The sequence below is a fragment of the Acinetobacter sp. LCT-H3 genome (assembly GCF_001866125.1).
GTDB classification, from domain to species: Bacteria; Pseudomonadota; Gammaproteobacteria; order Pseudomonadales; family Moraxellaceae; genus Acinetobacter; species Acinetobacter schindleri.
In genome coordinates, this window is sequence record NZ_MODX01000009.1 from 57,672 (window position 1) to 115,342 (window position 57,671).

The 57,671-nt window shown below is 42.4% G+C and carries 45 protein-coding genes and 1 tRNA gene (1 of these 46 only partly in view); 16 read left to right on the forward strand and 30 right to left on the reverse strand.

The annotated features are described in order from the left end of the window. Nucleotides 1-22: 22 nt before the first annotated feature. Entirely contained in the window at nucleotides 23-1,468 is a 1,446-nt protein-coding gene (locus tag BK820_RS06875) for a SulP family inorganic anion transporter (RefSeq protein WP_071320491.1), read from the forward strand. Nucleotides 1,469-1,626: 158 nt separating this feature from the next. Then, nucleotides 1,627-2,343, forward strand: coding sequence for a tRNA (guanosine(46)-N7)-methyltransferase TrmB (trmB, locus tag BK820_RS06880; RefSeq protein WP_004894155.1), 717 nt, complete (start codon nucleotides 1,627-1,629; stop codon nucleotides 2,341-2,343). A 166-nt stretch (nucleotides 2,344-2,509) separates the two neighbouring features. On the opposite strand, the gene BK820_RS06885 is transcribed toward trmB, so the two are convergent. The 7 genes from BK820_RS06885 to BK820_RS06915 form a co-directional block, all read right to left on the reverse strand. After that, nucleotides 2,510-3,937 (reverse strand): coniferyl aldehyde dehydrogenase, encoded by a 1,428-nt coding sequence (locus tag BK820_RS06885; RefSeq protein WP_071320492.1) that lies wholly within the window; start codon nucleotides 3,935-3,937, stop codon nucleotides 2,510-2,512. A gap of 42 nt (nucleotides 3,938-3,979) precedes the next feature. Next, a complete protein-coding gene (locus BK820_RS06890; RefSeq protein WP_071320493.1) occupies nucleotides 3,980-5,593 on the reverse strand; it encodes a GMC family oxidoreductase in 1,614 nt (537 codons plus the stop codon). 137 nt (nucleotides 5,594-5,730) lie between these two features. Continuing rightward, nucleotides 5,731-6,510, reverse strand: a complete 780-nt coding sequence (locus tag BK820_RS06895; protein ID WP_071320494.1) for a Rossmann-like and DUF2520 domain-containing protein — start codon at nucleotides 6,508-6,510, stop codon at nucleotides 5,731-5,733. A 126-nt stretch (nucleotides 6,511-6,636) separates the two neighbouring features. Next, entirely contained in the window at nucleotides 6,637-8,130 is a 1,494-nt protein-coding gene (locus tag BK820_RS06900) for an OmpA family protein (RefSeq protein WP_071320495.1), read from the reverse strand. A 184-nt stretch (nucleotides 8,131-8,314) separates the two neighbouring features. Further along, a complete protein-coding gene (locus BK820_RS06905; RefSeq protein ID WP_071320496.1) occupies nucleotides 8,315-9,553 on the reverse strand; it encodes a dihydroorotase in 1,239 nt (412 codons plus the stop codon). A gap of 10 nt (nucleotides 9,554-9,563) precedes the next feature. Beyond that, nucleotides 9,564-10,580 (reverse strand): aspartate carbamoyltransferase catalytic subunit, encoded by a 1,017-nt coding sequence (locus BK820_RS06910; protein ID WP_004812299.1) that lies wholly within the window; start codon nucleotides 10,578-10,580, stop codon nucleotides 9,564-9,566. A 222-nt stretch (nucleotides 10,581-10,802) separates the two neighbouring features. Next, nucleotides 10,803-11,129 (reverse strand): hypothetical protein, encoded by a 327-nt coding sequence (locus tag BK820_RS06915; protein ID WP_008306560.1) that lies wholly within the window; start codon nucleotides 11,127-11,129, stop codon nucleotides 10,803-10,805. 247 nt (nucleotides 11,130-11,376) lie between these two features. Between BK820_RS06915 and rlmKL the strand changes: the two genes are divergently transcribed. Continuing rightward, nucleotides 11,377-13,581, forward strand: coding sequence for a bifunctional 23S rRNA (guanine(2069)-N(7))-methyltransferase RlmK/23S rRNA (guanine(2445)-N(2))-methyltransferase RlmL (rlmKL, locus tag BK820_RS06920; RefSeq protein WP_004812296.1), 2,205 nt, complete (start codon nucleotides 11,377-11,379; stop codon nucleotides 13,579-13,581). Between the two features lie 151 nt (nucleotides 13,582-13,732). Here the strand turns inward: rlmKL and clpB are convergent, their stop codons facing one another. The 3 genes from clpB to crp all read right to left on the reverse strand — a co-directional run bounded on the left by clpB (nucleotide 13,733) and on the right by crp (nucleotide 18,498). Then, nucleotides 13,733-16,312, reverse strand: coding sequence for an ATP-dependent chaperone ClpB (gene clpB / locus BK820_RS06925; RefSeq protein ID WP_004812293.1), 2,580 nt, complete (start codon nucleotides 16,310-16,312; stop codon nucleotides 13,733-13,735). A gap of 250 nt (nucleotides 16,313-16,562) precedes the next feature. Continuing rightward, complete coding sequence (locus tag BK820_RS06930) at nucleotides 16,563-17,612, reverse strand: NADP(H)-dependent aldo-keto reductase (protein WP_071320497.1); 1,050 nt, start codon at nucleotides 17,610-17,612, stop codon at nucleotides 16,563-16,565. 181 nt (nucleotides 17,613-17,793) lie between these two features. Then, nucleotides 17,794-18,498, reverse strand: coding sequence for a cAMP-activated global transcriptional regulator CRP (gene crp, locus BK820_RS06935; protein ID WP_004812290.1), 705 nt, complete (start codon nucleotides 18,496-18,498; stop codon nucleotides 17,794-17,796). Nucleotides 18,499-18,645: 147 nt separating this feature from the next. On the opposite strand from crp, the gene BK820_RS06940 reads away from it, so the two are divergent. Further along, nucleotides 18,646-19,068, forward strand: coding sequence for an OsmC family protein (locus BK820_RS06940; protein ID WP_071320498.1), 423 nt, complete (start codon nucleotides 18,646-18,648; stop codon nucleotides 19,066-19,068). 78 nt (nucleotides 19,069-19,146) lie between these two features. Here the strand turns inward: BK820_RS06940 and BK820_RS06945 are convergent, their stop codons facing one another. From BK820_RS06945 to BK820_RS06955, 3 genes are all read right to left on the reverse strand, one after another. Next, nucleotides 19,147-20,187, reverse strand: a complete 1,041-nt coding sequence (locus BK820_RS06945) for a metallophosphoesterase (RefSeq protein ID WP_071320499.1) — start codon at nucleotides 20,185-20,187, stop codon at nucleotides 19,147-19,149. A gap of 307 nt (nucleotides 20,188-20,494) precedes the next feature. Next, on the reverse strand, nucleotides 20,495-22,732 hold the full coding sequence (locus tag BK820_RS06950; RefSeq protein ID WP_004894125.1) for an NADP-dependent isocitrate dehydrogenase: 2,238 nt from the start codon (nucleotides 22,730-22,732) through the stop codon (nucleotides 20,495-20,497). A gap of 991 nt (nucleotides 22,733-23,723) precedes the next feature. Then, nucleotides 23,724-24,377 (reverse strand): YitT family protein, encoded by a 654-nt coding sequence (locus BK820_RS06955; RefSeq protein WP_071320500.1) that lies wholly within the window; start codon nucleotides 24,375-24,377, stop codon nucleotides 23,724-23,726. Between the two features lie 424 nt (nucleotides 24,378-24,801). Here BK820_RS06955 and BK820_RS06960 point away from each other — a divergent pair, with 424 nt between their 5' ends. Together BK820_RS06960 and BK820_RS15080 are read left to right on the forward strand one after the other, a co-directional pair. Further along, nucleotides 24,802-24,993, forward strand: coding sequence for a hypothetical protein (locus tag BK820_RS06960; protein ID WP_004812280.1), 192 nt, complete (start codon nucleotides 24,802-24,804; stop codon nucleotides 24,991-24,993). A 243-nt stretch (nucleotides 24,994-25,236) separates the two neighbouring features. After that, nucleotides 25,237-25,940, forward strand: a protein-coding gene (locus BK820_RS15080; RefSeq protein ID WP_410469123.1) for an IS5 family transposase whose coding sequence is annotated in 2 segments (ribosomal slippage) — nucleotides 25,237-25,465 and nucleotides 25,465-25,940 — 705 coding nt in all. Because the reading frame shifts where the segments join, the coding sequence is not laid out codon by codon here. Nucleotides 25,941-26,434: 494 nt separating this feature from the next. Here the strand turns inward: BK820_RS15080 and BK820_RS06970 are convergent. From BK820_RS06970 to efp, 8 genes are all read right to left on the reverse strand, one after another. Further along, a complete protein-coding gene (locus BK820_RS06970; RefSeq protein ID WP_071320501.1) occupies nucleotides 26,435-28,162 on the reverse strand; it encodes an NAD-dependent malic enzyme in 1,728 nt (575 codons plus the stop codon). 667 nt (nucleotides 28,163-28,829) lie between these two features. Next, a tRNA-Val gene (locus BK820_RS06975) sits at nucleotides 28,830-28,906 on the reverse strand. Nucleotides 28,907-28,938: 32 nt separating this feature from the next. Beyond that, nucleotides 28,939-30,948, reverse strand: coding sequence for a transglutaminase TgpA family protein (locus BK820_RS06980; RefSeq protein ID WP_071320502.1), 2,010 nt, complete (start codon nucleotides 30,946-30,948; stop codon nucleotides 28,939-28,941). A gap of 10 nt (nucleotides 30,949-30,958) precedes the next feature. Further along, complete coding sequence (locus BK820_RS06985; RefSeq protein WP_071320503.1) at nucleotides 30,959-31,864, reverse strand: DUF58 domain-containing protein; 906 nt, start codon at nucleotides 31,862-31,864, stop codon at nucleotides 30,959-30,961. A 10-nt stretch (nucleotides 31,865-31,874) separates the two neighbouring features. Further along, nucleotides 31,875-32,834, reverse strand: coding sequence for an AAA family ATPase (locus BK820_RS06990; protein ID WP_071320504.1), 960 nt, complete (start codon nucleotides 32,832-32,834; stop codon nucleotides 31,875-31,877). A gap of 462 nt (nucleotides 32,835-33,296) precedes the next feature. Then, nucleotides 33,297-33,599 carry a YbdD/YjiX family protein gene (locus BK820_RS06995; protein WP_004810433.1) on the reverse strand — a complete coding sequence of 101 codons (303 nt, stop codon included), beginning with the start codon at nucleotides 33,597-33,599 and terminating at the stop codon, nucleotides 33,297-33,299. 10 nt (nucleotides 33,600-33,609) lie between these two features. Further along, nucleotides 33,610-35,709, reverse strand: coding sequence for a carbon starvation CstA family protein (locus BK820_RS07000; protein ID WP_071320505.1), 2,100 nt, complete (start codon nucleotides 35,707-35,709; stop codon nucleotides 33,610-33,612). Nucleotides 35,710-35,879: 170 nt separating this feature from the next. After that, complete coding sequence (gene efp, locus BK820_RS07005; protein WP_004810438.1) at nucleotides 35,880-36,449, reverse strand: elongation factor P; 570 nt, start codon at nucleotides 36,447-36,449, stop codon at nucleotides 35,880-35,882. 378 nt (nucleotides 36,450-36,827) lie between these two features. Here efp and epmB point away from each other — a divergent pair, with 378 nt between their 5' ends. Genes epmB through BK820_RS07020 form a run of 3 tightly spaced genes read left to right on the forward strand, consistent with a single transcriptional unit; the run spans nucleotide 36,828 to nucleotide 41,773 of the window. Next, nucleotides 36,828-37,844 (forward strand): EF-P beta-lysylation protein EpmB, encoded by a 1,017-nt coding sequence (gene epmB / locus BK820_RS07010; RefSeq protein ID WP_004810440.1) that lies wholly within the window; start codon nucleotides 36,828-36,830, stop codon nucleotides 37,842-37,844. Between the two features lie 12 nt (nucleotides 37,845-37,856). Next, nucleotides 37,857-39,602 (forward strand): cyclic-di-GMP receptor FimW-related protein, encoded by a 1,746-nt coding sequence (locus BK820_RS07015; protein WP_071320506.1) that lies wholly within the window; start codon nucleotides 37,857-37,859, stop codon nucleotides 39,600-39,602. Next, entirely contained in the window at nucleotides 39,584-41,773 is a 2,190-nt protein-coding gene (locus BK820_RS07020; RefSeq protein ID WP_071320507.1) for an EAL domain-containing protein, read from the forward strand. The genes BK820_RS07015 and BK820_RS07020 overlap by 19 nt, the downstream gene beginning before the upstream one ends. A gap of 88 nt (nucleotides 41,774-41,861) precedes the next feature. Here the strand turns inward: BK820_RS07020 and rpmE are convergent, their stop codons facing one another. From rpmE to BK820_RS07040, 4 genes are all read right to left on the reverse strand, one after another. Then, complete coding sequence (gene rpmE, locus BK820_RS07025) at nucleotides 41,862-42,086, reverse strand: 50S ribosomal protein L31 (RefSeq protein WP_004782616.1); 225 nt, start codon at nucleotides 42,084-42,086, stop codon at nucleotides 41,862-41,864. A gap of 200 nt (nucleotides 42,087-42,286) precedes the next feature. Further along, nucleotides 42,287-43,267: a bile acid:sodium symporter family protein gene (locus BK820_RS07030; RefSeq protein WP_071320508.1), complete on the reverse strand. Its 981-nt coding sequence runs from the start codon at nucleotides 43,265-43,267 to the stop codon at nucleotides 42,287-42,289. 133 nt (nucleotides 43,268-43,400) lie between these two features. Next, nucleotides 43,401-43,802, reverse strand: a complete 402-nt coding sequence (gene gloA, locus BK820_RS07035; RefSeq protein WP_004810451.1) for a lactoylglutathione lyase — start codon at nucleotides 43,800-43,802, stop codon at nucleotides 43,401-43,403. Between the two features lies 1 nt (nucleotide 43,803). Then, the gene (locus BK820_RS07040; protein ID WP_071320516.1) at nucleotides 43,804-45,966 is read right to left on the reverse strand and encodes an AmpG family muropeptide MFS transporter; all 2,163 of its coding nucleotides are present in this window, start codon (nucleotides 45,964-45,966) and stop codon (nucleotides 43,804-43,806) included. Between the two features lie 196 nt (nucleotides 45,967-46,162). Here BK820_RS07040 and BK820_RS07045 point away from each other — a divergent pair, with 196 nt between their 5' ends. After that, nucleotides 46,163-48,835, forward strand: coding sequence for a Lon protease family protein (locus tag BK820_RS07045; RefSeq protein WP_071320509.1), 2,673 nt, complete (start codon nucleotides 46,163-46,165; stop codon nucleotides 48,833-48,835). 93 nt (nucleotides 48,836-48,928) lie between these two features. On the opposite strand, the gene grxD is transcribed toward BK820_RS07045, so the two are convergent. Then, complete coding sequence (gene grxD / locus BK820_RS07050) at nucleotides 48,929-49,270, reverse strand: Grx4 family monothiol glutaredoxin (RefSeq protein WP_004810457.1); 342 nt, start codon at nucleotides 49,268-49,270, stop codon at nucleotides 48,929-48,931. Between the two features lie 198 nt (nucleotides 49,271-49,468). On the opposite strand from grxD, the gene BK820_RS07055 reads away from it, so the two are divergent. Beyond that, complete coding sequence (locus BK820_RS07055) at nucleotides 49,469-50,680, forward strand: aspartate aminotransferase family protein (protein ID WP_071320510.1); 1,212 nt, start codon at nucleotides 49,469-49,471, stop codon at nucleotides 50,678-50,680. Between the two features lie 60 nt (nucleotides 50,681-50,740). Here BK820_RS07055 and BK820_RS07060 read toward each other — a convergent pair whose 3' ends face one another. The 3 genes from BK820_RS07060 to surE form a co-directional block, all read right to left on the reverse strand. Continuing rightward, complete coding sequence (locus BK820_RS07060; protein ID WP_004810460.1) at nucleotides 50,741-51,670, reverse strand: LysR family transcriptional regulator; 930 nt, start codon at nucleotides 51,668-51,670, stop codon at nucleotides 50,741-50,743. 92 nt (nucleotides 51,671-51,762) lie between these two features. Next, a complete protein-coding gene (locus BK820_RS07065; RefSeq protein ID WP_071320511.1) occupies nucleotides 51,763-52,593 on the reverse strand; it encodes a peptidoglycan DD-metalloendopeptidase family protein in 831 nt (276 codons plus the stop codon). Between the two features lie 108 nt (nucleotides 52,594-52,701). Beyond that, nucleotides 52,702-53,478, reverse strand: a complete 777-nt coding sequence (gene surE, locus BK820_RS07070; protein WP_008306600.1) for a 5'/3'-nucleotidase SurE — start codon at nucleotides 53,476-53,478, stop codon at nucleotides 52,702-52,704. A 109-nt stretch (nucleotides 53,479-53,587) separates the two neighbouring features. Here surE and BK820_RS07075 point away from each other — a divergent pair, with 109 nt between their 5' ends. The 5 genes from BK820_RS07075 to BK820_RS07095 all read left to right on the forward strand — a co-directional run bounded on the left by BK820_RS07075 (nucleotide 53,588) and on the right by BK820_RS07095 (nucleotide 57,279). Then, a complete protein-coding gene (locus BK820_RS07075) occupies nucleotides 53,588-53,962 on the forward strand; it encodes an MCR_0457 family protein (RefSeq protein WP_004894072.1) in 375 nt (124 codons plus the stop codon). A 158-nt stretch (nucleotides 53,963-54,120) separates the two neighbouring features. Next, nucleotides 54,121-54,504: an MCR_0457 family protein gene (locus tag BK820_RS07080; RefSeq protein ID WP_004810468.1), complete on the forward strand. Its 384-nt coding sequence runs from the start codon at nucleotides 54,121-54,123 to the stop codon at nucleotides 54,502-54,504. 127 nt (nucleotides 54,505-54,631) lie between these two features. Next, entirely contained in the window at nucleotides 54,632-55,780 is a 1,149-nt protein-coding gene (gene dacC / locus BK820_RS07085; RefSeq protein WP_048882109.1) for a D-alanyl-D-alanine carboxypeptidase PBP5/6, read from the forward strand. A gap of 111 nt (nucleotides 55,781-55,891) precedes the next feature. After that, the gene (locus BK820_RS07090; protein ID WP_071320512.1) at nucleotides 55,892-56,422 is read left to right on the forward strand and encodes a gamma carbonic anhydrase family protein; all 531 of its coding nucleotides are present in this window, start codon (nucleotides 55,892-55,894) and stop codon (nucleotides 56,420-56,422) included. A 77-nt stretch (nucleotides 56,423-56,499) separates the two neighbouring features. Further along, nucleotides 56,500-57,279 carry a DUF4262 domain-containing protein gene (locus BK820_RS07095; protein ID WP_071320513.1) on the forward strand — a complete coding sequence of 260 codons (780 nt, stop codon included), beginning with the start codon at nucleotides 56,500-56,502 and terminating at the stop codon, nucleotides 57,277-57,279. Nucleotides 57,280-57,420: 141 nt separating this feature from the next. On the opposite strand, the gene BK820_RS07100 is transcribed toward BK820_RS07095, so the two are convergent. Then, nucleotides 57,421-57,671, reverse strand: the end of a protein-coding gene (locus BK820_RS07100; protein WP_071320514.1) for a DUF1543 domain-containing protein. Its footprint extends 265 nt past the window's final position; only the last 251 of its 516 coding nucleotides appear in the window; its start codon lies beyond the right edge, outside the window; its stop codon occupies nucleotides 57,421-57,423.

The window sequence follows — 57,671 nt, forward strand, 5'->3', positions numbered from 1 at the left end:
AAAAGTGAAATGATGAAATTCTGTGATAAGTCTGAAAAAAGAAGAATGGTTTTCCAATATCCGCACTGATGTTCTGGCTGGCCTGGTGGTCGGATTAGCCCTCATTCCAGAATCGATTGCGTTTTCTGCGATTGCTGGTGTCGATCCCCAAGTCGGTCTATATGCATCCTTCTGTATCGCGGTATCTATTGCTTTCTTCGGTGGTCGCCCAGCAATGATCTCGGCAGCAACTGGTGCGATGGCACTCCTCATGATTACTTTGGTCAAGGAACATGGTCTGCAATACTTACTGGCTGCCACTGTATTAACCGGGATTATTCAGGTAATTGCCGGTTCATTTAAAGTTGCCAAATTGATGCGCTTTGTTTCGCAATCAGTGGTCTATGGCTTCTTGAATGCCTTGGCAATTCTGATTTTTGTTGCGCAAATCCCGGAAATGCAAAAAATGGATGCGACCGGTTATCTGTTTGTTGCGATCGGTTTGGCAATTATCTATTTATTTCCTTATCTTCCGAAAATTGGTAAAACCATCCCTTCTCCACTGATCTGTATTATCGTCCTCAGCGGTCTGGCTCTTGTCCTCGGATCAGATATGCGTACCGTGAGTGACTTAGGGCATTTTCCAGATACCTTACCAGTTTTCTTGATTCCAGAAATTCCGCTGAATTTTGAAACATTGCAGATTATTTTTCCTTATTCAGCGACTTTGGCCACTGTCGGTTTACTTGAAACCATGATGACCACCACTGTAGTCGATGAAGTCACCGATTCTGAAAGTGACCGCCATCAGGAATGCCGTGGTCAGGGTATGGCCAATATTGTCAGCGGTTTTATGGGTGGCATGGCCGGTTGTGCCATGATTGGACAGTCGATTATCAATGTCTCGTCTGGTGCACGTACTCGTCTGTCTACGCTTGTGGCAGGCGTCTTCTTACTTTGCCTGGTGGTATTTCTGAAAGATTGGCTGGCTTATATTCCGATGGCAGCGCTGGTAGCCATTATGATCATGGTATCATTTACCACCTTCCAGTGGGGTGCTATCCAGCAGTTTAACAAGCATCCGCTTGCTTTTAATGTGGTGATGATGACTGTTGTGCTGGTAGTTTTGGTGACCCATAACCTGGCATTAGGCGTGTTAATCGGCGTGGTATTGTCTGCCCTGTTCTTTATCAACAAACTGGAAAATACGGTTCACGTATATACTCATTTGCTAGATGAACGTTCTCGTCGTTATGTGATTTCCGGGCAGATCTTTTTTAGCAGTTCAGACCGCTTCTATCAGTTCTTTGACTTTAAGGAAAACCTGGCAGTTGTTGAACTGGATCTGACCCATGCCCATATTTGGGATGTTACTTCTGTGAATATGTTCAATAACGTCGTACAGAAATTTAAAGCCCAAGGAATTGATGTTCAGGTGACTGGACTGAATGAAGCCAGCAGTACTTTGGTCGACCGTTATCAAACTTGATCACCATTCATATGATTTAAAAGGGCCAATTGGCCCTTTTATTGTTTCGCGGAATAAGCTTTATGCCAGTTTTTAATAGTGAATTCCCGAGAAAAGTTTGACTTGCTCCGCTCAGGACTTAAAATACCGCATTCTGAATTTTTAGATTTGCCAAAGTTATGTCGAACGATCAATTAGACCAGCAAGTCGTGGAGCTGGACAATTTAAGCGAGCACCGTGAAATTGTGACGTTTATGCGCCGCTCAGCGCCATTAAATACCTCTCAACGTACTGCGCTTGAACAATATGGTCACTTAATTTTGGAATATCCGGTGGGTGATTTGCGCCAGCATTTTGAGCACCCTGAACGTCCATTGACTGTAGAAATCGGTTTCGGTATGGGTCGTTCACTGGTATTGATGGCCAAAGCCAATCCTGAACGTAATTTTGTCGGTATTGAAGTGCACGTACCCGGCATCGCACAATGTGTATATGAAGCAGGCATGGAAGGTTTAACCAACTTGCGTGTCCTAGATGCCGATGCAATTCAAGTCCTGCGTGAAATGCCGGATAACAGCATCAACACGGTGCAATTGTACTTCCCTGATCCATGGCAGAAAAAACGTCACTTCAAACGCCGTTTTGTATCACACGACCGCATGCCATTGGTTGAACAAAAGTTAGAGCTCGGCGGTACATTCCACGCTGCGACTGACTGGGAACCATATGCTGAATGGATGCTGGAAGTGCTTGAAGAGCGTCCACGTTTGGAAAATCTGGCAGGTAAAGGCAACAGTTATCCTCGTCCTGACTGGCGTCCTCAAACCAAATTCGAGCGTCGTGGTATTGAAGCCGGCCATAAGATTAATGACTTTATCTTTAAGAAAATCTCTTAATCCAAGATGAATCCCCAAAAAGCGCTGATGATTCAGCGCTTTTTTTATAAAAAGAATTTGTCTTTGAATCAATAAATGATCGCGATCAGAATACCTGAAATCAATTTTAGAAAGAAAAATAGATGTTGATCTTTATACCTGGCAATTTTCCTAGGCATCACTCACTTTAACGCAAGAAGACACGATAAATCAGTTTCAAAATCGAACTGCCATACGGTGGATAAATCAGCTTCATCAAACTGAATTTTGGACGGCTAAATACCGACTTGGCATGACTAAAGGTCTTAAAGCCTTCATGTCCGTGATAATGCCCCATTCCAGATGGGCCAATCCCGCCAAAGGGCATATCCTCCATACCAGCCGTCATTAAAGTTTCATTAAGACAGACCCCGCCACTGTGTGTCGTATGCAGGACTTTTTGTTGCTCAGCTTTGTTATAGCCAAAGTAATACAGTGCCAATGGCCGCTCATGCTGGTTGATGTAGTTAATTACTTCATCCATCTGCTCATAGCCAATGACGGGCAGAAGTGGACCAAAGATTTCATTCTGCATGATCAGCATATCGTCATGAACATTGGTCAGGACCAGGTGCGGCAAACGGCGCCCATCTACCCCCTGTTCGATCTGATGCAACTGTGCACCTTTGGCCTGAGCATCCTCAATATATCGCTGTAATCGAGCAAGCTGCCGGTCATTAATGATGGTTGTATAATCCGGATTGCTTAAAATACTATTTGGATAGAACTGTCGAATAGCATTGAAATAAGCTCCAATAAAAGCTTGGATTTGTGACTGATGCACAAATGCATAATCTGGTGCTACACAGGTCTGCCCGGCATTCATGGTTTTGCCAAAAGCCAGACGGCGTGCGCTTTCCTGTAAATCTGCATCCTTCGCAACGATAACAGGTGACTTACCACCGAGCTCCAGTGTGATTGGGGTCAAATTCTCCGCCGCCGCATGCATCACATGACGTGCAATTGAAGTCGCGCCAGTAAAGAGCAAATGATCAAATGGCAAAGTAGTAAATTGTTGCGCGACTTGTGCATTCCCCGTAACTACAGCAATCTGGTCAGCTGGGAAATAACGGGCAATCAGCTGTTGAAACAGACTAGAAAATTCCGGGGTATATTCACTCATTTTTAGCATGACCCGGTTACCCGCAGCCAAGGCCTGACCCAAAGGAGCAATGGCGAGGAAAAGCGGATAATTCCACGGCACCACAATACCAACCACGCCTACCGGCTGATACATCACATAACCCGTGGCTGGCTGAAACAGAATACCAACCTGACGTTTACTCGGCTTCATCCATTTTTTCAGATGTTTCAAGCTGTGTTTCAGTCCATTCAAACTGGTCAGCACTTCAAACAGCTTGGTTTCGTCAAGACTCCGGTTCGAGAAATCCCGACTAATAGCAGCTGCCATCTCATGCTGATGCTCCACCACCATTTGGTATAGTGTTTTAAGTTGCTGTTGACGCTGCTCATAATCTGGATATGCTGCTTGCAAACATGCCTGACACTGTTGCTGGAAAATATCCTGCATGTATTTGGCACTATCCAGATTTATACCTTGTTCCCATGACGTCATATACGGTCCCTATTTATTCTGTAAAAAGAAATTCTCATATTTTTAAGCAACTTTCGATGTTTGTTGTCTTGCCCGGATCAGATCCACAGCTTTTTCTGCAATCATAATTGTTGGTGCATTGGTATTGCCATTCACGACCGATGGCATGACTGAAGCATCAATCACCCGCAGATTTTGAATGCCATAGACACATAATTCAGGATCGACTACAGACATATCATCAACGCCCATCTTGCAACTACCAACTGGGTGATACACCGTATCTACCCGATTGCGCAGGATTTCCCGAATATCCTCATCATTTTTTACATGCGCAGTAAATAAATCCTGCTTATACAGACTGGAAAGCGATGGTGACTGCATCAATTTTTGCGTCAGTTTAAAACCTTGCACCAGATCATCCAAATCGCGTTCATCGTTCAAGAAATTTGGATCAATCAATAGCGGATCATGAATGTTTGGCCCGCTCAGTTTAATTGAACCACGGCTGCGTGGATTTAATAAACAGACATGACAGGAAATGCCGTGGCTTCTACGGAATTTACGTGCATGATCATCCACTAATGCCACCACGAAATGCAATTGCAGATTGGGAGTTTTCAGTGCTGGCGAGCTTTTAATGAATCCCCCACATTCAGCAAAATTAGACGCAATCATGCCACGGCGTTCACTGCGATATCGCCTAATCTGCTTAAACATATCCAGTGAACCTGACATGGATATCCCGAAGGTTCCGGCAAATTCCTTGACGCTATAGCCGAAAATAAAATCGGGGTGATCATGAAAATTCTTTCCAACCCCTGGCAAGTGGTGCTTGAGCTCGATACCGTGTTGTTTCAGTTCTTCAGCATCACCAATTCCGGATAGCATCAATAGGTGTGGAGATTGCATGGCACCTGCCGAGAGCAAGACTTCCTGTCGCGCTCGTAACGTTTTTAATTGGCCGGCATGTTGCACCTGCACCCCAACTGCCGCTTTTTGTTCGATTATAATTTTATGCGTGATGGCTTTAGTCCATATGGTCAAATTCGGACGACTCAAATGTGGAAACAGATAAGCTCGAGCTGCGCTACAACGCTCACCATTATCATGAGTTACCTGGTAAACCCCTAAGCCTTCCTGCTCTGTACCATTAAAATCATCCAGCACTGGATAGCCCTGCTCACGTGCTGCCTGTAAATATCGCTCATGGAAAATACTGTCTGTTTGCACATCGGATACATGTAAAGGGCCTGCATTACCATGATATTCATTCTGAATGCGATGGTTATTCTCAGATTGGATGAAATATGGCAGTACTTCATCATAAGACCAGCCAGTACAGCCTTGTGCTGCCCAATCATCATAATCGGCACGATTGCCACGGATATAAATCATGGCATTAATTGCTGAGGAACCCCCCAGACATTTACCACGTGGCTGATAGCCTTTACGTCCATTCAATCCTTTTTGTGGAACGGTTTCAAAAGCCCAGTTGTTAATTTTGGTCGGCAAACTCATGACACAGGCTGCCGGAATATTTACTGTCCAGGCGTTGCCTTGTCCACCTGCTTCCAAAAGACAGACAGAAATATTGGGATCTTCACTGAGACGGCTGGCCAGTACGCATCCTGCGCTCCCTCCACCAATAATGATGTAGTCAAAGTCCTGTTGCATTGTTATTGTTCCATTTTCATTATTATCTTCTCAACTTAAAATATTTTCTGAAAATAGAACAATCGATATTCAAAATTAAACTCGATGCTTGATCGAGAAATCTGCATGCAATTCAGATACCTATATATTGTTCAGGTTTAGGAAGCTTGATGGCGCTGCAGGATCTGCTGACTCATCAAGGCATATACTTCTGCCAGATCACTACGTTGTGACTGTTCCAGCATGGATTGATGCATATTCAGAATATTCTCATCTCCCCGCATGGCGGGACCTGTCTGCATCTGGCGTGGATCATTCTGTGTCGCTTTTTTTGCTGTTTCCAGAATTAATGGATAAAGCAGACCAAAATCCACTTGCTGCGCATCTACTACCTGTTTGGCCATGTCATAACAGTAGTTGCTAAAATTACATGCAAAGACTGCAGCTAAATGCAGGCTTAGGCGTTGCTCTGAACTATATAAATAGACTCTACTGCTTAGGCTATTTGCTAAATTTTGAAGGATATTTTGGTTTTCTTGATCATGTGCTTCGATAAATAAAGGTGTATTTTCCCAGTTAATCTCACGTTCCAGACTAAAGGTTTGTAATGGATAGAACACACCAGCACGTGTATGGATTTGTTTCAGCACATCTAAATGAGTACTGCCGGAAGTATGTACGATCAGGTTATTCGGTAAATATGGATGAATCTGTTCAATAACCATGGCAATTGACTGGTCACTAACCGCAATAATGACCAGATCCACACGATTATCCAGCTCCTCAGGCCTTTCAATTGCCTGCGCCTGGAATTGATCTGCCAATTGCTGTGCCTTTTCCAAGGTCCGGCTATAAATCTGCACAATCTCATGCTGTACTGACAATACATGAGCAAGATGATAAGCCACTCGCCCTGCCCCAATGATAGTAATCCGCATTTACTCATATTCCTGATCAATTGCGCACAGCATGCCAATAAAAAAAGGACGAAGCAATTCATCCTTTTCATTTTGATCAATCTAGTTAAATAGACTATTTAAATAAACCGTTCTTTAGTTTTGAATTTACACCTTCTGTTTTACACCTTGATCATCGACCGCACGTACAGTCCCAGTGTTGGTATTCATGACTTCAAAGGCAATACGACGGTTTTTATAACGGTCTACATCTTTAGCATTTGATGCATTGGGTTGAGCTGGCCCCATGCCTATCGCATTCAACTGGGCAGGATCGACCCCCTGTTTCACCAGATAGTTAACAATCGCCTGAGCACGCTGTAAAGAAAGTTGTTTATTTAGTTCTTCATCGCCTTGAGCATCTGTGTGACCAATCACTCGTAAATGAACTTGAGGTGCACGTTTCATTAAAGCTGCTGTCTGATCCAGAATCGACTGATTGATGGTCGGGATTTCAGTTGAACCTGGAGCAAAGTTAATTGCTTGCAGATTTAAAGCTGTCGCAACATCTAAGGCTTGGATTTGTTCTATAGGCATACTTGCCAAGACTTTTTCAGCTTCATTGCTCGGCGTATTAATCGCCTTTGCAGTACTAATAGGTTTTTGGGTAATGACCGTCATATTTTTTGCCAGCTGGCGAATTTCACCTGCAATACGTTCAGCATCGGCTGAATTGCCGGCTTGTACAGAAACCTGTTTTCCTTCCCAATGCAAGCTGACATTTGGCACACCCTGCATTGCTTTTAATACAGATGGAATCGTATCCTGATCGGTGAATTCAGAATGGTAATTATCATTATTTTCTGAACCGCAACCGATATTATAATTAAAAATCTGTTTGATCTCGTTTTGTAGAATTTCCATATACTGAGGATCATTAATCTGTACCTGACAGCTAGTAATCTGCCCCTCACTTCCAGTACTTAATTTTAGAAATGCAGTTTCAGTTGCGACTGCTTTAGATGCATTTTGCATATCCCGGATATCATCCGGATCATCATCACGTGTACAGCCTCGGAAGAAGAACATAATTAAAGCAGCCACGATAATAAAGGCAATGATCGGAATTAAAAAACGTGATCTTCCTTCTTTTTGAATCGCCGATTCAACAGGTTCAGGATCAATTCCCGGTACAGGTGTTGGATGATGGCCAACCAGTGGCGATGCACCTATAGCAAGTAACAGCTGTGATGCCCAGGTCGGCAACGCTTTTTGAATTGAATCATTGTTGGTTTCAATTACATAATTAATTGCATCAGGATTAGATGCATCGGCTTCTGTTTTTAGATACTCAATGGTTGGTTTAATCGAACGGTTTAAGGTCTGTTCAAGCTGCTCTTGTGGCACGCTATCGGACAGGCTGGCCAGATGCTCGAGCAGACGTTTTTTGATTTCAGGTTTTTCTGTGAACAATTCACTGATCTTTGGATTTAATTGCTGACTGAGAGTTTCTGCCTGTTCCGGATGCACACGCAATATGCTCAGGAAAATAGGATAAAATTGAGCCAGCGCCTGCTCTTTGGCAGCAACATACTCCGTTTCACCTTGCAGCACTGTCGGAGTGACATGGTATTTTAATCGTTGAATCAAGTCGTCATTCATAAAGTCACCATTCTTTTGATTTTTTAATGATTAATATTTATTCAGTTTAAGACCCGATCTTTTTAGAAAATGTAAATAGTTGTATGAAAATCATAACATTTCAATAGTGCTAGTTAATGATATGTTTACCAAAATAAAAAAAGCCAGCCGAAGCTGACTTTAATAAAAACAATCAGGAACTGATTTATGCTGGCACAAAGCTTTGTAAAACTTTTCCTTTAACCTTTTGATTGATCAATGGTGTATTTTTACCTTGTGAGACAATGCTCTCTTTCGTCAAAGTCCATTCTATTTCAGGATCAAGCAGCACCCAACCTGCCTCATTCATCCAGCGCTCTTGCATTTTAGCGACCTTGGCAGGTGCAATCGTCACTTTCTCTACCCATTCCAATGGACTAAACAGACCTTCTTTAATCAGCTGCAAACCAAATGGAAGGAAGGTATCAAATGCAGTAAAGCCAGGCTGAGTTTCTGCAAACGGCGCCATTTTTGCAGAGCTGCTGAGTGGTTCGTGATGGGTACAGATCGCATCAATCACTCCAGACTTCACGCCTTGACGCAGTAACTCTTTATCTGATTCAGAACGTAATGGTGGACGAACATGAGCCAGTGAGTTAAAGCCGTCAATCAGTGCATCAGTTACATTTAACTGATGCATCGCCACATCACATGTTACTGGGAGACCTTTTTCTTTGGCAATGCGGATCAGCTCAACCGAAGCACCACAAGATAACAAACCAAAGTGTGCATGCACTTTAGTCGTTTCAATCATCAGCAGATATTTAGCAATCGCGACTGTCTCTGCCAGTGCCGGAATCATTGGTAAACCTTGACGTGATGCAATAAAACCCTCATGCACACAGCCGTCTTTGGCAATTTGCGGTTCTTCTGCATAGAACACTACAGTCAGGTTAAGACCTGCTGCATATTCCAAGGTACGCAGAACTACATCATCATTGGCAAACGGCGCGCTAGCATTGGATACAGCACTACAACCACCTTTTTTCAGACCCGCCATATTTGCTGGCTGTTGTCCATTTAAACCTTGTGTCTGCGCACCAATCACTTCCAGATAAATGCCGCCATCCAGCATAGCTTTTTCAACCAGACCATGAATCAAGGCACCATTGTCCTGTACGATTGGCTTTGAATCAGGTGGCGTAAACACATGCAGAATACCGTTTTCACGTGCTGCTTTGCCTTCAGACTTCAAGGTACCATGCTGTTGCTGACCTGGCTCACGCAGACGTGCACACAGATCGACCATAGTAGGCATCAGCCATTTACCATGACCATTAATCGTTTCTGACACATTTGCAGTTTCAGCAATACGCTTACCATTTTGCAGATAAACTGTTTCGACTGAATCAGTGTTTGCAATTGGGTCTAGAACTCGAACATTTTCAATTTTAACAATAGACATGACTTATTCCTTATACCGCAATCGCTTCAATCAAACCTTGTTCCTGGAGCTGGCCCTGCATTGAAAGTGCCAACACCGCCATACGTACTGCAATCCCATTGGTCACCTGATTCAGAATCACTGACTGTGGACCATCTGCAATACTGGAATCAATTTCCACACCACGGTTCATTGGACCCGGGTGCATCACGATACAATCTGGTTTTGCCATGGCCAGACGTTCTTTATTCAGGCCATACATTTTGTAGAATTCAGCCTGTGAAGATAGCGCTGGTGAATCAATCCGCTCGTTCTGAATACGTAAGGTAATGATCACGTCGCAGTCTTTGATGCCGTCTTCCATATTATTGAACAAACGAACTTCTGGACCGTAATCATCGAAGCCATAAGGAAGTAAAGTATTGGGTGCAATAACACGAATATCTTTACAGCCCAAGGTTTGCAAAGCTGCGACATCCGAACGCGCTACACGTGAGTGCTTGATGTCACCGATAATCGCAATTGAAATATCTTCAAAATTCTTTTTAGTCTCACGGCGAATCGTGAGCATATCTAACATGGCTTGGGTTGGATGGGCATGACGGCCATCCCCCGCATTAATGATGGCCAGATTTGGGCAGACATCTTTGGCAATAAAATGCGCTGCACCAGAAGATGAATGACGCACCACGAAAATATCCGCTGCCATTGCTTCAAGGTTCCACAAGGTATCGCGCAGCGTTTCACCTTTAGAGGTACTTGAACGTGCGATATCAATATTAAGAACGTTAGCAGAAAGGCGCTTTGCAGCTGCTTCAAAAGTGGTACGAGTACGGGTAGAGTTTTCGAAGAAGAGGTTCATTACCGTTCGCCCTTCGAGCAAATTATTGGTAATGAGCTGATTTTGGTCATTAAAAAAGGACGCCGCAGTGTCCAGTATTTTTGTAAGAGTTTCTTTAGAAAGACCTTCGATAGTCAAGAAGTGTTTTAGATTGCCTTCTTTATTGAGTTGAATCTGGCTCGGTGTATGCAATGCAGCCAAGTGCATGAGAGATTCCTTATACGTTAAGTCAACGTATTATACAGAGATTCACTTCTGTTCGCACTTGGGAAATCGGCTACTTGTACAAAAACCGACTTGATAATAAAAATTGATTTTGAAATTCCTATGTATTTTTTCAATAAGATAATTTAACCTTTTTCTCAGATTGCTGTTTTTACATGTAAAAACTGAGTGCATCAGTCTGGCGCATCTGCACTCATAACCAGCTTAGCGCAATGCGCCAATATAACGATGGGCAACTTGAGCGCGATGAATATCTTCTTGTGTCGGTTCCACAACAATCAAGTCATCCTGAACATGCTGAGTTGTATCTGTTAGAGATTCATCCTGATCCATAGACAGATCGAAAACCTGTCTTAATTTTTCTACCAGTCGTGATAACTCCTCATCTTGAGTTGCTATAGCCAGCTCAATCACATGCTTTGCATAGTCTTTATTCTCAGACAGGTAGATTGCATCAATCACACGACCGGAAACGCGTCTTAAACGCGCATAAATTAAAGTTGCAATTGAAAAGCTATCCCCATTTACCATTTTAAACCCCCAATTATTTAAAAATGAGACTGTAGCCCCTCCCCAGTAGCTACAGTCTCATTTTTTATAAGGAGCAATTTCCATACCAATTTGATTCACTTATCATGTATTTAATATTTATTTCATTGTAGCGGGCTTGTTCAGGTGAAATTTCAAAGCCAATCGAAACAATTTCAAAAGCTTTAAAAGGCAAAATACGGTAAACTGAGCGCAGTTTTTATTTATTCTTTTCCGGTCTCTCTATTTTATGAATACCTCTTCACGTTTAAGCAATTATTGGGTCACCTGTGCCGATGGTCTGGAAACCTTATTAGAAGAAGAAATCAAAGGTTTAGGTGTTCAGGATATTGAACGTTTCCCGGGTCGTCTGACCTTTAAAGGTACACTGGAAAATGCGTACCGCATCTGTATGTGGTCGCGTCTGGCTTCACGTGTCCTGATGCCAATCCACACACATGAAATTGAATTCTCCCATGATGCGCGTGATGTGGCTGAAGAGCTTTATGAAGGTGCAATCAGCTTTGACTGGTCACTAATTTTTGCACCACAAAGTACCTTCGCAATTCGTCTGCATGTCGAACGTGATATCAAAGTCAATACCCAATTTGCCACTTTGCGTGCTAAAGATGGTGTCGTAGATTCTTTTATGGAAGCCGTAGGCAAACGTCCAAGCATTGACACCAAACAGCCAGAAATCACTATGTATATTCTGGCTGGTAAAAAAGCTCATACCTACTGCCTGGACCTTTCTGGTGATTCGCTGCATAAACGTGGCTATCGTCGCTTTATGACTGAAGCACCAATCAAGGAAAACCTGGCAGCGGCGATCCTGCAAAAAGGCGGCCTGAAAGACATCAACCCGGATATTGTGGTTGATCCTATGTGTGGTTCAGGGACGTTTATTATTGAATCACTGATGATTCTGACTGATCGTGCCCCAGGTCTGGTGCGTCGTTTCGGATTTAATGGCTGGAATGGTCATGACCATGAATTATGGATGGGTATTAAAGCTGAAGCGGCTGAGCGTCATAAAGCTGCGCTAGAGAACCCATTACCAAAATTCTATGCTTTTGATGCCGACTGGGAAGCGGTGAAAGCCACTAAACAGAATATTATTGCTGCAGGTTTTGAATCAGCCCTCGACCAGATCAAGATCGAAGAGCGTACTTTAAATGATTGGCCAGATTTCCAGGCGGAAGGCAAAAAAGTCTTCTTCGTCACCAACCCGCCGTACGGTGAGCGTCTGGGTGATAAGGCATCTAACCGTGCCTTGTATCTGGGTCTGTCTAATCTGCTGCAAAAGAATTTCCCCAATCAAAAAGCAGCAGTGATTGCGTCACAAGTTGAACAGGCGGATGTCTTGGCGTTCAATGATCCGCAAATTCTACGCCTGATGAACGGTAAATTACCGATCTATATCCGTTTCGGTACAGTTAAACCGGCTGCAGTGGTACGTCCATTCCTGGAAAGCTGGCAACCACAGCAATTCGAGCCAATCGAAGGTGCTATGGAATTTGCCAACCGTCTGACCAAGAATATGCAAACTCTGAAAAAATGGGCGGTGAAAGAAAATATTCACTGTCTACGTTTGTATGATGCAGACTTACCTGATTTTAATATCGCAGTAGACCTGTATGGTGAGCGTCTGCACATTCAGGAATATGCCCCACCGAAAAAAATTGATCCTGAAAAAGCTAAAAAACGTTTTAACCTGGCTTTGCAGGCGATTCGTGCTGTGACGGGTTTAGGTCGTGATGCGATCTTTATCAAAACCCGTGCCCGTCAGGAAGGCAAAAACCAGTACACCAAACAAAGTACGGCGTCTAAACGTTTTATCGTGCAGGAAGGTCAGGCCAAGATTCTGGTCAACCTAACCGATTATCTGGATACCGGTCTGTTCCTGGATCACCGTCAAATGCGTTTACGTATTGCTAAAGAGGCCAAAGGTAAGCATTTCCTGAATCTGTATAGCTATACCTCTACGGCAAGTTTACATGCTGCACTGGGTGGTGCAGCAAGTACGACGAGTGTGGATTTGTCCAATACCTATTTGAACTGGTCAAAAGAAAACTTCGTCTTGAACGGCCTGACTGTAGATCATGCTGATGAGCAACATCAGTTCTTTGCATCTGACTGTTTTGAGTGGCTGAAAGAAGGTCATGAGCAATATGAACTGATCTTTATCGATCCACCAACATTCTCTAACTCGAAGAAATTCTACGGTACTTTTGACGTACAACGTGACCATTTGTCTTTGATTAAACGTGCTATGAACCGTTTAACCACTGAAGGTACACTCTACTTCTCAAATAATTATCGTGGCTTTGAAATGGATGCAGAAATCTTGGCATTCTTTGATGTGGAAGAAATCACCCATGAAACCATCGGTCCTGATTTCAAGCGTAATCAGAAGATTCACCGTGCATGGAAAATCACCCATCCAAAAATGTAATTTGATAATGAATTAATTTCTTTCATCAGGATTTACACCCTCTTTCTTTTTCTCGCAGAGGGAGAAAAAGAAAAGTGGTGCGATGGAAGAAGTAAGTACAATAAAGAAAAACCCAGCCTAGGCTGGGTTTTTCTTTTCCGATCAGTTTAGATTAGTTGAGCTTCATTTTCTCGAAGACCAGTTCACCATTTTCAGCGCTAACCACAATGGTATCGCCCGGATTGAATTTTCCTTCAAGAATGTTTTGCGCCAGGCCATTTTCTATACGTTGCTGAATCGCACGTTTCAATGGTCGCGCACCATATAGAGGATCAAAGCCTACATCGATCAACTGGTCAAAAGCACTGTCTTCCACGGATAAGCGCAAGTCGCGCTCTGCCAGACGTTGACGTAAACGGTTCAACTGGATATCAGCAATACCACGAATCTGGGCTTTTTCCAGTGAATGGAACACCACAATCTCATCGATACGATTAATAAACTCAGGACGGAAGTGTTCCGACACTGCATTCATCACTACACTACGTACCTCATCTCGGGTCGCACCACCACCCAGTTCACGCACATCACTTGAACCTAGGTTAGAAGTCATCACGATCACGGTATTTTTAAAGTCCACCACACGGCCTTGTGAATCCGTTAAGCGGCCATCATCCAGAACCTGTAATAAAATATTAAATACATCCGGATGTGCTTTCTCAACTTCATCAAACAGCACCACGCTATAGGGTTTACGACGTACCGCTTCAGTCAGCACTCCACCTTCTTCATAACCGACATAACCCGGAGGCGCACCAACCAGACGGCTGACAGAATGTTTTTCCATAAATTCCGACATGTCGATACGGATCATTGCATCATCGCTGTCAAACAGGAAGTTCGCCAAAGCTTTGGTCAACTCAGTCTTACCCACCCCGGTTGGACCTAAGAACAGGAATGAACCACTTGGACGGTTTGGATCAGACAATCCGGCACGAGAACGACGGACTGCATTCGACACTGCCACGACAGCTTCTTCCTGACCGACGACACGTTTATGCAGGAATTCTTCCATATGTAGCAGTTTGTCACGCTCACCTTGCAGCATTTTTGCCACTGGAATACCAGTTGCAGCACTGACCACTTCAGCAATCTCATTGTCAGTGACTTTGTCACGCAATAGTTTTGGCGCTTCACTTTCTTCAGCTGCTTCAATACGTTCCAGTTGCTTCTGTAACTCAGGAATCACGCCATACTGATAACGTGCCGCTTCTGCCAGATCACCCTCACGCTGCGCTTTTTCTAGCGCAATACGGGCTTGATCTAGTTTCACCTGAATGTCTTTATTGCCCGCAACCAGCGCTTTGTCTGCACGCCAGATTTCTTCCAGCTCGCTATACTCTTTCTCAACTGTAGCAATCTGATCTTCCAGATATTTCACTTCAGACTTGGCACCCGAATCCTCATCTTTTTTCACCGCTTCCAGCTGCATTTTCAGCTGAATTAAACGGCGTTCCAGTTTATCCAAAGCTTCTGGCTTAGAGTCCAGCTCCATTTTGATACGAGATGCTGCTTCATCAATCAGGTCAATCGCTTTGTCTGGTAACTGACGGTCAGTGATGTAGCGATGTGACATTTTCGCCGCAGCGATAATCGCAGAATCCAGAATCTGTACACCATGGTGAGTCGCATAGCGGTCTTTCAGACCACGCAAAATTGCAATGGTATCTTCTACACTTGGTTCATCCACCAATACTTTCTGGAAACGACGTTCCAAGGCTGCATCTTTTTCGATGTACTGGCGGTATTCATCCAGGGTCGTTGCACCCACACAACGCAGCTCACCACGTGCCAATGCTGGTTTCAGCATATTACCGGCATCCATGGCACCATCGCCCTTACCTGCGCCCACCAGGGTATGCAGCTCGTCGATGAATAGAATAATTTCGCCTTCATGTTTGGCCAGGTCTTTCAGAACAGCTTTTAGACGTTCTTCAAATTCGCCACGGTATTTGGCACCAGCCAGCAATGAACCTAAATCCAGTGACAGAACGCGTTTACCTTTCAGACCTTCTGGAACTTCACCATTCACTATACGCTGTGCCAGACCTTCTACAATCGCAGTTTTACCGACACCAGGCTCACCGATTAGTACCGGGTTATTTTTGGTACGGCGTGACAAGACCTGAATGGTACGGCGAATTTCATCATCACGACCAATCACTGGATCCAGCTTGCCTTGTAATGCGCGTTCAGTCAGGTCAATGGTGTATTTATTTAAAGAGTCACGCTGATCTTCATGATTATTGCTCATGACTTTTTCATTGCCTCGAATTTGATGAATGACTTGTTTTAAGGTCTCGGCTTTAACCCCTACTTCACTTAAAAGTGATTTGGTTTTGCCTGTTTCCGCTAATGCTAACAATACCCAGTCAGTAGAAAGGAATTCATCCCCTGCTTTTTGGGCAAAACTGTCTGCCAGATGCAGAACTTTCGCTGCTTCAGGACTAAGGTTAATATCACCGGTGGACTGGCTTAAAGTCGGTGCATTACTCAGCGCAGTTTGCAGTTTAGCTTGCAAATCACGTAAGTTCGCACCTGCCTGTTGCAGCAGACTGATATTGGATGACTCATCTAATAAAGTTGCCAGAATGTGAATACCGTCGATAGAAGCATGGTCCTTACCCATTGCCAAGGATTGTGCATCTGAAAGGGTTTGCTGCAGGCGATTTGTAAATTTTTCAAAGCGCATTATTGTTCTTCCTCACAACAAATTTTTAACTTAATTCATATATGGGAGCACGCACATAAATTTCAAATAAATTTATATATATTTTTCAAAAACTTAAAATAAATATCAGGCAGTCTTCAATAATAATATTGGTATAGTCAAATCATATTTCAAGTGAACAAAGAAGAATTTTTATTCAGCCACAAACTTAATCATGTGAAATAAAAAAAGCCTTTATCAATAAAGGCTTTTCCGGAATAAATTATAAAAATTATGGTGCCGGATTCGGCTGCTGACGATGAATCGCTTCAATGCCTTTCAGTACTTGCTCAGACAGGTTGACTTCAAAAGCCTGAATATTTTCTTTTAGCTGATCCAAGTTTGTTGCACCAATAATCGTGCTGGTTACAAAGAACTGCTGCTTAATAAATGCCAATGCCAATTGAGTCAGGGTCAGACCATGCTGCTCTGCCAGTTGTGCATATTGCTCCACCGCCCATTCACTTTCCGGATTGCTATAACGGCTAAAACGCGAGAATAAGGTGACACGAGCCTTGGCTGGACGTGCGCCATTGCGGAATTTACCCGTCAGATATCCGAATGCCAGTGGTGAATATGCTAGCAAGCCAACACCTTCGTATTTGGCAATTTCTGACATACCGATTTCATAAGTACGATTCAGCAGGTTATATGGATTCTGGACGCTGACAAATTTTGATAATCCCAGTTTCTCGGCCAGATGCAGGAACTTCATCGTCCCCCATGGGGTCTTATTCGACAGACCGATATAACGGATACGGCCATTTTTAATTTCATATTGCAAGGCAGTCAGGGTTTCTTCGAGATCCGTCACTGCGCGGTCTTCAGCCGCTTCAGCATTGCCATAACCGAGTTTACCAAAGAAATTCGTTGGGCGTTGCGGCCAGTGCAACTGGTATAAGTCGATATAATCGGTTTGCAGACGTGACAATGACTGGTCTATGGCCGCTGAAATTTCATCTGCCCCAAAACGGGTCTGTCCATCACGGATATGACTACCACCTTGTGATGGACCAGCGATTTTGGATGCTAAAAACAGTTTGTCACGACCGCCACGTGATGCAATCCAGTTCCCGATAATGCGTTCTGTCGCACCTTGGGTTTCCGGTTTTGGCGGTACCGGGTACATTTCTGCGGTATCCCAGAAATACAGTCCTTGATCCAGTGCATAATCGAGCTGCTCAAAAGCTTCTTCCTGGGTATTTTGTTCACCAAAGGTCATGGTACCTAAACAGATTTCTGGAAGTAAAATGCCGGTATCTGCAAGTGGTTTGAATTGCATGAATAATTCCCTGTCTATTCTAGGTTTGACTTATCATAATAAAGTACACCTAGAGTATAGAAGGAAAGCGACGGGCTGAAATCATCTTTTCTAAGAAGTTTGTTCTTATTTGTGATGTTGGATTTTCCGCAGCTATAAAAAAAGCAAACCCGAAGGTTTGCCCTTTTCTCAAAATTGCAGCTTATTCTTCTGAATCATCTTCAGTCGGTACTTCGTTCTGTTCAAGTGAGGCATCAAAGATCAGAATTGCTTTACCATCTGTTTCGATCATGCCTTGCTCTTCAAGGGTTTTCAGTACACGACCGACCATTTCACGAGAACAACCTACAATACGGCCAATTTCCTGACGGGTAATACGGATCTGACGGCCATTTGGTAAGATCATCGCTTCAGGCTGAGCTGAAAGATCAATCAGACAACGTGCGATACGACCAGAAACATCAATAAATGCCAGGTCAGTTACTTTACGTGTCGTATTCTTCAGACGGCGAACCAGTTGGGCAAAGACCGCATAACTCAAGTCAGGATATTGTTTGCTCAGTTCATGGAAGTTTTCGTAGCTAATCTCTGCAATTTCACAAACGTCACGCGTACGCACTTCTGCAGTACGTTGTGGATTTGCTTCGAATAAGCCCATTTCCCCAAAAAAGTCACCCGCGTTCAAATATGCCACGACAATTTCACGCTCATCATCTTCACGAAGAATGATCGATACAGACCCCTTCAGAATCAAATATAAAGATTTAGATTCTGTTCCTGCATCAACGATCGTTGTACGTTTTGGGTAACGGTTGATATATGCACGTTTTAATAATGCCTTCACGGATTCTGGCAATTGTCCCGGAGAAAGTGCATCTGTGCTTAATTGTGAAAAGTTTGAAGTCATGCTAGCAGTTCCAAATAAGGATAATTTTTAGATCGCACAAGACCTAATGTGAACTTGTCACACAGTGGGAATGAAATTCCTTATCAACCCAATTTATGTTAGTGTACAGTTACTTCGTAAATTTATAGCTTTTTTTAGGTAGTTGCAATGCAAACAAGCGTTCATTGGTTAGAGAATGTTGCTTTTGAAGCAAAAACGCAAAGTGGTCACAGTATCGTCATGGACGGATCGCCAGAATACGGTGGTGAGAACCGTGGTCCTCGCCCAATGGAACTTCTATTAACCGGTTTGGGTGGTTGTGCTTCGTTTGATATTGTCACCATTTTAAAGAAAGCGCGTCAGGACATTACTGATGTTCGCTGTGAACTCAATGCAGAACGTGCCGACGCGATTCCTGCAGTATTTACGAAGATTCACCTGCATTTTGTGGTGACAGGTAAAGGCATTAAAGAGAAACAAGTGGCTAAGGCTGTCGAGCTTTCTGCCGAAAAATACTGCTCAGCCAGCAAAATGCTGTCTGATGGCGGTGTGGAAATTACGCACGATTTTGAAATTCTTGAAGCTGAATAATCTGGCTGATCTAGTTATAAAAGCGGTCCCTCAGACCGCTTTCTCTTTATCTGTTCTTTGATATCAGACCAACACCATTTAGACAGATTGAGAGGTCGAATAAGTCGAACCATCCTCAAAAATCACCTGCTTTTCAGGCCATCTAAGAGCCGCTAATTTGCTTGAAAATTCTCGTTGCTGCTGCCGATCCAGATAGCGTTTCCCGACTGAATAATCCACACAGAACACATTTTGCTTATGCCCAAACCACTGTAGCGGATCAATCTGCTGAAACAGGCCAGCTTTCACTTCAGCCAAGTCAAATTTACGCCAGTAATGACCAATAATGACGGGAATATCCTCCTGATAATCCTCCCACCAAGGCAGACGGTCTTTCATACGCCATTTGCCGCCGGCATAAATGGGCTTATCTGTCATATATTCGGCACCAGAGGTCAATACTTTGATTGGATTATACATCTGCTCAATCCATTCCTTTTGTGCCAGATATTTCAGCCAGGGAATATCGCTATTCGGATCGGTGAGCGCTTCACGAAACTGCTCTGCTTCTTGGCATGCCTGTTCTGTAATACCTGCATCATTAATGTGTTGCTGGGTCTGCTGGACAAAATGTTCATAGGCTTCAAGTAAATGCAGCTTGTCCAGTGCTTTTAGTTGTTGAATGGAGTGTGTATCCCAGCAGGCATGCACAACCCGAATTTGATCTGATTCCAGTGCAATGGGCAAAGTTTGCAAAAATTGTAGAATCCACTGCTGGTCTTCTGGCGTAGCAGATACAGAGTAAAAAGATTTATGGTCATCCATATGGGGTGAGCCAAAATACCAGCCATTGCCTTCACGATAGGATTGATTTAGCAGGTTCAGCTCATGGTTACCCAGCACACAGTAGGCATGGCCCCGCTCCATTAGAATCTTCACTTGCTGAATTACCGCGACGCTGTTTTGCCCACGGTCACAAAGATCACCCACAAAGATCAGCTTACGCTGTTCTGGATGCTCACCTTTAAGATTATAGCCCATGACATGTAAGAGACTGTTTAAGGCGTCGATCTCACCATGAATATCACCCACAATGTCGAACCGATCTCCCTGAATAGGCTGGATGAACTGATATGACATTCAGACACCTCCTCGACATTTGAGTCCTGCAATTACTCAGCCTGAGTATTAATCTAATTCTTTCAATATATTCATTATATTGTCTATACCTTTAATCGGGTGTTCAAGCTAATTTTTTGGGGTGTTCAAAACGAATCATCTTCTTATTTATATGAAATGGCTGTTTATTCATTTCACCTATAGCTCTAAAGGCTGATGCTTCGACAATAAAGCATCCCTTTAGTTTTCATCATGGTAAATAAAAACCGGTGCCTAAGCACCGGTTTTTATTTCAGTTCACTAAGCTAATAGTCAGTGCAGCTTCTAATTAAGCCTGTAGTGATTCAATGATCTGGTTCAATGTCGCACTTGGACGCATTACAGCATTTACTTTCGCAGGATCAACTGCGTAGTAACCACCGATGTCTACAGTTTTACCTTGAACAGTATTCAGTTCTTCAACGATTTTCGCTTCGTTTTCAGCCAAAGCTTGTGCGATAGGCGCGAATTTCGCTTTCAATTCTGCATCTTGATCTTGTGTAGCAAGCTCTTCAGCCCAGAATTTAGCCAGGTAGAAGTGGCTACCACGGTTGTCTAACTCGCCAGTACGACGTGATGGAGACTTGTCATTGTCAAGCAATTTACCAGTCGCAGCATCAAGTGTGTTTGCAAGTAGTTTCGCACGTGGATTATTTTCTTTAATACCCATTTCTTCTAGAGAAACAGCAAGTGCCAGGAACTCGCCTAAAGAATCCCAACGTAAGTGGTTTTCTTCTACCAGCTGTTGTACATGCTTAGGTGCAGAACCGCCCGCACCAGTTTCGTACATGCCGCCACCCGCCATTAATGGCACGATAGAAAGCATTTTCGCAGAAGTACCCAGTTCCATGATTGGGAACAAGTCAGTCAGGTAGTCACGCAGGATGTTACCAGTTACTGAAATAGTATCCAGGCCACGAGCAACACGTTCAAGCGTATAACGCATCGCACGTACTTGAGACATAATCTGGATGTCTAGACCGTCAGTATCATGATCTTTCAAATAAGTTTGAACTTTCTTGATCAGTTCGTTTTCGTGTGGACGGTACGGGTCAAGCCAGAAGATTGCAGGCATGCCAGAGTTACGTGCACGCGTTACAGCAAGTTTTACCCAGTCGCGGATCGGTGCGTCTTTCACCTGACACATACGCCAGATATCGCCTTCTTCCACGTTTTGAGACATCAACACTTCACCTGTTTCAAGGTCGGTGATGTTCGCAATACCTGCTTCAGGAATTTCGAAAGTCTTGTCGTGTGAACCGTATTCTTCAGCTTTTTGCGCCATCAAACCAACGTTAGGTACAGTACCCATTGTACGTGGATCGAAGTTACCATTCCATTTACAGAAATTGATCATTTCCTGGTAAATACGCGCGAAAGTAGACTCAGGCATTACCGCTTTACAGTCGTAAGGTTTGCCGTCAGCACCCCACATTTTGCCACCACCACGAATCATTGCAGGCATAGAAGCATCTACAATTACGTCGTTTGGAGAATGGAAGTTAGTGATACCTTTCGCAGAATCAACCATTGCAAGCGCTGGACGGTGTTCTTGACAAGCGTGTAAGTCACGGATGATTTCTTCACGTAAAGAAGTGGGAAGTGTTTCAATCTTCTCGTAAAGGCCAGCCATACCGTTGTTTACGTTAATGCCTAGCTCATCAAACAGTTTACCGTGTTTCTCAAACGCTTCTTTGTAGTAAATGCGCACACAGTGGCCGAATACAATCGGGTGTGACACTTTCATCATGGTCGCTTTAACGTGTAGAGAGAACAGGATGCCTGCTTCTTTACAGTCATCTAATTCTTTTTCATAGAAGTCACAAAGCGCTTTTTTGCTCATGAACATGGAGTCGATGATTTCGCCGTCTTGAAGCGCAACTTTTGGCTTAAGAACAATGGTTTCACCAGACTTAGTGATCAATTCCATTTTCACGTTACGTGCGCGGTCTAAAGTCATCGACTTTTCACCGTGGTAGAAGTCACCTTCGTCCATATGTGAAACGTGAGTTTGTGACCACTGTTTCCACTCGCTCATAGAGTGCGGGTGTTTTTTCGCGTAGTTTTTAACTGCAGTTGGGGCACGGCGGTCAGAGTTACCTTCACGTAATACCGGGTTTACAGCAGAACCGAGGCATTTACCGAAACGTGCTTTAAGTGCTTTTTCTTCTTCAGTAGTTGGGTTTTCTGGATAATCAGGAATTGCATAGCCCTTAGACTGAAGCTCTTTAATACATGCTGTTAACTGAGCTACAGAAGCACTGATATTAGGTAGTTTAATAATATTTGTGCTTGGATCTTGTGTAAGACGGCCTAGCTCAGCAAGGTTGTCAGCTACTTTCTGTTCTTCAGTCAGGTAGTCTGAGAATTCTGCGAGCACGCGTGCTGCAACAGAGATGTCAGTTTTGACAATCTCAACGCCAGCAGGCTTAGTAAAGGTCTCAATGATCGGCAGTAGCGAGTAGGTCGCCAACAATGGCGCCTCGTCGGTCAGTGTGTAAATGATTGTTGACTTTCCACCAGCCATATATAGCCCCTTGCGTTTGATAGAGTTTTGAGGATCAAGCTTTTGACTCAGACCCTGTGAACCGATATGTTTGCATTAAACCTTGAGAGTATCGTATCTCCTTGCTTTACAGTCAACGAAATATCATTTCAAGTTGTGATTTTGCTGAAAAATTATACAATTTGTTGCAATTTTCTATTGATTATAATCCAATCAATTTCCTTATCTTTCATATACAAAAAATCTATTATTCTTATTCTGCCTATTTTTAAAGAATATTTAGCAGTTTTTCTAATATATAGTTTTTTTAGAGCTGATAAGTTCTAATGAATCCTTAGGTTTACTCAGGTTATTCACCGTATAGAAAATAGCTTTTTTATAAATACCTTTACTTTAAAAAGCCAAATAGACTATTCATCATCATCATCATTTTTAGCCCTATTTCAGGGCAATCAAAGTTTTTAACTATTAAAAGAGACAAAAAAACGATGAACAGATTTGTTCAGTGTTGGACTTAATGACAGACTACTTGAAACATCTTGGTCAATTTAAACAAAATCTGAATATGGTAGTGAAAATGATGATTTTACCGTTTTTAATTTTATTCTGATTATAGTGTTTTAGATGAATAAATCGGCAAATTTAAGCTAAAAAATATACTTTTTTATTTATGAGTAATCTACTCCAGGATTGTAATTTTGAGATGTGCATAAGGGGTGTTGCTCTACTTTTAACACAATAAATTATTGTAGATATTTGTTATAAAAAAGCCTTCAGCTATAAAACTGAAGGCGGAAAGAAGTCACGTAAAAGAAAGTCATTTAGATAGCAAATTAAAGTAATTCAATTAAAGTTAATATAGTTAGCTATCAGTACACATCCTAGCGATCATGTTCTGATGGACGTGGTTTGATTCAATATTAAAGAGCAACAGGCCTTGTTGTTTATTGCTCTTTTCTAGATTTATGAACCAGTATTAATGCTTAGGTTATTTTCCAATCCTGTCTTTTATTTAATGCCCTTTATAGCGTCCCGGTCGATGATTAATCGCCAGAAAACTTCCCATGATCACTGCTGCCAGAATTGACCAAAGCACTTTATCAAATGGCACAATCCAGAGTGCAAGTAGCACCACAATACAGTCAATTACCATCTGTACATTGCCTGCTTTCATACCCCACTTTTCCTGTGCATATAGGGAAATGATGGTTGCACCACCGAGACTGGATTTATGTCGGGCCAAGAACAGCACACCGGTTCCCATCAGAAAGCCACCTGCAATCGCGGCAAAAGCTGGATGCAAATAATCAATATGCAAATACCGAGGTGCAATAAAGGTAATCAGTGAGAGTAAAGCGACAGAAATAAAAGTCTTAAGCGTAAATTCCCTGCCAATATATTTCCAGGCGAACCAGTAAAAAGGGATATTGATCACAAAATAGATTAGACTGAAAGACCAGCCTGTGGCGTAATGCAGCACAAAGGCAAGCCCTGCAGTACTGCCGGTCAATAAGCCCGCCTGAGCAAACATGGTCATACAGATACTGACAAACAGAGAACCTGAGAATAAGGCCTGTAGGTCTTCAAACGCAGTATGTTTTCTGGTCTCCTGCGGTGCAGGATGACGCGTCGGGTAAATCACCCGAGGATTAGATTGAATTGCCATATACGCTAACCTTTAAAACTCTTTTTCGCTTGTGGCGAAGCTGAGGGTTTAATTTAGGCTCTGCACTTCTGGCACAGAACCTGACGGTATGTTGTTATTGCAATTTGCTTGCCAGCAACAGGCACCAAAAACTGATTTTTATATAAAATTTATCATTCTTTATGTCATAAGATATTTGGCACTAGACTTAGATTAATACATTGATCTGTCCAGGAGAAAAAGAAATTGTGAACTAATGCTTCTAAACAAGGATTAATATTTATAAAGCACTTATTAGGATTATTAGCGAGTCATTAAAACCACTTACATCGGCAACAATTTTTTAAATCAGCCGAGCTATAAATACAACAGACTTGGGAGGTTCAGTTTTTATAATAGAAAGAACATCCAATAACGTGATTCATGAAGAAGTAGGTAAACTCTTATGGCAAATCCAGATGAAAACAAAGAACTTGAGGAAGCATTGAACGAAGAATTTCCTGAGGAGGAATTAGACCCGCAAGAAAAGCAGGATCGGGAAATTCAACGTGGTCAATTAGGTGTAGATAAAGATCCCCAAGTTAAACGCGACCAGATCCGTCAAAGACATGAGGATGAAGAAGATGAGAATCCCTAGCTAATTATTTTTATGGTATTACAGGCCTTTAGCATTATATTTGGCTTGAACTACCCTACCCCCTGCAAAATCCTGAAAATACAGGTCTGTCCCTCTGCTTTGGATACTTTTTGAAAAACTAATCTTATTAGAACATGAGCGACATGATCAAAATCAGAATAGTCTAGGGCGTGTCCTCATTTGAAGAATTGGTTTTAAATACTTAAAATCCTCCTTTTAGTTATTTTTATTTCTATATTTTCAATGGCACGTACTCTTCTTACCGATGATATCTGGCAGCAAATTCAAGATACTATGCGATTACATGGTTGCTACCGTTCAAAGAATAGTAGAAATATCATGGAAGCGATCTTATGGAAACTGCATACAGGCGCCACATGGCGTGATATTCCTCAAGAATTTTGTCCTTGGCAAACTGCTTATAATCGTTTTAATCGTTGGGCAAGCAAGGGATTGTGGAATAAATTTTTTTTAGATTACGAGGCGTCTTGGATCAAGAATGGGTATTCATTGACGGAAGCTACATACGCGTGCATCAACATGCAAGTGGAGCTCGGCATGGTTTCGAAAGAGCAATTGGACAATCACGTGGTGGACGAACAACAAAAATACATCTTGCAACCGACGCGAATGGATTACCGATTGATTTTAAAATCACTGGGGGTGGCGTCCACGACAGTCAAGTTGCAAAACAACTGATTGATACTGTAGGCGAGGCAACTTATCTCATTGCTGATAAGGGGTATGATGCTGAGCACATTAGAATATATGCCCAGAACAAGGATATGATTCCCATCATTCCAATGAGATCAAATAGTAAAAGATCGAATAAGGATTTTGATAAATATCTATATAAATTAAGACATTTAGTTGAAAATGTGTTTGCGAGATTGAAGCATTTCCGAGCGATTGCAACCCGATTTGATAAGCTTGCACGAAATTACTAGTCTATGATTTACATTACTTGCATGTTTATTTGGTGTAAATCCAAATGAGGACACGCCCTAATGGCATCGCCTTTAAGGTATAGCTCGGCAGTTCCGGTCCTTTCCATCAGCGAAAAAGTACAAAACCCACGATTAGGATCAGCAATATAACAATCAGAATTTTATAGCGGGCAGCACGAACATGGACATCTCCGAGGATTTTTAACTGCATATTCAATTAAAAAGGTATAGACGTATTTAGTTGTTTCGTAATCTTTAATTTATAACAAGTTTTTATGATGATTTCATATACCAGTTTATTCAACATTCTTTAATAGTTTCAATTAAACTGTAAAATTATTCCTTTTGAATCCGCCTAGATTCATTTTTGTATCAGATGTTATAAATCAAGAAAATATTACTCATGAAGATCATCGGCTTAGCTACTCAAAAAAGAGTTTATAAGCATATTACTTATAAACCCTTGCGCCTAGATCCTGTGATCTGATCACCTATTAAAATGTAACCCGCTCATATCGACGATATTCAGGCTTCCAGAAATTCGCTTCAATTGCTTCTTTCAACGTTTCTATAGTTGCCTGAGGTGCCACCCCATCTTGTATTGCTGCTTGCGCAACTCTTAATGCAATCACCTTGGAAATCTGCTGAATCTGATCCAATTCAGGCAACAAATCCGCTTTCGGATCTTTCAATTTCGGTGAGCATTCAGCTAATGCATTGCTTGAGGCCATTAACATATTATTGGTCACGCGCTTCGCTCCAGATGCAATTACACCTAATCCAATCCCAGGGAAAATATAGGAATTATTACATTGCGAAATGTTATAAATCTCCCCCTGATAATTGACGGGTGTAAATGGACTACCTGTGGCAATTAATGCTTTCCCATCTGTCCACTGGATAATATCTGAAGGAACCGCTTCCACTTTGGAAGTTGGATTAGACAATGGGAAAATAATCGGATGCTCACAGTGCTCAGCCATCGCTGTAATGACATCTTTACTGAATAAGCCCGGCTGTCCAGATACACCAATAAGAACTGTAGGTTTCGCAAATTTCACTACATCAAGTAATGAAATCGTACTTTCCGCATCTGCCCATTTGGCGATATTTTTTGGATCCTGAGCTAATTTTCGCTGGAAATCTAAAAGATTTGGCTGATTTTCAGTAATCAGACCAAAACGATCTACCATGAAAACACGTTTACGTGCCTGAGCATCTGTTAATCCTTCCGCCACCATCTGGGCAACAATCTGCTCCGCAATACCACATCCTGCAGAACCTGCTCCGAGGAAAGCTACGGTTTGGTCTTTCAGTTGTTTATTAGAAGCATGTGATGCTGCAATCAGGCTACCCACTGCAACTGCAGCCGTCCCTTGAATATCATCATTGAAACAGCATGCTTGATCACGATATTTTTCTAATAGTGGCATCGCATGATGTTGAGCAAAATCTTCAAATTGAATCAGGACATTTGGCCATCTTTTTTGAACGGCATGAATGACCTGATCAACAAAATTGAAATACTCATCGCCACTAATACGCGGTTTACGCCAGCCCATATAGATCGGATCATTTAAGAGCTGTTGATTATTGGTTCCTACATCCAGCGTAATTGGCAATGTATAAGCCGGACTGATTCCCCCACATGCAGTATATAAGGCTAATTTTCCAATCGGAATGCCCATTCCTCCGATCCCTTGATCACCCAAACCTAAAATCCGCTCACCATCTGTAATCACCACGACTTTGACATTTCTACGATTAACGTTATGTAAAATCTGATCAATGCTCTTACGGTCAGCATAGGAAATAAATATCCCACGATGCCGGCGATAGATATCTGAAAAGCGCTGACATGCCTCGCCTACCGTTGGGGTATAAATGATGGGCATCATTTCACTTAAATGATTTTCAATTAAATGATAAAACAGCGTTTCATTGGTATCCTGAATGTTACGCAGGTAGATGTGCTTATTAATATCATCATTAAAAGAACAGTATTGCTGATAAGAACGCTGACTTTGTTCTTCAATAGACTCAATGACATGCGGGATAAGCCCATGTAAATTAAAACTCTTTCTTTCTTCTTCGGTAAAAGCAGAACCTTTGTTTAGAAGAGGCAGCTCAAGTAACGTATATCCTGCGTATGGCACATAAAGAGGACGTTTCTCTATCTGATTTTTAGTCACTTTACTTAACTCACTTCTGGACTTTGACATAACTCTCTAAAAATAGCTAAATAGTTCTATATTTTTATCTTATCGCTATTTCTAATATTTTAGATATTTTAATAATTAATACCAATAAGATGAGTATTTAGTAAATTAATGTCTTACAAAAAATATCAGCAAACAAATTATTTTTTTGCGAATATTTTAAAAGATTTTATGCTTTTCATTTTAAAATTAGAAAATATTATAAAAGGCACAAACTTATAAAGCAATAAAATCAATCATATATATCAACTTAACGAGTTAAAAACAGATTCAAATCAAATAGAAATTTTTCACCAATGGTTATATATTAACCAGTTCTATTTTTAATGCATTATTATGCTAAATTTCCTATATTCTTATATTTTTACGTTAAATTTATAAATTCGCCTTAATTAAATAGAGAGCAATTATTATTTTTTAAGAAAATATTAAAAAACAGGAAATTATAATTAAGGATGAAATAAGTTATTGTTTCTAATAAGCAAGGAATTAGTAATAATTTATAATTTGTTGAAGATTTTATCTAAAAAATAATCTATAAAAAACCTAATGCTTAGAGAGGAAATAGCAAAATCAGAATAATAAAAGAAGAATTTATATATGACTAAATTAGATTATATAAAAAGGCTTAAAATAAAAAATGTTATAGTATTTAGAAGTTTTAAAATTTTGGTAGGTATATCCAGACTCGAACTGGAGACCTCTACGATGTCAACGTAGCGCTCTAACCAACTGAGCTATACACCTAGAATGCTACGCATATTATAAATTTTTGAATCCTAAGACAAGTTTTTTCCTTTATTTTTCAGTGTAGATGCACAATTTTTAAGCAAGTATCTGAATTTATTAATATCCTTTTGGTCAGGCTTATAAGCTGAAAATTGATTTCTCTCATAGATTTGTATAGCTTCATAAAAAGACGCAACCTGATCTGAGCTTAAGGAAGCTGATATTCGAAGCATCCACTGTTTAAATGTTTCAGCCGGTTGCTTACGCAGCTGAATAGGCAGGGAACGATTAAGCTGCTCTATGGCTAGCTCGAATGGTGAATTCTGTCTTCGCTTTTGAATATAAATCCATAAGAAATAAGATGCGATCAAAGATGCAATACCTATTATAAGTATCCACACAGCTGCATAAGCAGAGTTTAAACCAAGTTTAGACATCCAGCTGCGTTGTGAATCTGCATTATAACCTACCACCTTACTTTGCCACTGATAACTGGCATAGTCACTCCAGATCCTCAACTTGGTCATCAACTGATATTGCTGTGTTGTCCATGTTCTACCCTCACCTAAAACTGCTGAATTTTCAGACATCAAGTTTTGCATACCATTATCAATACGTTGTGGAGCAATAATGGCAGTAGGATCAATCCGCTGCCATTGCTGGTTCACCCAGACTTCAGTCCAGGCATGCGCATCCATCTGGCGTACTTCCCAACTCTTGCCATCAGGTGCGAGTGAACCACCTTGATACCCCGTGACCACACGTGCTGGTATTCCTGCATAACGCATCAGCATGACAAAACTGGAGGCATAATGTTCACAGAAACCACGGCGCGCATTAAATAGAAATTCATCCACCCGGTTTTGGCCTAATGTTCCTGGGGTTAAGGTATATACAAAATTATTCTCTCGATACCAGTTCAACACATTTTGGATATAGCGCTGTTGACTACCCTCGCTCTGTTTAACTAAATTTGCTGCCAGTGCCTGAGTTTGAGAATCATATTGAGCAGGGGTTCGGGTATTCATATATTGCAGATAGTTAGTATTTAAATTAGGCTGCTCTACTTCTGTTCCTACCCAGCGTAGCCGAACAGGTTCCACGCGCTGAGTTAAACGGCGCGGCACAATCCCCCAATCATAACGGTTATAATAACGACGCTCTAAAGGGACTGATTTCTCCAATCCCATCACCCAGAGTACGGATGGATCTGAAGCCAGATACTGATAATCCCAGCCCGATGCCAATGAGGCAGAATCATTCTGTTGGCGGATTTGTGGCTGCTGATTGACTGCACTACTGGTCCAGGTTTGACCATCATATTCATCTAATACCAAGGCACGCCAGTATAATTCTGCACGCGGAGGTAGCTTGCTTACATCGCCTATAATTCGGAACGCTAATGCACTCGACTGAGATAACTGTGCAATATCCCCCGGAGACATCCTGTCACTAATTCCGGTGACCCCTTTATTTTCAGGAATGGGGACATGCCACATCGGTGGCAAACGTGGAAAAAAGATAAAGAGTAAAATAAAAAATGGCAGTGCATAGAGTACAAATTTGCCGACATGTTTAACATCTTGTTTTAATGCGTTCTCCTGAGCCTGTAGATCCTGCTCAAATTCACCTACCTGAATACGATATAAGCCAATGAGACAGCTTAGTAAGCACAGAAGAATCCCAAAAGCCATGATAAAAGACTGGCTATACAGGAAAGTACTTGCCGCCACAAACAGGGCAAAGTTAAATAAAATAATCAGGTCACGTTTAGTACGGGTTTCAAAAGCCTTGGCAAATAAGAAAGTGGAGAGCACGGCAACACCTGCATCTACACCCAAAAAACTTTGATGCGTAAAATAAATAACTGCAAGTGCTACGACTGTCAGCAACAGGGTCCATTTTTTAGGAAAAGTCTTTTGCTTTCTCAGATTCAGCCAGAGCAATACCAGCATCAGGGCAAAGATGATGCTGAGTCCTGCAGGCAAATAACTCACCTGTACAGCCAGAATTAAACTGAGGCTGAGCAAAATGGCTGTGCGGATATTTGCATTCATCATGTCTATCTTCTTAAGCCTGTGCCAATAAAAGTTTGGCCTGATGCATCTGTTCAGCGCCATAACCTGAAGCCAGTTCTGCATGGGGCAAATGCAGGCTATAGGCTAATTGCTGTTGTTCACATTGTTCGATCAGCCCCATCATCCATTCCAGCTTTTCTTCATGCGAAGGGCTTGGCATATGTGCATAATGAATCTCTATACTGTGCTGGTTCTGATATTGTTCAAAGACCTTAATATACAAACCCTGCCCACGCGCTACCTGTTTCCAGGAAACAGCCTGCAATGATTCCCCTGCCTGATAACTTCGTAGTTCTCGAAACTCATCCATTTCTGGCTCAAAACTTGGCAAATGCTGCTTATTTTCAGCAGTTGAATACTGAGCTTTCGGTGCTACCCAGGCAAAGCGCTGGTGATAAAGATAGGTCCAAGCTCTTACCAGTCCAAAAGGATAGACTGAATATATTTGAATGGCCGGATAGACAAATTTTCCACGCTGTTCAACATAAAAGGAAAGGCTAAACTTTTGCCTGGTCTGATTGACCAATACCTTATAAAGCTGTTCACCTGCCTGAATATACAGATATCGTGATTGTGCGACCGTTTGCTGAAAATGGAAATGCAGATTCAGGTCGTGTCCCACCTGCCCGACTTCATCCGTAAGCAGCTCGATACTTAACCCATGCAATTGTTTAAAAGTCAGATAAAAACTGATACACAGCACGGCACTGATCAGAAAGCAAAAACCTAGAATCAGGTTATTGGCATAATTTACACCTGCAATAAAGGTGATGAAAATGAGTACCAGATACAGATAGCCCTGCTGATAGATAAAGACCAGCACATCACGTTGTGAGAGCTGTTTTTGCTGTGCAAACTGAAAACGTTTACTTAACCAGGTCTGCCAAAACTTTCCCAAGATCTGGCTCCTAGCTTATCGCCACTTGCTGCATGAGATTTAAGGTTTCTGCCTCACTCAACCCTAAACGATGCGAAGCCACTGCCACAAACACAGCCTGTACATCATCCGGTGTGACGAAAGCACGATTTTCAATCAAAGCATGTGCCTGAGCTGCCCGCTTTAATGCCAATAAGCCACGTGTTGATAATCCATAACGGTTTTTTCGGGTTTCTTCAGCTAGATCCAGCAAGTATTCCTGTATGGGTTCGCTGATATAGATCTGATTAACCAGTCGCTGTAGCTCTAAAATCTGCTCTTCATAGAATACATGGGCCAAGGTGGCAATTAGGGCAAAGCGGGATTCTTGCTGCAATAACAGTTTTTCTGCATGTCGGGATGGATAACCTAAAGATAAACGCATCAAGAACCGATCTAGCTGGGATTCTGGCAAAGCATACGTTCCGCTCTGGAATAATGGATTCTGTGTTGCAATCACCCAAAATGGTTTAGGCAAGGCATAACGTACTCCATCGACTGTCGCATAACCTTCTTCCATCGCTTCCAGCAAAGCACTTTGGGTTTTGGGGCTGCAACGGTTAATTTCATCCGCCAAAAGAATCTGGGTAAAGATTGGACCCTGCTTAAACTCAAATTGATGTTCTTTCTGATTAAACATGTTGATGCCAATTACATCGCTGGCAAGCATGTCATTGGTAAACTGAATCCGTTGAAACTTTAAGCCGGCAAGATGAGACAGACTGCTTGCCAATGTGGTTTTACCTAAACCCGGTAAATCCTCAAACAGAACGTGTCCACCAGCAATCAGGCAACACAATGCCAGTCGGGTTTGTGCCTGTTTATCCAGCACAATTGCATTAATTTCTTTAAGGAATTTTTCAATACTGGGAGCATAGCTGGCAATCTGCTGTTCAAGCTGAGTATTTATGTGCGCTATATCATGATTTGCTTTTTGCTTTATGCCCCACATCACAAATTTTCTCATTAAAATAGATACTTGTGATTAACATACACTGAATTTAAACCACACTAAAGACCAATAATATATCTTTACACTGAGTCACTTACCTAATCATCAGAAATATCCAATAAAAACGGTTTATTTAAATATTTTAATCTTGCCTATTAACTTCTCTAAAGTTAGAAGCTGCTTAAAATATATTCCAATCCTTCAGTAAAGATAAATTACCTCAAACTATCTAATTGGGTTTCTATACATTTCCAAAGTCACGAAACGAATTTATCATTCTCATTTTTACAGGTATAAAAGCCATATCTTAAAAGTATATTTTTAAGCTATTTGTATAAAGTTTAAACTTGATGATAAATATAAATCAGCGCATAGACTTGTATAACCATCTAATATCTTATCTTTCTAGATTTTGTAAAATGTAAAAAAAGCGCCCCGAAAGGCGCTCTTTTTATTGATTCATTAACATGGACATTTTTTCATGCCACCGCCAGCAGAGGGATAACGTGCATCCACACAATGACGATAGAAAGTTTTGGCATCCATCGCTTCCAAATCTGGATGATGTTTTTTCATATGTTCCAGATAGGTCTGATAATCCGGTACTCCAACCATCAAACGGAAACTCTGCTGCAAACGTTGCCACAGCGTCGCGATACGTGACCAGTTTTTCGGATTCAGGATTAAATCCTTTTGCGACATGACGGTCATTTTAATGATCTTGTAGATCACCGCTTTTCCGCCTTTGGCAAATTTCAGATTCATACCAGTCTCCTTAGTGATGTGCTGTAGGTTTGATCTCAGCAGGATCACGATAAATCGCTTCAGCTTCATGTACAGTTGGTTCCGGATTTGCCAAAGCACGGCGAATCACACCAATTGCAGCAAACAGCATGACGAAAGCAACAATCATAAAGAAAGCACATAGACCCGCATTGATCTGATTCGACAATGCCACTGTGTGCATCTCAGCCACGGTTTTTGCTGGTGCCAGAATTTCATTATTGGCAATTGCCGTGTTAAAACGGTCAGCTTGCGCAAGGAAACCGATCTTCGGATTTTCATGGAAAATCTTCTGCCAGCCCGCAGTCATTGAGGTAATGAACAGGAATACAGTTGGAATAATCGTCACCCAAACGTATTTCTGTTTTTTCATTTTGAACAGAATCACAGTACCCAGAATGAGTGCCATTGCAGCCAGAATCTGGTTACCGATACCAAACAGTGGCCATAAGCTGTTAATCCCACCGAGTGGATCGACAACGCCTTGATAAACGAAGAAGCCCCAGCCTGCAACTGCAACCGCAGTACCCAACAGGTTTCCGAAGAAGTTATGAGATTGTTTTACTGCAGGAATCACGATACCCACGGTATCCTGCACCATAAAGCGACAGGCACGAGTACCGGCATCAACAGCAGTCAGGATGAATAATGCTTCAAACAGAATCGCAAAGTGATACCAGAATGCCATCATTTCACGGCTATTGAAGATTTCGGTAATGATATGCGCCATACCAATCGCGAAAGTCGGTGCACCACCAGTACGCGACAGAATCGAGTTTTCACCGACTTCCTGTGCCAGCAAAGTCAAGGCTTCAGGGGTTACTACGAAACCAAGGGTTCGTACTGCTTCTGCTGCACTTTCTGCCGTAGTACCAAGTAATGCGATTGGCGAGTTAATCGCGAAGTAAATGCCTGGATCCAGAATCGCAGCACAGATCAAGGCCATGATCGCCACAAAAGATTCCATTAACATACCGCCATAACCGATCATACGGATATCGCGTTCGTTGTTGACCAGCTTTGGTGTGGTTCCTGATGAAACCAGTGCATGGAAACCGGAAATCGCACCACAGGCAATGGTAATAAACAGGAATGGGAACATTGAACCTGCAAATACAGGACCAGTACCATCAATAAATTTGGTAATTGCTGGCAGTTTCATTTCTGGCATCGCGAACAGAATACCAATCGCCAGACCCGCAATCACGCCAATTTTCAGGAAGGTAGATAAGTAATCACGCGGTGCAAGTAACAACCATACCGGCAATACAGAAGCAATGAAACCGTAGATAATCAATGCCCAAGTCAGTTCAGTACCTGACAAGGTAAAGAATGGACCCCAGTATGGGTGTTGAGCAATATTTTCACCGTAGATAATGCCGAACATCATCAACACGAAACCAATAATGGAGACTTCTGCGATTCGTCCTGGACGGATAAAGCGCATGTAAATACCCATAAATATTGCAATCGGAATCGTCGCAGCAATACTGAATACACCCCATGGGCTGTTGGTTAAGGCTTTGACAACGACTAGCGCCAATACCGCCAGGATGATAATCATCACGCCTAAGGCACCGAGCATGACAATAATACCTGCAAAAGTACCTAGTTCCTGTTTTGCCATTTCACCCAGTGAACGACCGTCACGACGAGTTGAAATAAACAGTACCAGAAAATCCTGAACTGCACCGGCAAGTACCACACCGACTAATAACCAAATAGTCCCGGGTAAATAACCCATCTGTGCTGCAAGGATTGGACCGACTAAAGGGCCCGCACCGGCAATCGCAGCAAAATGGTGACCGAATAACACGCTTTTATTGGTCGGCACATAATCCAGACCATCACTCAAACGATGGGCAGGTGTTAAACGGCGTGCATTCAGTTCAAAAACTTTATTGGCAATAAATAAACTGTAGAAACGGTAAGCGATGCTGTACACACAGGCTGCGGCCAGTACCAGCCAGACTGCATTCACATGCTCACCACGACTGAGTGCAAGTATCCCGAAGGAGACTGCCCCGACTATGGCTACCAGGAGCCAGATGATTTTCGAAGTCATGCTCGACTTCTGTTGTAAAGTTTCCATTCAATCCCTCATATCTGTTGCATTTAAATCAGCGTGATTCTTTTTGTTCGAGGTACTGCTGTTTTCCCTTGCGACTTTACTCCTGTTCTTTTTTGTTGCCTCTAAGACTTTGGCATAAAAAAGGGGATGATTTTCATCATCCCCTTTGATAATAGTCTATTTTCAGACCATTATGCACGTTCTAGGTATTCACCTGTACGCGTATCAACACGAACTTTATCTTCTTGCTGAACAAATAATGGAACACGTACTACCGCACCTGTTTCCAGTTTCGCTGGCTTACCGCCACCGCCCGAAGTATCACCACGTACACCTGGATCAGTCTCAACGATTTGCAATACCACAAAGTTTGGTGCATTCACTGTTAAAGGAACGCCATTCCAAAGCATGATGGTACATTTTTCATTAGAGTCATCTTTTAACCATTTTGCTGCATCGCCCATCGCGATTTTATCTGCTGCAATCTGTTCAAAAGATACTGGATCCATGAAGTTCCACATTTCGCCATCGTTGTACAAGTATTCCATTTCTACTTCTACGATGTCAGCAGCTTCTAGTGAGTCACCAGACTTAAATGTTTTCTCTAACACTTTACCTGATTTAAGGTTACGTAATTTTACGCGGTTGAAGGCTTGGCCTTTACCTGGTTTTACGTATTCGTTTTCCATGATTGAACATGGGTTACCATCAAGCATAACCTTAAGGCCTGACTTGAAATCATTCGTAGAATAATAGGCCATGACTGGCGCACTCCAAACTTACTAACTTTAATCTATTGATGCTATGGGCTGTTGCAATGTCATTTAGCAAGTCTGACACGAACATGTAGGTGCCACATGCACATTCATTTAATGTTGCGTATTCTAAATGACCAATACACTATGCCGCAACGAAAAATTCCTATTTAACAGACCTTCACTGACTAAGTTACAGTCAGACATATCAATGAACAAATTATTCAGTCCCTACCATCTGCTGATCATTAAGACAAAGCTTTATATAATCTGCTCAACTAATACGTCAAACTTTATCCAATACAAGCACATTCATACTATATATAAACTGTTAAACTAATCGCTTCAGCTTTATCGCTTCCACTTTTACTTTATTCTTCCCACATGACAGACTTTTTCTATCAGGAACAAAACTGGCAGTCACAACTGAGTGACTTGATCACAAATCCGCAGGAATTATTACAACAACTGAAACTCTCACCTGAGCAGCTACTTTCTGGCGCAATTCTGGCATCAGAACAATTCAAGTTACGGGTACCACGTGCTTTTGTTGGCAAAATGCAGGCTGGCAATCCACTTGACCCCCTGTTACTGCAAGTCCTGCCACATCATCTGGAACTGGAAGAGCATCCGGGTTTTGTTACCGACCCTTTGGGTGAAGAACAGGCTAACCAGCAGCCAGGTGTCCTGCATAAATATAAGTCGCGTTTTCTGCTGACCCTGACCGGAGCCTGTGCCGTACATTGCCGATATTGCTTTAGACGTCACTTTCCTTATCAAGAAAATTTACCTAAGAATGAAGATTGGGAAAATATTAAAAGCTATCTGCAAAGCCAGCCGGATATTAATGAAGTGATCCTGAGTGGTGGTGATCCACTCACTCTTTCTAACCGGAAATTAAAACTCTGGATTGAACGTCTGGAAACTTTAACTCAACTTAAATTCTTAAGAATACATTCACGAGTTCCGATTGTAATCCCAAGCCGAATCGATGACGAGCTGACAAGCATGTTAAAAAACAGTAGGCTACGTATTATTCTGGTGGTACACTCAAATCATGCATCTGAGCTGGATGATTACACCTGTAGCAAACTGAATCAGTTGGTTCAGCAACAGATTACCGTACTTAATCAGGCAGTGTTACTCAAAGGAGTAAATGATACTGCACCAGTTTTGGTCGATTTAAGTTATCGCTTGTTTGAAGCTGGAGTGATGCCGTATTATTTACATGTACTTGATAAAGTAAAAGGGGCGCATCATTTTGATTTGTCACCTAAGCATATAAACGAGATTTATACAGAAGTTTTAGCGAACTTACCCGGGTATTTGGTACCTAAACTTGTTCGGGAAATTGCGGGCGAAAAAAATAAGACACCGCTTTTTGGGGTTTCAACATTTTGAGTTAAATAATAAATGAGTAAACATAATTCAGATATTTTTCAAACGCCGACGGAACTTAAACTGGATCAACTGAGCTTTTGTCCAGCCAATGTAAAAGCCTTGCAGGAATGGGTTGCAGGAATTTCGATCCTGCAACTGGGGACATCCTCCAAGTCACTGTTCAGTGCCCTACTGGAAATGTCTGAACTGAAGTGCTCTGAAACCCTGCGGTTTGACCTGATTCAGGTACTGCATCCGACTCTTGAAAATGTACTGACCAGCCTGGAAAAACACTTCGTCAATCAAGGCCTGATTACTACTGACCGTAATGACCAGATTATTGAACTGGCAATGCTGCTGCGTAGTCATTTTGCCAAGGCCTATATTGATATTGCCAAGCGCTGTAATCATGAGCTGAATCACAGCAGTTTTTCTTTATTTAAACTGGGAAAAAAGAAAAGTCTGACCACGGCACGTATGGTTTCGATTTACTATGCTTTGCAACAGCTCAGCCTGCTGCTGTATCAACAGCATATGCTGTATGGCAAGCCAGTGATGGGCCAATGGCTTGCAGCTCATCAGCTACTTGAAATTGCAATGCAAAATAATTTCCATCAGAGCAATATCAATCAGGTCCTGGGTACTCAGCATGAGCTACAGAATATTTCGAATGCGTATGCACAGCTGATCCTGCTGGAAATCTTTAATACTCATCAAATCCGACCGGCAGAAATTCAGGGACTGTATCTTTGCAGTTTTGACTGGGCCAAACTGGTTCAGGTTTTACCTAAAGAAACTACCCTGTCCCGCTATGCAGTCGATAGCAGCAAAGACTTGCCACCGGTATATAACTCGCGTCTGAATGACCATTTCAAGCCGAGCATATTTATTGCTACTCAGAACCTGATGGAACATCTGGCAGGTACACAAACCAAAAATGCCCAGTATCTGTCGCGTAATGAAAAATTGTTCCTCACGCCAGCACTACATTTCCATATCTATAACCTGTTGACCACCACCATGGAACGTCGTCATGAGCGTTATGAATACTCAGCGCATATCAATATTTGTTTTGGTTTGTCGGCTGCACATTTCTACCTGTCTCAAGGCAAAAACTTCCATGAAACCCTAGATGTTGAAGGCGGCTATAACTTCCAGAGTGAAAGTAGCTTTGTCAGCGCTTCAGAAAATACTGTACCAGGTTCATTTAGTCATATCAAAGCCTTAGATCGTGAAGCCAAGCAGATTCACCATGCCGAAGTGCTGGACATCAGCGTCAATGGTTACCGGATTAAGTGGACCGGCTTTACCCCATCGAATCTGAAAACCGGCGAATTTATTCTGGTTCAGGAAAATGCCCAAAGCCAATGGCGTGGTGGTGTGATCCGCTGGATCAAACAGTCAACAGAAAAAAGTCTGGAACTAGGCTTGGAAATTCTGGCGCAAGACCTGTTCCCATGTGCAGTTTATGCACGGACCGACCGTCATCTAAAAAATTATCAGCCAGCTTTACTAGTACAGACAACCCAACTGGATCAGATTTCGAATAGTATTATTGTGTCAGGTGTACAGATGTTTAGGGAAAAACAGACGATTCACCTGCGTGTTGATGGTCGTGAAATAAAAATCTATCTGACCAAAGCACAGCTGATCACACAAAGCTTTATTCGATTTGACTATGAATTATTGAATGATCAGGAAGAACAGATCATTAAAGGCTTTATTCACAAGCAAATGAATGAAATCAATAATCACGATTTATGGGAAGCATTGAAGTGAGAAATCCATTATTGTCTAAAAAGTTAAAACGTACGGAAACACGTTTACTGATTATTGATGATAATCAAATTAGATTTAACCAGATTCGTGATCTGTTGACCGCCAATGAATATCAGGTGGATGCAGTTCTACTGGATGACCTGCAGAACTTTGAAAAGCAGTTGAATTTCAACTGGGACCTGATTATCTTTGGCCGTGCGTATGACCTGAAATATGAACAGGCACTCAGTCTGGTACGCCTATCGAAACAGCCAAACTTGCCGATTCTGCTGCTTAAACCTGATGACTATCAGGCTAATCAATATACCGGTTATATCCAGAAAGGTGTGTATGACATTTTGAATCTGGAATATCCAGAACGCTTTTACCTCGGTCTGGTACGTGCCCTGTCTTTCAGCCGTCTGACCCAGTCGCAGCAACATTTAATAGAAGAGCTGGAAACAGCACAAACTCAGGCACAATTACTGGTTGAGGACAGTAACAAAGCGGTAGCCACCATTCAGGAAGGCATTCACATTCAGGCCAATGAAGATTACCTGAAACTGTTTGGCCTGAATTCTGAAGATGACATTATCGGTTTGCCTTTACTGGATCTGTTACAACCACAAGATCTAAACGAATTTAAGACCCGTTTTAAGAAAATTTCCCAAGGTCAGTTCGAGCTGGGTGGTTTTGAAATTCATTCAACCAATCCAAAGATTGCTGCAGTCAACCCCCTCAAGCTTGAGTTCCTGGCATCTACCAGTGAAGAAGATGCTTTACAGCTAACGATTGATACTGCGAAGACTCAATCTGCTACAACAACTGAAAAAGCAGCAGTCAAGCCAAGTACGTTACAATTACTAAAACGTGAGCTGAACCGTGAGCCTGCCAATGCCAATGCATTAATCACCTTCTCTCTTGCTGCTTATGAGCCTCAAATTCTCAATGCAGATTGGGCGATCTACACAGGCTACTTCCATGAAGTTAAGAACTTCCTGAAAGAACAGGTTCGTGTATCGCTGTTTAAACTTGAACATGATGTCCTGGTCGGTGTCATTCAGGCCGATTCTCAGGAAATTCTGGAATCTAAACTGATTGGGTTAGCTGCATTAACCAAACCGCAGTTGATTACAGTCAATCAGCAGACCTGCTCTCTGAACTTACGCATCGGTTATACCAAACTCGACGGTGAACTACATGATGAGGCACAGCTGGATCAGCATATTGCTCGTGCCTTCTCTACACCATTACCTCAAGCACAACAGTCTTCCGAATTTGTGCTGGATATTCCATCGGATATGCTTGCACCTGCAGAAGCTGTTCCAAGTCTGGAATTCAGTATTGCCGAACCAGCTGCAGCCCAGTCAGCCTCTAGTCCAGTATCTGCACCAGTTCCAACGCCTGTAACACCAGCTACGGCGGCAGCACCAGTAGCGATGCCAGGTTCAATCCTGCATGCACTGCGTCAATGCCTGGAGCGTGGCGAAATCCATCTGAAATATCAGCAGCTGTATGACAAGGAAGATAGCAACCTGTATACCTATGAGGTTACCAGCGGTTTTATTTTTGAAAATAAATGGCAGGATATTTCCGCATTGCTGGAACTGCGTGAAGATGATGAACTTTCAATCAAGCTAGATCGCTGGATTCTGGTCGAGTCTTGCAAGCAACTGCATAACTTTATCACCCAATATCCTGAAGCCAGCTTGATCGTAAACCTGAATCGTGCCGTGCTCTTCAAAGACCGTAGTTTTCCTGAGTTTATCTCCAAGCTGATTACGATTATTCGCAGTAAATTAAAGCATCCTCTCACTTTACAATTTGCTGAAGAGGATCTGATTCTGAACCGCGAGGATGCGCAGAAATATATCCGTATTCTGCGTGACCATGGCGCAGAGATTGCGATTCGTGAATTCGGCAATTCGATGTATAGTGAGACCTTGCTCCGTGAAATGGATGTAAATGCCTTAACGATCCATCCACAGCTCACTGCGCAATTGAATTCCAATACCGAGGAACTTCAGGAAAAAATCACTGGATACCTGGAAATCAAACCGGTTTATCTCCTGTTACGTGAACTGAATGACATGACTTCTTTTGCTAATGCTTGGAATGTCGATGCACGCTTCATTCAGGGTGATTACTTCCAGAAAAAACTGGATCATCTGATTGATGTACAGGAGCGCTAAGCGCCTGTACCACACCTGAATATTGTGAATTCACAAATTTCAGGCACAAAAAAACGGGCAAATTGCCCGTTTTTTTTCATTTTGGGTATTAACGTTTAACAGAACGTGACATACCAGCAAAACGTTGTTTGAACTTGTCGATACGACCGCCAGTGTCAACGTTCTTTTGCTTACCAGTGTAGAATGGGTGGCAAGCTGAACATACGTCTAGGTAAAGCGTTTCTTTACCAACAGCTGAACGAGTTTCGATTACGTTACCACATGAACAAGTAGCAACTAGTTTTTCATATTTTGGGTGAATATCGGCGCGCATGGTCGATTCTCCATAAAGATCAAGAAGGTTTTGCTGTCATCGCAATTGATCACTCTCAGAAACTGAGGAAAGGCCAGAATCAAATTCAGGCAGATCAACACCACAACAGACCATTCTTTTGGCCCACCGAGACGGATACCGTCAGAGCTAAGCACAACAAGTTGGGCAATATTATACGTGAAACAAATTTAATAAGCGAATTATTCTTCAGTTTTAACTTCAACCTGTTTGGACCACATATTGGCAACAATGCCGCAAACCATCAGCTGAATTTGATGGAAAATCATGATCGGCAATACAATCATGCCAATTGGCTGACCAATAAACAGGATTTGTGCCATCGGCACGCCGCTGGCTAAAGTTTTCTTGGAACCACAGAAAAAAATAGTTTTTTGATCCGCTTTATCAAAACCAATCCAGCGCGGCACAAACAGGGCCAGCAGCATCACCAAAATCAGTAAGACTGAGCAGGCAATAATGAGCAGTAATAAAGTCGATAAGCTTACTTGATGCCACAGCCCTGCCACAACGGCACTACTAAATGCGCCGTAAACCACCATGAGAATCGAACCCTGATCAAAAAACTTAACGATTTCTGGCATTTTCTTCATTTGTGGAAATACCCAAGGACGCAGAATTTGCCCAAGGATAAACGGCACCAGAAGCAGTAAAGTGATCTGCATAATGGATGAGGTGGGATCAAAACCATGTTGTGACTGACCCAAAATAAAAAAGGCTACTAATACCGGGGTAATAAACATACCGACAATATTGGAAAATGAGGCACTACACACCGCACCGGCGACATTCCCCTGTGCCACTGAAGTAAAGGCTATCGAAGACTGTACTGTTGATGGCAGGAAGCACATAAACAGGAAGCCCCAGTACAGTTCCTGACCTAATAACGGAACCAGGATCGGCTTGGCCAACAGACCAATTATAGGAAACAGTGCAAAAGTAAATGCGAACACCAAGGTATGTAGTTTCCAGTGCATCAATCCTTCAACTACGGCCTCACGTGATAACTTGGCACCATGCAGAAAGAATAAGATAGCAATGGCAACCGTGGTAATAGATGAAAAGACTTCAGCCGCCTGTCCTGATACCGGAACAAAACTGGCAAGTATCACCATTATAAAAAGCAGTATAGTAAAACGGTCCAATGCCAATAACTTAAGCATATCCTTTCATCCCTTAAATTTTATTGTTTGATATAAAAATGCCCGGCTATCTTAACAGATACCGGGCCCAGGCTATGCACTCAGATTGATGTAATCTTTTCATCTCTACATGAATACATTTCACATATCACACTTAGTTATTACGTGCATTATGGTCCTGCTGAATCAGTTCAATTTTATAACCATCTGGATCTTCAACAAATGCAATAACGGTTACACCGCCTTTCATTGGACCTGCTTCACGAACCACCTTGCCACCACGTGCCTTGATTTCTTCACAGGCTTTATAGGCATCATCGACTGCAATCGCAATATGGCCATAAGCATTGCCAAGTTCATAACTGTCTGTATCCCAGTTATGTGTCAGCTCGAGCACGGTATGGTTCTCTTCATCACCATAACCTACAAATGCCAGAGTGAAACGACCTTCTTCATAATCACGCTTACGAAGTAAAGTCATACCAAGCACCTCAGTATAGAACTTTAGTGACTGTTCCAGATTGCCTACACGTAACATGGTATGCAGCATGCGCATATTATTCATCCTTATTGCCAGATTGTTGTTGGTGTTCACCGAGTAATTTTCCAACCCAGACCACTAAAATGAGAATCGGAATTCCGATCAATGTAGTCATCAGGAAGAAGTTCGGATAACCGATATTGGTGACTATAGTACCTGAATATCCCCCTAAAATCTTAGGGGTTAGTGTCATAAGTGAGCTAAAAATCGCATATTGGACTGCAGTGAAAGATACGCTGGTCAAGCTGGATAAGAAGGCAATAAATGCTGCACCTGCCAGACCGGCAGCCAGGTTGTCGACGATAATCGCAAAATACAGCCAGGCATAGCTATATGGCTTGATCACCTTGCCTGTCACTTCAATATCAGTATTACGATTCACATCCACAGGAACCAGTGGCTGGATATCGACATCAAGCATCTTGGTATTTTTAGCATCATTGCTCGTCTGATAGACATGTGTCACTTGCTGAACAGCTCGCTCATCCTCCATTAGTACCGCACTGATTAAATGCGCTGGCGCAGATTTCAGTTTTTCTGCTGGAATAGCTGTACTAAACACCCCCTGTTCTTCCAGCTTGGCTTCAAAACGCTCATCATTCAGCTCATAAATGATCTTCTGATTATCTTGTAAAGCTTCACCGACATATTGACCACGAACCACAATACTCCCTTCTTCATTAGCATGAAGGGTATTGTCGCTGGTAATTGGTAAAACCTGCAGCTGTGCATTACCTGAAGTCTGCAGCAAATATGGCATGGACAGGCTAACTGGACTATCAGTCGTATTAGCATTGGCATAAGCCGCCTGAACCTGAATCTGCTTGGCATCAGCGAGTACCTGTACGGGTACTTTCACTTTCCAGTAACCAACTTCATCCGTGTCTGCCTGATAGCGTTGCTGTCCAACCTGAATATCTACCGGATTTAGCTGTTGCCCGGATTTAACCAAACCAATAAAGATCAGATTGGTAGAACAGGCCAGAATGGCACCGACAAACATCAGCTTCATGATATTCATCTTCTGGGCCAATAATCCTCCCAGGAAACCACCTAAGAGGGAAAAGATCACCCCATAGACCTTCACTGCTTCAGCAATCTGCTCCTTGCTAAAGTTCATGTCCTGATAGAACACATTAGAAATCACACCAGCAATAATGTCTGAAACACGATAAAAACCAATCAGCAATAACAGGACCAAAGCCAGTTTTAGGCCATAGCGCTTGAAGAAATCTGCAACCGGATTGACCCAGGTTTCATAGGCCATTTCCCGGTTCACCGCACCCAGTTTCACCAAGGCGGCACCCACACCGAATGCGACTGCACCAGATCCGATAAAACGCAAAGATTCAAAAGTAAATAATGCAAAGGTATCCTGAATGGCAAACTGTTCAGTCAACATGCTCACCAGGTTACCTGAATATACATAGCTCAATACAAAGCTAATGACCGCGACAAAAAACACCCCGACCAGGCGGAAATAATCACTGCGTATATAGGTTTTTCGTACACGATCGACCTGCGGTTCACGGATTGAAAGCGTCGTGATAATCCCCACCAACATCACCGCAGCCATGGCTAGATAGGTCCACTTCCAGGCATCATAAATATAGTTACCTTTTGCGGTACCTAGGTAAGCGGCAAGGAACAATGCACCCGCACCAGCGACAATCATACCAATACGGTAGCCTGCGTTATAAGTTGCAGCCAGCACGGTCTGCATCTGAGTTTCTGCCAGTTCAATACGGTAGGCATCAATCACAATATCCTGAGTTGCTGCGGAAAAGCCAAGCAAGACTGCACCAAGCGCCATCTGCTGAAGATGTAGTTGTCCTAAAGCCGGATCTGAAAAAGCCATAATACAGATCGCGCAAACAATCAGAATTTGGGCGATCAGCAACCAGGCACGACGTCGACCTAAAGCCTTAGTCAGGAATGGCACTGGTAGTTCATCAATCAGTGGTGCCCAGACAAACTTAAAGGAATAACCCAAGGCAGCCCAGCTAAAGAAAGTTACAGCACTTTTACTAATACCCGCTTCACCGAGCCAGAGAGACAGACTTGAAAAAATCAGGAGAATCGGGACACCCGCTGAGAAACCCAGAAACAGCATGATCAGCGCACGCCGGTCCAAGAAGGCTGTAAAGGCGGATTTCCAACCCGTCGTTTGTGTTGTCATTGCTTTATTATTTTCCGCAAAAAACCAGTAGTTGCTATTCAATCCTTTAATACAGGATCTTTCAACAAGATTTACCATTTTCTCTGCATAGATCATTTTATTTTTTTACGCCAAAAGCGACATGTTGGCTTGAATTTTCCGGCTAATTCTGTATACCTTAAATCATTAATGCACTATTTCGTTTTGGACATCAACAGTGACCCAGAGACTCGATCAAATTCATTCTTCAATAACCGCCAATACGATTAACACTACCCTAACTGCACAACAAAACCATGCTGAACTATTAAAGACAGCATTTGAACAAAGCGAAATACAACCTACTCTTGAAAAAACCCGCTTGCAGCCCACGCAACTGACACATATTCCAAAACTGGATAAAATTCCGGCGTCGACCAAGCGTATTAAACCATTAAATAATTTTCTTGGTCAGGATCGTGCACGTGCCTCAGTTGAAGCCGGGATTGCCCTGCCATATTCAGGCTATAACATTTTTGCTGTCGGAACCGCAGGTCTTGGCAAGCGCACCATGGTCAAACGTCTGCTACAGCAACATGCCAAAACAGTAGCAACACCAAATGACTGGGTTTATGTTAATAATTTCCAGAATTCCCGCCAGCCGATTGCATTGCAGTTTCCTGCAGGTCAAGGTCCTAAATTCCAGACGATGCTGCATCAAAGCTGGCAAACCATTCTTAAACAGCTGGAACGTCGTTTTACTGCGGAAACCTATTACAACCGTATTGAGATGATCCGTCAGCAAACCGGTGATGAACAGCAGCAAGCGCTGATTGAACTGACCCGTGAAGGTGAAGAATTCGATTTAAAGCTGATCTCTCGCAATGATGAGCACTGTTTTGTACCGGTTCATCTCAAAGATGACAAGTTACAGGAAATGACACAAGATGATCTGAATGCACTGAGCAATAAAGATCGTGCTGAAATTGCATCCAACATGCGTTACATGGATAAAAAACTGGAACGCCTAGGCCTGCACCTCGGTGATCTGGAAGATGATGCCCGTGACCGTGTACAGGTACTCAACCGTGAGATTGCCAAACAGGTGGTTGTACCGCGTGTTGAACAGATGCTGGCTAAATTTAAAGATGTAGAAGGCCTGGATAAATATCTGAAATTCTATGCGGAAGACATCATTAATAATGTCGAGATTGTGCTGGAACAGGAAGAAGATGACTTTACTCCTGGCCTGTTCAGTCGTGTGCCGTCCCGTTATCAGGCCAATGTCATTGTGACATATAAGCCAAACAGCGGTGCGCCGGTAATCTTTGAAGATTTCCCAACCCATTACAACCTGCTCGGTCATGTAGAACAGTTAACCCAGAACGGTACGATTACCACTGACTTCACCTTGATCCGTCCAGGCTCAATGCATCGTGCCAATGGCGGCTTCCTGATGATTGAAGCTGAGCAACTCTTAGAACAACCGTATGCATGGCAAGGCCTAAAACGTGCATTGAAATCTGGTCAGCTGAAACTGTCTTCTCTGGAACATATGCTAACGCTAACGGGCAGTATTTCGATCGAGCCAGCGGCGATTCCACTTGATATCAAGATCGTGTTACTAGCTGAACCAGAAATCTATTATGAAATTCTGGAGCTCGAACCTGAGCTGGGCAGTATCTTTAAAATCCGTGCTGACTTTACAGATACATTACAACGTAATGACGAAAATGAGCAGGCTTATATGCAGCTCATTGCAGATTACGTTCAGGCAGACAAACTGTTGCCTTTTGACCGTTCTGCCTTGGCTGCCTTATTGACTGATTCAAGCCGTCAGGCTGAAGACCAAAGCTCCTTGTCATTACATGCGCTGACTTTGGGTGATTTGATTCGTGAAGCGCATCATCATGCCTTTAAAGCTGATGACAAAATGGTTTCAGAAAAACACATCAATACTGCCCTGGATCATCGCAAATATCGCTTAGGCTATTTACGTGAGCTATATTGGCAAGATCTGTCTCGTGGTACCCAGCTGATTGAGACACGTGGTCACCGTCTTGGTCAGATCAATGCCCTTTCTGTCATTCACTATGCGGACGTGGAATTTGGTTTACCTTCACGTTTAACTGCATCGGTCTATCAAGGTGGTGGTGACATTCTGGATATCGAGCGCAGCGTGGAACTCGGTGGTTCACTACATGCCAAAGGCGTATTGCTGATGGCATCTTTCCTGAAAGCGCATTTCGGTCGTGAACAAACCCTGCACTTCTCTGCAGCTCTGGCGTTTGAACAAAGTTACGGTCAGGTGGATGGTGACAGTGCTACTGTAGCTGAACTCTCTGCATTAATCTCAGCCATTAGCCAGCTGCCAATTGACCAGTCTTGGGCGATTACCGGTTCCATGAACCAGCTCGGTCAGGTACAGCCAATTGGTGGGGTAAATGCCAAGATTGAAGGTTTCTTCGATGCCTGCAAATTGCAAGGCTTGACTGGCAAGCAAGGTGTGATTATTCCACGTCAAAACATGCAGCATCTGATGCTGCGTAAAGATGTAATTGCAGCAGTTGAAGCAGGTCAGTTCCATATTCATGCGATTGATACCATCGATCAAGCACTGGAAATTCTAATGGCACGTCCGGTTGGTACCTTGGACAAGAAAGGCCGTTACAGCAAGCATTCGATTTATGCTGCGGTGATGGAACAACTGGATTACTGGCAAGCTATTGAAGATGGTGCCGAGCTTGAGGAAGAAGAGCCAAAGAAAAAGAAAAAAAAGAAGAAAAAGAAAAAAGACAAAGCACCAGTAAAGGATATTCAGGCAGATCCAGATGCGCTTGCAGCAGCACTTGCGGCTGAATCAAAAGAACTGGAAAAATCTGAAACCTCTGAGAATAAGGCAGAAAACTAATCCTGCCCCTTTCCATTTTAAGTGTTAAATTTCAGTCATAAAAAAGCGCTTCTCTGGAAGCGCTTTTTAACATCTGCAAGTCTAATAAATCTATTAAGCTTCAGGTGCCGGGCTGTATTGTTCAACTAAAGACTTTAATTCACCTTTCTGGAACATATCGAGCATGATATCGCTACCACCGATCAATTCACCATTGATCCACAATTGTGGGAAAGTCGGCCAGTTCGCAATAACTGGAAGAGTTGCGCGAATGTCTGGGTTTTCCAGGATATTCACATAAGCAAATGGACGACCAATTTGACTGAGTGCTTCAACCGCACGAGCAGAGAAACCACATTGTGGGAATTGTGGTGTGCCTTTCATATAAAGAAGTACTGCGTGTTTGGCAATTTGGTCACGAATTAACGCTTCTGTATCGCGTGCTTGTTCAGTCATTGATATATCCTCAATAAATCTGCTTCGCATTATACTCAAAATGAACTAAAACAGTATGTCTAAAACAATATTTCATGTTTTATTTACAATTCAGCTTTTATTCTGTTTGAGATTTTGCTTATATAGGTCCTGTCGTTATGTCTATATATGGCATCTATGACTTCAATTTTCAATCCACCTAACAGATAAGAGTTAGTCATGAAGAACATTACCCTTGCTCCTGTGCAAACTGATCAACCTTCACACTTGATGCCGGTATTCGGCCGTCAGCCGATCAGTTTTGTCCGAGGACAAGGTGCTTATCTTTATACTGAAGATGGTACTGAGTATCTAGATGCTCTGACCGGTATTGCAGTATGTGGGCTGGGGCATACCCACCCGGTACTTGCTGAAGCAATTGCTGAACAGGCCGCAACCCTGATTCACACCAGCAACCTGTTTGAAGTACCATGGCAGACTGCTGCTGCACAAAAACTGGCTGAAGTTTCAGGCATGGAAGAAATTTTCTTCTCGAATAGCGGGGCAGAATCCAATGAAGGTGCAATCAAGATTGCACGTAAATTTGGCCATATGCAAGGCATCGCTTCACCAAAAATCATTGTGGCTGACCACTCTTTCCACGGTCGTACTTTGGCTACCCTCTCGGCGACAGGTAACAAAAAAGTTCAGGAAGGTTTTGGACCGCTGGTTGAAGGCTTTATCCGCGTACCATTTGGTGATATCGAAACGATTCAGGAGGCAGCAATTAATCACCCTGACATCGTAGCTGTTTTCGTTGAACCGATTCAAGGTGAAGGCGGTGTCAATACTGCACCACAAGGCTTCAGCTACCTGGAAGAAATCCGTCAACTGTGCAACCAGCATAACTGGCTGATGATGTTGGATGAAGTTCAGACAGGTAATGGCCGTACCGGTAAATACTTTGCATATCAGCATACCAATATTGTTCCAGATGTACTGACCACTGCAAAAGGTCTGGGTAATGGTTTTCCGATTGGTGCGGTGATGACCCAAGGACGTGGTGTTGGTGTTTTAACTGCCGGGAACCATGGTTCAACTTACAGCGGTACAGCATTAGGTTCACGCATTGTTTATACCATCCTTGATATTATGCAAAAAGAAAATATCGTGGCGAATGCAGCTGAAAAAGGTGCTTATATCGTTGAGCAACTCCGTAGCCAGCTTGGTGATCAGCATGTCACTGTTCGTGGTTTTGGCCTGATGATTGGTATTGAATTGCCAAAAGCATGTGGCGAACTGGTAGATATCGCGCGTGATGAATATAAAACTATTATCAACGTAACTGCAGGCAATGTGGTACGTCTGCTGCCTACCCTAAACATTACTCAGGAACAGGCCGATCAACTGATTGAACGTCTGGTTAAAATGATTAAAGCATATCTGGCTTAATTTCTTAAAAGCCAGAAACATAAAAAGCCGCATCAAGCGGCTTTTTTAATTCTTTGCAGTTTATGATGCGATTTGCAACAAACGTCCGCCAGACAACTGACCAAAATATTGTTTCAAGGTATCAAGACAACGGAGAATTTTTATAGGTTGTTGTTCACGTTTTGGCATGACTGCATATAGCGTAAATGGTTGTAATTTCCACTCAGGCAGGACTTCAATCAAAGAGCCGTTTATTAAATCTTTTTGTACATCCAGATATGACATGCGGGCAATGGTATTGCCATGCAGACACATCGACTTCGCCACAATACTGTTATTGGTGTTTAGTCGTGAGCTCAGTTCAAGTTCAACTTTTTGGGCTGTATTGACATGCTGGAAATAAAATTGTTGATGATTGTTCAAATGACTGAGTGACAAAATGTCATGTTGCTTCAGATCATCCGGCTGTGTAATTAAAACAGATTGATTGATGTAGCTGGGTGCTGTTACCAGAATCTGTTCAATCTGAATAAGTGGAACGACTTCAACATTGCTATCGTCAATGACTTGATCAAGGCGCAGTTCAATATCAACACGACCATCCTTCAGGTCAAGCGGTTGATCTTGTGTTTCAAACTGCACTGTCAAACCACGGTGCGCAGACATCCAGTGCGACAATGCCGGAATCACATGCATTGAACACAGTTCTGCAGTTGCAACGATACGCAGATCACCAACCAGATCATCACGTAGCTCATTGATACGGACTTTGCCACGTTCAGCAGCGGATAACATTTCCTGGCAGCTATAGAAAAAAGCCTGGCCTGCTTCAGTCAAACTCAATTTTCGTGTGGAACGGTTCAGGAGAATCACTTCCATGTCCTGCTCCAGCGATCGAATCTGCTGGCTTACGGCACTGGTAGTAATACCCAGTTCACGTGCAGCACCGCTAAACGAGTTTTTCTCTACAACACAAGCAAATACGCCCATTGCTCGAAGTTGATCTAACATAAATTCCCCTCTAAACTTATGAGGTGCTTCATCCTTTGATAAAAGCAACTCATTGTATTATACGGTGAAATTTAGCATTTTCACCTTTTTATTCAACTATTCGGTAAAACGGATGCAGGATTCACCGGTTTTCCATCCAAACGTACCTGGAATTCAAGCATGGTACGGGTTGTACCACTTGAACCCATTTCTGCAATCTTCTGGCCTGCGGTTACATTTTGACCACTTTTCACGTTAAGTTTACTGTTATGTGCATACGCAGTGATGTAGCCATTAATATGTTTGACCAGCACCAGATTGCCATATTCTTTTAGACCGTCAGCAGCATACACCACTTGACCATCAGCAGCGGCAAATACCGGATCACCAACATTACCTGCGTAACGTATGCCCTTAATATTTGAAGCCAGATTGTATTGCTGCAATACTGCACCATTCGATGGTTTTACCCAACGTAATCCGGATGATGGTACAGTCGTCACAGGAGCAGGTGTAGTGACTTTTGGTGTTAATGATGGTGTCGTTTTAACACTGGTCTGCGCTGGAGTTACCGGCGTTGGAGCCACGACAGTTTTACGCTGGATAGGTACTGAAGTATCAACGACTTGAGTAGTCGTACTGCGTTTGGTATTTTTCAAACGGATCGATTGACCGACATAAATACGATATGGCTCAGGAATGTCATTCATTTCCGCGACACTGATATAGCTCAGACCATAGCGTGCTGCAATGCCACTTAAAGTGTCACCTGAACGAACCGTATAAAAATCAGGTGCTGCAGCATAACGTGCGGAATTATTAATATAAGGTTTGGTTGCACACCCAGTTACGATAACTGCTGAAACCACTGCTGTTGTGAGTACTAACGTTTTAATCAGGCCTGTAGGCAAAGCAATAAAGCGTTTCGGTGACACCAGGAACATTATCTTCCTCTCTAACATCTATACGGTTTAAAAAACTCGATTAGATTAGCAAAAAAACACAGCAAATAAGGTTGCAATGTCCATCTATTCACAAAGTTATAACATTAGTTAGATTTTATTTAAAATCTGACCCTGTAATTCGTGAAGTACGTCATAGTTTGTAGCATCCATCTGGATTGGCGTCACACTGACATAACCATTGGCGATGGCAAAAAAGTCTGACTCAATTTCAGTTCCTTGATGCTTTGGCATTGCAACTGCTTCACCAGATAGACCAATCCAGTAAACCTGACGGCCACGCGGATCCACATGACTGCTAATGGGTTTAGACTGGCTACGGCGACCTTGGAAGGTCACTTTGGTTCCTTTTAGCTCAGCGATATCCGGAATATTGACATTAAAGATCTGACGCTCAGGCAATGCTGGCAAACCTGCTGCAATAAAGTCATGAACCCATTGCGCTGCAACACGATAATCTTCTGGTGAGGTATAAGCACGCACGTTTTGCCCACACAAAGAAATAGCCAGTGCAGGATGTTTTGCTAGACGACCTTCAAATGCTGCCCCCACTGTGCCTGAATACAATACATCATCCCCCAGATTGGCACCGCTATTAATGCCACTCACCACAAGATCGAATTCGACATCAAACAAACCATTCATGGCCAGATAAACACAGTCTGCCGGAGTACCATTTACTGCCCAAACATCTGGAGCAATCTGAATCGGTCGCAATGGACGGTCAAGGGTTAATGCACTGGAAAATCCGCTACGTTCGCTTTCAGGTGCAACAACCACTACACGGCCTAAGGCTTTTAAGCTCTGCGCTAGTGCTTGTATGCCCGGAGCAAATACGCCATCATCATTTGATATCAATATATTCACAGCAAAATCCCGTTCGTCCCAAAAAATGACTGGTTGGGACATTTGTTTGTATTAGCCACGGAATTATATATATTTATCGTTCAACATCCATCTTTAATATATGTGGTTCATGATGATTAAAAATACGGTTGCTGTAGCCGCACTGGCTTTTGCTCTGACTGCTGGCCTGAGCTCTCCTGCTTTTTCAGCTGAAAATTTATCTGCTGAGGTTGATTTGACTATTAAGGAAGACCTGGCTTCAGTTCAAGTGCTCACTGAAGTTTGTCCGGGGATTGTGGGTAAAAATGCCAAATTTGAGCAGAACACTCAACAGCTGATTAAACAATACTTATCCGATTATTCTGATAAATCTATGACTTATGACAAGATCCAGCAGGACAAGGAATATCAGTCAGCACTTCAAGAAGCACGCCAGGAAGCAAAGCAAACCGCTAAAGATGAACATCAGGCAGTGTGTAATGACCTGATCACCCAACAAATCTAACTCAGACTTTCTGACAGGATGATGCAGCGCCATCATCCTGTTTATATAACGATTTTCTCCATTATTTTACGGCTTCCTTACATTTTTAATCTTTTCATTCCTTCAAAATTAGTTAATCTAAGCCCATCTTAATTTTTAATTTGAGCTTTTGATTTTCAATGAAAAATTTATTCATTAAAGCCTTTGGCATTTTTACTCTTTCAACTTTCAGCATTTTGACTACACAAAGTTTTGCAGCCGATACCAATATTGAAGTCACTCCAATTCAAGAAGTGACTCAGCATGAGCTTGCGGCCATTTATGTACTTTCAGAAATTTGCCCAGGTATGGTGAAAGACCAGAATAAATTTAAAGCGGGTTATAGTCAGCTGGTCAGTGAATATATGCCTGGTCAAAAGAACCCGGTAGAAGCCTTGAATCAGCTTAGCAAAAACACAAAATTCCAGCCGATCCTGAAAGAAGCACAACAGGATGCGCAGAAAGCAGGTCAGCAGAAAAATCAAGCGATTTGTACAGAACTCACCACTTATAGCAAATCCTGATTTTTTTCTGCCGCCATGCTTACAATACTTTTGAAATAAGCCACTGCAAACCGTAGAAGTCCGCCTAGCTTTGTCCTAAAATGCTAGGCTCTTCGTGCTTACATCAAGATATTGGAACCTACTAGAAATGACCCAAAAAACTGCTCTTGCTGCATTATTATTAATTCCTAGTTTTAGCTTTGCAGCAACTGTCCTATCTGCACCACCAGAATTGAATAATAAATCTTATGTGCTAATGGACTACGAAACAGGGCAAATTCTCGCATCTAAAAATGAAAATGAAAAACTAGCCCCTGCTTCAATGACTAAAATGATGACCAGCTACATCATTGAACAGAAGTTATTAAGCGGTGAACTGACTGAAGATGAACAGGTTCGTATGAACGAATCGGCATGGTGTCGAGGTAGTAGCTCTGAATCATGTATGTATGTTCCGCTAAACGGCACGGCGACAGCACTTGAGATGCTGCGCGGTATCATCATCCAGTCAGGTAACGATGCTTCCAAAGCAATGGCAGAACATATTGCAGGTAACGAGGGTACCTTCGCACATATGATGAACCAGGAAGCAAAACGTATCGGCATGAGCAATACCAGCTTTGTAAACTCAACCGGTATGCCTGCGGAAGGTCACTATTCGACTGCCAAAGATATGGCCATGCTGGCACAGCACATCATTAAAGACAGTTCAAAGTACTACCCGATTTATTCTGAAAAAGAATTTACTTTTAACGGAATCAAGCAAGGCAACCGTAATGCCCTGCTGTATACAGATCCAAGTGTGGATGGTTTGAAAACAGGTCATACCAATGAAGCGGGTTACTGCTTAACGACTTCTGCGAAACGTGGTCCAATGCGTTTGATCTCTGTGATCTTCGGTGCGCCATCTATGCAGGATCGTGCAACACATACACGTGAACTTTTGGCATGGGGCTTTGCAAACTATGAAACTAAAAATGTTCAGGCCGGCAGACAAGTCTTAGCCAAGTCTAAAGTGTGGTTTGGTAAGGAAAATGAAGTTCAAATCGGCCTTGCTGAAAACTTCAATGTGACCATGCCAAAAGGCAAAGCGAATGAGATTAAAACGCAAATCGTAGTTCAACCTAAATTGACTGCACCTTTAAAACAAGGTCAAGTGGTAGGTAAATACGTTGCTTCTCTTGACGGTAAAGTGATTGCTGAAAAACCGCTTGTTGCACTAAAAGCTGTAGAAGAAGCTGGTTTCTTTGCGCGTATGCTGGATCATATCAAACAGTTCTTCAGTAACTTATTCTAAGTTTAAACAGACTGTTTTAGCCTTAGACTAAGACCAAAGCACTCATTCAGATGGGTGCTTTTTATTTTATACTTTGCACATGACGCTTAAACTTTTAATGAACAGATCCCTATGAGTCAAAATATACGTTCTTATTTAGACATGATCCCACAGATTGATGAATCTTGTTATATCGATCCTATGGGGATTGTGGTTGGCGATGTGGTTTTGGCTGAGAATGTCTCGGTTTGGCCTTTTGCCGTAATTCGTGGTGATGTCAATCATATCCGGATTGGCAAGAATTCCAATGTGCAGGATCATGCCATGTTGCATGTCAGTCATAAGAAAGCCGATAAGCCAGAAGGTTCGCCACTGATCATTGGTGAAGATGTCACCATTGGTCATCATGTAAAATTACATGGCTGCACCATTGGCAATCGCGTTTTGGTCGGTATTGGCACGATTATTTTAGATGATGTGATTGTTGAAGATGAGGTGATGATTGGTGCGGGTTCACTTGTTCCGCCAAATAAAGTTTTGGAAAGTGGTTACTTGTATGTAGGAAGCCCTGTGAAAAAAGTGCGTCCACTTACCGACAAAGAAAAAGCTTTTTTGCCGTATTCAGCACAGAATTATGTGAATGTTTCAGGCAACTATAAATAAACTTTAGACAATTTCATTTGTCGAAAGCTTAAATCTTCTGTATGTTCATTTAAAAAATAATTCAAAGAATAAAAACCATGAAACATACAGAAGATCATCATTGCCCGGATCGCAATGAACTATTAAATCAGACCAGAATTAATATTCGACAGTACGGCGTACAAATCATTTCGATCACTCATACCGATTATTCCCCGCCTTTTAGCTATAGCATTGGTTTGTATGAAAGATTCCAGCATCCAGAAATTATCTGTTTTGGACTCACTGCTAAACTTAGTCAGACTATTCTGAATCATGTGACTGAGGCCGTTCAAAAAGGTCAACGCATCCAGCTCAGTAACACGTATCCGAATGTATTTTTTAAAGAAAGCCGCTGTAAGTTTCTAAAAGTTGATCGCAGAAATATCGGTGACTATTTTGGGATTGCGCAAAGCTATTACCAAGATGAAGCGTTTCCAGCCTTACAATTAGTCTGGACAGATCGGAATGATAAATTTCCTTGGGAAGATGGCTTCGAGGAAGTTTTTGAATTTGATCAGCCCCTGCTGGATCGCAATGCCGAGTTTAAATTCCGCGAACCACGAAATTTAGGCATTTATACGACTAGGCAATGGCTGGAACTGGAGCAGCCAATTGTTACCGTATTGCATGAACGCAATGGTGACTGGCAATTTTTGACAGCAGAACCCTTGGCTGAGGAGGATTATATACTGGTTGGATTAGAGCACATCCTCCAACGCGATCCAACCTTAAATGAAGTATTCGACCTGCAATATGGACAGGCAGCTGACCGGAAATTTATCGGGGATGAATGGGTGTTTACAGCACTAGAGGATAATGATCAACTCGCTGGTTAAAGTAGTGAGTTTAAGATGATATTCAACTCTCTTTAAACACCTAATATTTCATTTAAAAAAATTAAATACCGGGAGTTTTATAGCAATATCACTTCATGAATATCAGAATGGCCACTTCATTTCGATTAGCCATTTTTTAAATTACGGAACAATCAGATAATCGTTCTTAAAGCTGTTCGCTTCAAATTCCCCTTCGATCAAATGTATAAATTTCTGATCAATCTGGTTTAACTCTAAACAGTCATCGACATCAATCACTGCATCGGTATGTAGTTTATACCAGCCTTTTTCCATTGCCAGTTTACCTTGGGCTTTAGCTTCTGTCTTGTTTTTGGCAGCTACCACCAGATATTTATGTATTTCCCCAAACTGGTCTGGGATATAAGCACCGA

Excerpts from the sequence above, each read along its gene's own strand:
- BK820_RS06910 (WP_004812299.1), bottom strand. The coding sequence starts at position 10,580 with ATGCACTTGGCTGCATTGCATACACCGAGCCAGATTCAACTCAATAAA.
- rlmKL (WP_004812296.1), top strand. The coding sequence starts at position 11,377 with ATGAATACCTCTTCACGTTTAAGCAATTATTGGGTCACCTGTGCCGAT.
- BK820_RS06950 (WP_004894125.1), bottom strand. The coding sequence starts at position 22,732 with ATGGCTGGTGGAAAGTCAACAATCATTTACACACTGACCGACGAGGCG.
- trmB (WP_004894155.1), top strand. The coding sequence starts at position 1,627 with ATGTCGAACGATCAATTAGACCAGCAAGTCGTGGAGCTGGACAATTTA.
- BK820_RS07015 (WP_071320506.1), top strand. The coding sequence starts at position 37,857 with ATGAGTAAACATAATTCAGATATTTTTCAAACGCCGACGGAACTTAAA.
- crp (WP_004812290.1), bottom strand. The coding sequence starts at position 18,498 with ATGACTTCAAACTTTTCACAATTAAGCACAGATGCACTTTCTCCGGGA.
- BK820_RS06900 (WP_071320495.1), bottom strand. The coding sequence starts at position 8,130 with ATGAATGACGACTTGATTCAACGATTAAAATACCATGTCACTCCGACA.
- epmB (WP_004810440.1), top strand. The coding sequence starts at position 36,828 with ATGACAGACTTTTTCTATCAGGAACAAAACTGGCAGTCACAACTGAGT.
- grxD (WP_004810457.1), bottom strand. The coding sequence starts at position 49,270 with ATGACTGAACAAGCACGCGATACAGAAGCGTTAATTCGTGACCAAATT.
- dacC (WP_048882109.1), top strand. The coding sequence starts at position 54,632 with ATGACCCAAAAAACTGCTCTTGCTGCATTATTATTAATTCCTAGTTTT.
- BK820_RS07040 (WP_071320516.1), bottom strand. The coding sequence starts at position 45,966 with ATGACAACACAAACGACGGGTTGGAAATCCGCCTTTACAGCCTTCTTG.
- BK820_RS06940 (WP_071320498.1), top strand. The coding sequence starts at position 18,646 with ATGCAAACAAGCGTTCATTGGTTAGAGAATGTTGCTTTTGAAGCAAAA.
- BK820_RS06980 (WP_071320502.1), bottom strand. The coding sequence starts at position 30,948 with ATGATGAATGCAAATATCCGCACAGCCATTTTGCTCAGCCTCAGTTTA.
- BK820_RS06955 (WP_071320500.1), bottom strand. The coding sequence starts at position 24,377 with ATGGCAATTCAATCTAATCCTCGGGTGATTTACCCGACGCGTCATCCT.
- BK820_RS07090 (WP_071320512.1), top strand. The coding sequence starts at position 55,892 with ATGAGTCAAAATATACGTTCTTATTTAGACATGATCCCACAGATTGAT.
- BK820_RS07065 (WP_071320511.1), bottom strand. The coding sequence starts at position 52,593 with ATGTTCCTGGTGTCACCGAAACGCTTTATTGCTTTGCCTACAGGCCTG.
- BK820_RS06895 (WP_071320494.1), bottom strand. The coding sequence starts at position 6,510 with ATGCGGATTACTATCATTGGGGCAGGGCGAGTGGCTTATCATCTTGCT.
- BK820_RS07095 (WP_071320513.1), top strand. The coding sequence starts at position 56,500 with ATGAAACATACAGAAGATCATCATTGCCCGGATCGCAATGAACTATTA.
- BK820_RS06945 (WP_071320499.1), bottom strand. The coding sequence starts at position 20,187 with ATGTCATATCAGTTCATCCAGCCTATTCAGGGAGATCGGTTCGACATT.
- BK820_RS07080 (WP_004810468.1), top strand. The coding sequence starts at position 54,121 with ATGAAAAATTTATTCATTAAAGCCTTTGGCATTTTTACTCTTTCAACT.
- BK820_RS07075 (WP_004894072.1), top strand. The coding sequence starts at position 53,588 with ATGATGATTAAAAATACGGTTGCTGTAGCCGCACTGGCTTTTGCTCTG.
- rpmE (WP_004782616.1), bottom strand. The coding sequence starts at position 42,086 with ATGCGCGCCGATATTCACCCAAAATATGAAAAACTAGTTGCTACTTGT.
- BK820_RS06890 (WP_071320493.1), bottom strand. The coding sequence starts at position 5,593 with ATGCAACAGGACTTTGACTACATCATTATTGGTGGAGGGAGCGCAGGA.
- BK820_RS06915 (WP_008306560.1), bottom strand. The coding sequence starts at position 11,129 with ATGGTAAATGGGGATAGCTTTTCAATTGCAACTTTAATTTATGCGCGT.
- BK820_RS07055 (WP_071320510.1), top strand. The coding sequence starts at position 49,469 with ATGAAGAACATTACCCTTGCTCCTGTGCAAACTGATCAACCTTCACAC.
- BK820_RS06885 (WP_071320492.1), bottom strand. The coding sequence starts at position 3,937 with ATGACGTCATGGGAACAAGGTATAAATCTGGATAGTGCCAAATACATG.
- BK820_RS06905 (WP_071320496.1), bottom strand. The coding sequence starts at position 9,553 with ATGTCTATTGTTAAAATTGAAAATGTTCGAGTTCTAGACCCAATTGCA.
- BK820_RS06995 (WP_004810433.1), bottom strand. The coding sequence starts at position 33,599 with ATGAATCTGAAATTTGCCAAAGGCGGAAAAGCGGTGATCTACAAGATC.
- BK820_RS07060 (WP_004810460.1), bottom strand. The coding sequence starts at position 51,670 with ATGTTAGATCAACTTCGAGCAATGGGCGTATTTGCTTGTGTTGTAGAG.
- clpB (WP_004812293.1), bottom strand. The coding sequence starts at position 16,312 with ATGCGCTTTGAAAAATTTACAAATCGCCTGCAGCAAACCCTTTCAGAT.
- gloA (WP_004810451.1), bottom strand. The coding sequence starts at position 43,802 with ATGCGCATGCTGCATACCATGTTACGTGTAGGCAATCTGGAACAGTCA.
- BK820_RS06990 (WP_071320504.1), bottom strand. The coding sequence starts at position 32,834 with ATGTGGGGCATAAAGCAAAAAGCAAATCATGATATAGCGCACATAAAT.
- efp (WP_004810438.1), bottom strand. The coding sequence starts at position 36,449 with ATGGCCTATTATTCTACGAATGATTTCAAGTCAGGCCTTAAGGTTATG.
- BK820_RS07000 (WP_071320505.1), bottom strand. The coding sequence starts at position 35,709 with ATGGAAACTTTACAACAGAAGTCGAGCATGACTTCGAAAATCATCTGG.
- BK820_RS06960 (WP_004812280.1), top strand. The coding sequence starts at position 24,802 with ATGGCAAATCCAGATGAAAACAAAGAACTTGAGGAAGCATTGAACGAA.
- BK820_RS07030 (WP_071320508.1), bottom strand. The coding sequence starts at position 43,267 with ATGCTTAAGTTATTGGCATTGGACCGTTTTACTATACTGCTTTTTATA.
- BK820_RS06930 (WP_071320497.1), bottom strand. The coding sequence starts at position 17,612 with ATGCAATTCAAACCACTTGCAGATACCGGCATTTTACTTCCAGAAATC.
- BK820_RS06970 (WP_071320501.1), bottom strand. The coding sequence starts at position 28,162 with ATGTCAAAGTCCAGAAGTGAGTTAAGTAAAGTGACTAAAAATCAGATA.
- BK820_RS07020 (WP_071320507.1), top strand. The coding sequence starts at position 39,584 with ATGGGAAGCATTGAAGTGAGAAATCCATTATTGTCTAAAAAGTTAAAA.